The sequence below is a fragment of the Okeania sp. SIO2C2 genome (genome assembly GCF_010692625.1).
In the GTDB taxonomy this organism is placed as follows: domain Bacteria; phylum Cyanobacteriota; class Cyanobacteriia; order Cyanobacteriales; family Microcoleaceae; genus Okeania; species Okeania hirsuta.
In genome coordinates this window covers 115,669-173,339 of the sequence record NZ_JAAHGM010000014.1, presented here as the reverse complement: position 1 = coordinate 173,339, position 57,671 = coordinate 115,669, and the positions used below count along the sequence as shown (strand labels likewise).

Sequence of the window (57,671 nt, the reverse complement as noted above, 5' to 3'; positions counted from 1 at the left end):
TGGCTGAAAATATTCCTTTGGCATTAGAAATTGATACAGAAAAAGCTCGTTTCCTGACGGAATGCTCCGCAAACAGAATTGATTATTTCTCCAATCATTGTGGAACTCAGAAAATACTTTAACCGCCAAATTAGTTGATTTTCTGGCACAGAATTTAATGTGGATAAAAGTAAGGGATTAACGGGAAGATGTGATTTTATAATTAGTTCTTCTCCCAAACAGTTAGAGGTAACCGCTCCTGTGGTGACAATTGTTGAGGCAAAAAACGATAATATTAAATCTGGACTAGCTCAGTGTATTGCGGAAATGGTTGCTGCTCAATTGTTTAATCGATAGAAAAATAATCAAATTTATTGTATTTATGGAATCGTTACAACAGGGAGTAATTGGAAGTTTTTAAGGTTGACAGAAAATCAAGTGGAAATTGAAGCGGGTGAGCATTTTATTGGGAATTTGGAATATCTGTTTGGCATTTTAATTTATATCATTGAAAATACTTGTTATGATTAATTGTTTCGTAAAATAGGGGGTATTATAGCGAGTTTCATTTCAGTCAAGTACACTGCTAGCAGGAAAAATTACTATAGTAATAAGTAGAATTATTTAAGTCTGTAGAACTTGTAAATCCTAATCTCAAAATAATTTTATAATTAAGATAACACCAAAATATCTATTCCACCTGAGCGCAAATTAAGCAAACATAAACATTCACTATTTGTGAGATTAAATCTTTGCTTTAAGTCTTTTCAAAACTGGTTTAATTTCATAACCAATAGCTTCTGAAATTACCTTGCATTCTTCTGGAGTCACATATTTTCTGACATATTCAGGAAATTTGTCAGGGATGTAAGTTTCTTCTAGCCACTGATGAAATTCTCCCAGTAATTTATAGGGATAAATATTAGCAAGCTGTTCACCTCTTTTATCTGGATAATGGTGAATATACTGTTCAAAATCTGTTTCATATCCGTTCTGTTTTAGCCAATGACACCAAGTTCTACCAACCGAAATGTCAATAGTTGCTCTATCATGTAAAGAGACATTGTTAGATTCCAAATTCCTCATTAATTTACCAACTTCTTCAAAAACACACCATCTACCTTTTGGTAGTTTAGTTTTCTCTTCAAACAACCTTAAGCGTTCGTACCAAACACGTTGGTAAGGGTGCAATTTTATAGGTTCGTGAATAGCAGGTTTTTGATTTGTGAAAAGCCATTGCTCGACCCATTCAGACACCATCATTTCAAATTCAGGTGAAAGCCACATCGCAAAAGAAACAGCAAGCTTAGGATGAATCCAAACTTGTTGATTTTTACCTTCTCCTTTTTTTTCCACAAGATGATAAACCTCAACTCTTGTTTTATCAGACAAAAGCTCTATGTATTCATTTGTTCTATCCTTTTCAAACCAGCTATTGGGGTTTTTATACTTTCCTGTTTTATTTTTGTATGCTCTCGCTAATTTAGTTGCGTTGATATAGCCGTCAGAATGGCGTTGAGTTACTACTAATTCCCCAACAGAGTGTTCAATGTAGTGCATTCTAATTTATCCTTTTTTAAATAATTTACTTAATTTGTAAGATCACATTTGTTTATAACAAATAAAAGCAAATATAGGTAGCATTTTCCGAACTGAAAAGTTCGTCAACCACTAATCATAGAATAAATTTTTGCTGTGGGGATAATTTACTGTAATTTTAATCTATGAAAAAATATTATTGATATGGAGCAAGTATTATTAATTAGCCATAATAAAATATTTTCTCTGATAAATTTCTCCACTGCTCCCTGTTCCCTGTTCCCTGCTGCCTAAAATTTTTATGGTGGGTATTCAAAGATACATGGTAAGCATTTCCTGCGGAATGCTGCGCAAACAGCTATTAGCTGTCAGCTCTTAGCTCTTATGAGGGGATTTTAATATATAGATTTAAAGGCAGCTTTTAGGCGTAAAATTTAATTCTCATTCAATGAGTAAAGCTTTTATCTATAACTAAAAATAAGCAATAGCTGATGGCTGATAGCTGACGGCTGAATGCTTACGATACATGATATGACACGAATTAACTCTCCTTTGAATATCTCAAATCCGCTAATAACTTTATGAATACAATGAGCAAAATTTTCCCAATAATGCTCGTATAGACAAATAATAATTCCAGCATAATTGGGATAGACTTAACAAAGTCAGAAGTCAGAACTCAGAACTCAGAAGTCATTTTTGTAACGGGAATCTGAGCAAAGCTCCAAAAATATTTCGCCTTAAAAGGCGGGGTTGCGCGACCCATATTATTTTGATAATGTGATTTTATATCTGTACGATTTAGAGTTAAAATCGTATGATTTTATTTAATGGTAAAAACCAAAACTTACTCATAATGAAAGTGATGATTAAGTAGGTAGTTAAACAATTAATAATTAATAATTAATAATTACCTCTATTTGAAAACGGATAGGATTGACTCAAAGGAAACATTTTTCTTGTTTCTCCTTGAAAGGAGAGGCATTTTACCTTAATTATTCGGTAAAACTAAACGTAAAATAACTACAGCAAGTAAATTTCATCAAACTATTATGAATTCTGACTTTTTCTTTAATTAATTCCTGCCAAGACTCCCCTTAATACATCTGCACTAACCTGGTCTGTAATCTTGACCATACCCACCCCAGTCGGTAACACAAACCGTACCTTACCTGCTTTTACCTTTTTATCCGTCTGCAAAGAAATCAAAATTTCCTCAATATCCAACCCACTCGGCAACCTCGTCGGTAAAGCAGCTTTTTCTATCAAAGCTAACTGACGGCGATCGCTCTGTTCATCCCACATCCCCAACTCTACCGCCAACCGACTCGCAGCCACCATCCCAATAGCTACTGCTTCACCATGAGTCACCATAGTATAACCAGTCAAACTTTCCACAGCATGACCAATAGTATGACCGTAATTCAAAATTGCCCTTAATCCCGATTCTTTTTCATCTTTCTCTACCACATCAGCTTTACTTTGGCAAGACCTAATCAAGATTTCCTCTAATAACCCTGGCGTGAGATGATTAATTTCATCAAGCTCCTGACTATTCTCCATTTTGGCAAATAATTCCGCATCCCAGATAGTTCCATATTTAATAACTTCTGCCATTCCACCCCGAAACTCACGCACAGGTAAAGTTTTCAATACTTCCGGGTCAATTAATACGAGACGTGGTTGGTGGAAAGCGCCGATGAGATTTTTACCTTGGGGATGATTGACTCCCGTTTTTCCCCCAATAGCAGCATCCACCATTGCTAATAGAGAGGTGGGAACCTGCACTACATTCAAACCTCGCAACCAAGTCGCTGCTGCAAACCCAGTCATATCCCCAACTACCCCACCACCCAGGGCGACCATTGTCGAAGACCGTTCCATACGGTGTGCTAAAGCTGCATCGTAAATATTATTTAGGGTTTGAAAGTTTTTGTATTGTTCTCCAGCAGGGAGGGTGCAGTGAGAAACATCAAAACCCGCTTGTTGGAGAGAAGCGATCGCTCTAGAGCCATAATGACCAAATATTTCTGGGTTGGAGACCAGCAAGACCTTTTTGACCAAGTGGAGGGGTTGCATTTTTTGGCCAAGTTGGTCCAGGTTGCCAGGAGCGATCGCTATTTCATAGGATTTGGAGGGTAGTTTAACCGTGATGGATGCCATGGATAATTTCAGACTTTGCTATTTTGAACATTAAATATTAGACTTAATTTTATATTATTCGCCATTTTGGAGAAAAGTTAATGACTGTTGATGGAATTATTGCTTTCGTTGTATTGTTTGTTGGTGGTTTAGGTGTAGCTACAGTTTTAATGTTTGGCTTGCGTGCTGTTAAGTTAATCTAGAATTTTATGTTAAGCATTCAGTAGTCAGCCATCAGCTATCAGCTATTGGTTTTAGTTTTAGATAAAAGCTTTAATAATTGAGTCGGAATTAAATCTTACTACAAAAGCTGGCTATATTAATTGAAACCTCCTTATGAGAGCTGAGATCTAATAGCTGTTTCCGCAGCATTCCGCAGGAAATACTTACATTTTATGAGTTCTCCCGTTAGACGTTTTTTAATAGTTTAGCGGGAGTTTATAAGATACAAAAATCAAATATGAAAATCAAGTTACTGATTTAAAATTATTTTATGAGGATGATTATTTTGAGTGCTTAGAAAAGATAATTAAACTGCTAAATAATTGTCAATTAGAGAGCATAGATTATGATAATTTAATTGCAGAGTTAGAAGCCTTGGGTAGAAGTTAAAAAAGCACGGTTGAAAGTTTCGTGATTTTAATTATTCAACATCTTCTATTTTATCAATATTGGGAAAAGGAAAGAGATGATAATTCTAGACATTGGCAGACAGAAATTTTAACATTTCGAACTCAGTTGGAACTAAAACTCACAACAAATTTACGGAATTATTTAGTTAATAGATTAGATTATCTTTATGGTAAAGCCAGAAAAATTGCTCAAGTTAAATCGGAACTGAAATTACCAGAAATTAACCCTTATACTCTCGAACAAATACTTGATGAAGATTGGCTGTCAGGACAAATTATAGATTAGAAGCTACCATCGGTTTAGTTATTTTGATTTATAAAATTATAGATATGCACGAATACACAATTATTGGTTACGACAGAAAAAAAATTATTACTCCTTAGCATTTTTGAGTGGAGTTTTAAGTCCATTTTTCGTAAGTTGGATGAAACAAGTATTAAATCCTAGTTAAAGTAGCTCAAAAACTTGAATCTAAACCTTAGAAAAAAGTTGATTTAGTTCCATTTAGCACCGCTGTATTATCAATGCAAATCAAGCTCCTTGTTTACAGAATTTTGTATATAGAACCCATTTGGGATCTCCTGACCTAATCATAAGCCTTACAGTTTCTTGGTTTAATCATTATTGGCATAAATAGTTACTAAAGGATATTACCTAGACCTAAATTGCTCAAGATATTAGCTACTTCAGAAGCTAATTTAGCTTGAAAAAGATACGGTTAAGAAAAAATTTTCCTTTCAGTCAATCTTCATTGCTTTTAGGGAGAGGTAATTATCAATTATTAATTATTGAATACTCCCTACTCCTCACTTCTTGATTTATAGCAGTAGTCATAACTGTATTTGACATCTCAAAAACTGAAAACTCAGACAAGGCTATTTTTGCTTCTATTGTAGATAACTAAAGCCAACTTCGGTATTTTTTCTTCCTTCTTCCTTCTTCCTTCTTATCCCAATTTCCAAAGCTTAACAGTTTGATCGAAACTACCACTAGCTAAAATTTCTCCATCAGAACTAAATGCAACGGAATTAACCCATCGAGAATGCCCTTTTATAGTGCGTAAAAGTTTCCCTGTTTCTAGATGCCAAATTTTGATAGTATGGTCGCTACTTGCACTAACTAAAGTTTGACTATCTGGGCTAATAACTACAGAATTAACATCATTAGTATGACCGCGTAAAGTGCGTAAAATTTTTCCTGTTTCTAGTTGCCAAATTTTAATATTTTTATCGCTACTACCACTTGCTATTTTGTCGCCATCAGGACTGACAGTCACAGATAAAATTCTGCCATGATGACCGACTAATGTGTAAATTTCTGTTCCAGTTTCCAGATTCCAAGTTTTAATATTATTCTGACTTCCTGTGACTAATATTTTCCCATTCGAACTAATATCAACTGCATAAATACTGTCAGAATGACCGCGAAAAGTATGTAGCATTTTACCTGTAGGTATATGCCAAATTTTGATGGAATCATCGCTACTGCCACTCACTAATTTTTCTCCATCAGGACTAATAGCAATAGAAGTAACTCGCATAAAATGACTTTGCAAAGTTAGTTCTGTTTCGGTTGCTAAATGCCAAATTTTTATCGTCCCATCATAACTACCACTAGCTAATATATTTCCATCTTGGCTGAGAGCGATCGCTACTACATCATTAGTATGGCCTTCAATTATACCTAATTCTTCTCTTGTTTCTAAATTCCAAACTTGAATAGTACCATTACCATTACCACAAGCTAAAATTTGACCGTCTTGACTAATAACTACAGAATAAACTCTTTCTGAATCTGTATTAAAAGTTTCTTCTAAGGAAACTCCATTGGGCAGACTTAACTTTAAATATTTGGGATGAATCCGAAAATAACCAACAAAATGACTACCTCCTATAGCGAGGATAAAAATTATTCCACCTACTAGAAATTTGCCTTGATTTTTAGATAAAAATTTCTCTAGATTATCAGATTTAATTTCCTTTGACCGCTCTGGAGAAAATAAACCGGAATTAAATTGTTTTGGCAAATGACTAATAATTTGAGTAGCGCCAATCCCCAGAAGTAAAATTGCACTACCTAATAAGAATTTGCTTTTTAATGGATGATATTTTTTTTGTATCAAAGATTGAGATAAATCATCTTTTATCTGTCTCCACTGATGTAGAATAGTCTGATAATTTTCTGGATGTTGTTGTGAAATTAAGTCATCAATAAAATCTACTAATTTTGGGGATATTTGAGAAACTTTATCTCGCCAATTTAAGGTCTTAGTATCAGAATTTAAAAATGTAGATGCAGGCTGACCAGTTAACAAGTAAATAAACATATATCCGAGAGCCACAAAATCAGATTGTACAGACTGTAGCTCTAGAGAAAAATTAGTTAATGTTAATTGCCCATTGGGACGGAGAATAATATTACTAGGTTGAATATTTTGATAGAAAAATTGTTTTTCGTGTAATAAGTCTAAGATTTCTATGAGTTGATTTAACCATTCAACAGCTAATTCTTGATTAATGGGTAAATTGTTTTTTCCCAACCAAGTTTGTAGATTTTCTCCAGGAACTTTTTCTCTAACTAAACAGTGTAATTTTTGATTACTGTTTCTCGGTATAAATGTAAAATAACTACCAGGTTTGACTTGAGGAATTCCAGGATGATTCAGTTGCGCTAATATTTTGGCTTGTTGTTGAAATTGAGAGACAGATTCAGGACTATTTATATGTAATACTTTGAGAATTTCTGTGGTTTCTTCTCTTTTAACTTCATAAATAGTTCCCCAGTCAAGAACCCTAAGTTTTTTGACAGCTTGATATTGTCCTTCAATTAATAATTTGGAGCCACAAGCTGTACAATATAAAGGATTATTCTGATTTTCTGGGTAGAAGCAATTAGGATTAATACAGTAGCTCATAATAGCTGTCTAATTCAGTAGAGCTTTTTTGGTGTTTGAAAATCGAGTGAAGCTTAATGATTAAGCTAAGACACATTTAGATTTGATATTCTCTGTTAAGCTAATATACACTTATTTTGAGAATAGTAAAAATAACAAATAAGATATTTCCAGCTACTATTACTATTTTTAAAGTTAATATCTATAGCAGGGAACAGTGGTGCGACCCCGCGTCGGCGTTTTGCTGCGCAACATTTTTGCGCAGAATTCCGTAGGAAAAAGCTTTAGGTCCTTTGTAAGAGGCAAGACACAAGCGGTAGGAACTCGGCAAGGTATTCTCGCCATGGGAACGCTGACCAAGAGAGGGAACGCGCACTCCTGTGAAAGAACAGTGGGAAAAATATTTCCCCTGATTCGGAGCATTATGAGTCTATGTCCTCACCTACCTGTCTATTGCTATATAATTCACAATTTAAATGTACAATAATTTAGGGAATGACCAAAATAAAGAGATAAATTTTTTAAAGCCTAAATAGCCGATTAGACTTTAAACTTATCTAACTATAATATTTGTCTACGTTATATTTCGTATGTATATAAAATATTTATCGGGTAATCAAAATGTTTTGCCGAGTTACATCAATTTTTTGTCACATATTCAGTGGCAACTCAGAAACTAAATAGTCAACTTATAGTCTAACTTCTAATTAAAATCATACCTAACCTAAGCAATCAGCCACTTTGGGCATTAATATTATGTCCAGATAATTAGTGATAAAAAAAACTTTCTTCTCCTTCTCCTCTTCCCTCCTTCTACTCCTGACTCCTGAGGACTGACTCCTGACTCCTCTATTTATAACTGTTTAACCGGACATGATATAACTCAAAATTATTATAGTATCGTAGTATAGTCTTTATTGAATCGTTAGTTTCATTTCAGCGCATTCTACATTATGCTACGCGTAACATAATATTTGTAAAATAGTAGTTTTATAGCTAAAGTTTAAATAATTTGACCATCCTTAACTAACACCAGATATGATTGAATTAAACTATAGTTACTTATTTACCTATTCTGTTTTACCTATTCTGTAAAAGTTGCCTCTGAAAACTCCTAAGAGAACATCATGGCCTATTACAAATCCATCTTTTCTATCATTACCTCCTTGACTTTCCTGTACTCTTCTGCAACCCCGAGTAGAGCTATCGTAGATGATTACAGTACAGGAGAATTAAATAATCGTAGCTTTACAGAAGCAGAAAATTTACAATCAATCAATCAGATTAATTATCCAGTATCATTAGCCAAATCTTCATTTCCTCTGTATATTGCTCAAGATACTGATTCAGAGGCCAATAAATCTCAAAATAACAATCAAAAAGAACCGAAATCCTCGGACTCAAAAGTTCCGAAAGCTATTCGTGTCATACTCAAGGCTCTAGGAGGACGAAAAGCACTATTTATTTTAAGCATAACATCAGTTCTTGTCACTGGTACAGCAGTATTTATCTTACTTAAGCTTTTTGACGATCATCAACCTAAAGACTTAGATCCAGAAGACTTACAATCTCAAGATCAAATACCAAAAACAACTTCAACTGATTTAAATTTAAAGGCTAACGATTCCGAACGGTCCCCCTCTAAATGGCCTAGATTCCCAGAAAACTCTTATTTGGCCAATAAAAACAATTCTTTAGATTCTTTTGTCCCCCCATTACAGAAGTCTGGAGAAAATACTTCTGTAGAAATTTCAAAACATAGTTTAAAATCCCATAATTTAGATATTAAAGCTGAAAATTTTTCTACAATTGAGAGTGAAGAAAATAACCACTATGAGCGACCAGAAAATAAAGTGAATTTATCACAAGCAAATAATCAACATTCTACAGTTGAAGACTCTAGAGATATTACTCTGCCAAATAACTATCCTTTACCAGAAGTTAATGTTGTTGAAGAATTAATTAGTGGTCTACAAAATTTTGACCCGAAAAAACGGCATCATGCTATCTGGGAATTAGGTCAAAGAGGAGATTCTAGAGCTGTTCAACCATTAGTTAATTTACTGATAGATTCTGATTCTAAACAGCAAAGTTTAATTTTAGCCACTCTCTCAGAAATAGGAACTAAAACATTAAAACCAATGAATAGAGCTTTAGCAATGTCAATGCGAAATGACAATGCAGAAGTCAGAAAAAATGCTATCCGAGATTTAACTCGAATTTATGAGTTAATCATTCAAACAACTAGCTTATTGCAACAAGCAGAATATGACCCAGACCCTGAAGTTGAAAAAACAGCAAAATGGGCTTTAGAACAGTTAAATAGAATTCGTCCAAGGTGAGTTCAACAATTAACAATTAATAATTAATAATTAATTATTACCTCTTCTGTAATAGAAGGATTGGCTAAAAGTATTTTTTTTCCTTATCTTGGCCGATGGTTGGCCAGCGAGGAGACCCGAAGAGTGACAGAGCCGCTACCTCTTACAGAGGAGCTTTCCTATCGGGATGCTGCGCAAACGCTAACGCTAATGCCATCCCACCCTTCGGGAAGCTCCAAAGATCGACCGCTTTTTCTCCATGAATGGAGAGGCCTTATACTTTAATTTTTCGGTAACCAAAAACCAATTCGTCCCCAACGACGAAACCCAAAAGCAATTTCCTGAATGCTTGGTGGAAGAGAGTCTGGTATAAAAAAATTCAACATATAGCGCTGTGCGCAGGCAACAGGCAACAGCGGTGCGACCCCGCGACGACGCCAGTCGCAAGGGAATGCGCACCAAGAGAGGCAACAGCTCCGGAAGGGGGAATAAAAAACCGATAATATCAGGCTTTTAGCTATTGGACAGTTACTGTAATTTGTAAATATGCCAGCGCACATTGCTATAATTACCGAAAAATTGTGGGTATGCGCCTCCCTTTTTAAAGGGATAAAAAAAGAGACTATTCCTGATGTCAAACCTCCTTATTGCAGAGGTACTGATAACTGATAACTGAAATGATCGGTCTTATCAAATTATCTTTAAGGTAGATCGCAAGGAATAAATTAAGTTAAAACTCCATTGATTTGAAGCCACCACTTAAGACTTATATTATGTCCGGTAGCATCGGTATTGTATAGCAAAGGAAGGCAACAGGCAACAAACAGGAAGGCAATTGAGCAAGAAAAAAACTTAAATTTCCTGTAGATATCCACGCTAACTTTTACACAAACGATACCAACGGACATGATATTATTTATATTCCCACAAAAATTGTACAAAGGTAATATATCAAGTGGACTGTGTTGAACTCAAAAATTAGGATTATAATAGAATATTTATAATTCTAAAGTAGTATTAGAGAGGGGCCACATTTTCGTGGCTAGGAATGCCTATCGAAACCATCTACGGAAATCTTCAAGGTCTAAAATCTAGCCAACTCAAACAACTGCAACGGTTGTACCATCAGCGATTACCAAGCGATTGTCTAACTACCTCAGAATTTGCCCAAAGAGTCGCCTCAATCAGCAAAGAAGTTGGCCAACCAGTCTGTGTTTATATCAATCGTAGAGGAAAAATTATTCGGGTGGGAATTGGCACACCCCATCAAACCCAAATTCCTCCTCTAGAATTACCCCGTTACGGTGCAAGTCGCCTTAGTGGTATTCGTTGCATTGCTACTAACCTGAAACCAGAAGTGCCTTCAGAAGCTGCTCTGACTGCAATGGTGATTCAACGACTTGATGCTCTGGTGGTGCTTACCCTCACAGGTGAAGGATTTAAACGGAAGGGGGGTGGAGCTACTGGTTATGTTAAACAAGCTTATTTAGCTCACTTGTTACCCACTCAAACAGATCGTACAGATACTAATATCCAAGAATTGCTGTTTTGGACAGTATCACCCCCTCTGAGTCTGGATATGCTTGCCAAACAAGACTTTATTGACTTGATTGATGGATTAGAAGCAGAATTTCAAAGAGAATTTATTGCCCAAGAAGTTGATTCTGACCAAGATAAAGTTCTGTTGGTGGGGCTAAAAACAGACAAAATGAAGGATAGGGAATTTGAAGACGGGTTAGCAGAATTAGCTAGACTTGTTAATACTGCCGGAGGTCTGGTATTAAAGACAATGCAACAGAAGCGATCGCAACCCCATCCTCAAACTGTGGTAGGAGAGGGTAAAGTCCAAGAAATTGCTCTGACTGTTCAAACTGTGGGAGCTAACCTTGTTGTATTTGACCGCGACCTTTCTCCTGCTCAAGTTCGTAACCTAGAAACTAAAGTTGGTGTCAGAGTTGTAGACCGTACTGAAGTTATTCTCGATATTTTTGCTCAACGCGCTCAGTCTCGTGCCGGAAAATTACAGGTCGAACTTGCTCAACTGGAATATACTATCCCGCGTCTAACAGGTCGAGGTGAGGCAATGTCTCGTCTTGGTGGTGGTATTGGTACTAGAGGACCTGGTGAAACTAAGTTAGAAACGGAACGTCGGGCAATTAATGCTCGAATATCTCGGTTGCAGAAAGAGGTAAATCAGTTACAAGCACACCGCTCCCGTCTACGTCAACATCGTCAAAGTCAAGAAGTACCAACGGTGGCAATAGTTGGATACACTAATGCTGGTAAATCTACATTATTAAACACACTTACTAATTCAGAAGTTTATGCAGCAGACAAACTATTTGCCACTCTAGATCCTATTACTCGTCGTCTGACTATTCGTGATGCGGTTACTGAAGAACCAACTACAATTGTGATTACTGACACAGTGGGATTTATTCACGAACTACCTCCTACTCTGATGGATGCTTTTCGGGCAACTCTGGAAGAAGTGACAGATGCAGATGCTTTACTTCATGTGGTCGATCTGTCTCATCCTGCTTGGCAAAGTCAAATACGTTCTGTGATGACTATTTTGGCGGAAATGCCAGAAACTCCAGGACCTGCTTTAGTTGCTTTTAACAAAATTGATGAAGTAGATGGAGATACTTTAAGATTTGCTCACGAAGAATATCCGATGGCAGTATTTATTTCTGCTGCTAAAGCTCTCGGTTTGGAAACTTTGCGTCAACGACTTGCACAACTTATTGATTATGTTATTGCTTCTTAAAGAAGGAAGAAGGGAGAAAGTTTTTTAGGCGTTGGTGAATCCAACTATGAAATCTTATAAGAAACCGGGTTTGTTGGAGACAGATGTCAGTATGATCAGCCATCTATACAAACCCGGTTTCTATGCTTGGAAAGAGGATAGCCAAAATTACCAACACTTAATTATAGGGTTTGTAACTGTTGACTAAAATCTGGTATTATCTATAAAAATCTGGGATTATCTGTTTTATGTTACTTGGATTCAAAACTGAATTACATCCAAATAATAAACAAAAAACCTTATTAGCTAAACACGCTGGTGTAGCTCGTAACGCCTGGAATTGGGGTTTATGGCTGACTAGAAATATACTTAATCACAATTCCAATAATCCTAATAGTAAACTAAAATTTCCTACTGCGATTGACTTGCATAAACTCCTGGTATCAATGGTTAAACCCAATAACTATTGGTATTATGAAGTATCTAAAACAGCACCTCAATATGCTTTGAGATATTTGTCAGCAGCTTGGAAACGTTGCTTTAGCAAAGTGTCTAGCCAACCTAAATTCAAGAAGAAAGGTAGAGATGATAGTTTTACTTTAGATGGTTCTATATCAGTAGGTTTTAATCGTATAAAATTACCTCGGATTGGGTGGATTAAAACATACGAAATACTGCCAGATAATTTTACCCCTAAATCTGTAACTATTAGCAAAAAAGCAAGTCGTTGGTTTGTAAGCTTTAAAATAGACTCAGCTTCCCAAATTACTGAAAAGTCAGTAGATGTAGTTGGTGTAGATTTAGGAGTAAAGTCTCTAGCCACATTATCCACTGGTGAGGTATTTGAAGGCTCTAAGTCCTACAGAAAATTAGAAGCTAGGCTATCTAGACTACAATACCTGAATCGACATAAAGTCAAGTTTTCAAATAACTGGAAAAAAGCACAACTTGATATTGCTCAATTGCATAGCAAAATAGCTAATATCAGAAAAGATACATTACATAAACTGACTACTTACTTGGCTAAAAATCACAGTCAGATAGTAATAGAAGATTTAAATGTATCGGGAATGATGTCAAATCACAAGCTAGCTAAGGCTGTTGCTGATATGGGGTTTTATGAATTTAGAAGACAGTTAGAGTATAAATGTCAACTGTACGGCTCATCCTTAACCATTGTTGATAGATGGTTTCCTAGTTCTAAAACCTGCTCTAACTGTGGTCAGGTTAAGCAATCTCTATCCTTATCAGAGCGTATTTTTGACTGTGAACACTGTGGGTTCAGATGTGACCGAGATTTGAATGCTAGCTTAAATATAGCTATGGCGGTCAGTTCGACCGTGGCAGCCTGTGGACTGGATAACGCCGACGTTGCCAGGAGCGAAGCAGGAATAGAACAGATTGTTTATAGAAAATCATAGATTTATATAGATAATCGTAGGTTTTTAAGAACGGTTTCATGCATCATCGGAAATTTTAGCTTACCATGAATATTCTGTAATTGATGAGGTCATCCGCAAAAGTCATCTAAAGATGACTGATTTATTATAGCTAATCAATGAAACTTAATATTAGTATATAAAATCTAAAATTATTCTCTAAAGAGCCAATTAATATTACAATCAGCTAAGAAATATTGCTTATGGGTAATCAATTATGTCTGCTAACGTAGAAATTTACACCTGGTCAAGTTGTCCATTTTGCATTAGTGCTAAAGCACTGTTAGATAAAAAGCAAGTAACCTATCAGGAATACGCTATAGATGGCAATGACCTGGAACGGGAAAAGATGGCTGTGAGAGCTAATGGCCGTCGTTCTTTGCCCCAAATTTTTATAAATGACCAACATATTGGCGGTTGTGATGATTTATACGGACTGGAAGCTCAAGGGAAACTAGACCAACTTCTAGGAGTTTAGTATTAATTTCGGTAATACAAAAGCCTTGCTAGAATTTATGATTTTTTAGGGGTACTTATTGTTTGAAGATGATGATTTCCCCCTATTTGTTGTGCAAGAAAATTTTGAACTAATTAACAAAAAAAGATGAAATTTGCATTCATCATAGACCCTATAGACCGACTTAACCCAGTTCACGATACCAGCGTGGCACTAATGGAAGCTGCTCAAGAACTTGGTCACGAAGTTTGGATAACGGAAGTTAATCAACTAACTATTATTGATAGTAAAACCTGGGCAACAATTAAGCAGGTACATTTGACCCCAATTGAAAGGATAGAAAATCATTGGGTGGCAAGTAATCCTTGGTACGATCTAGGAAAAACTATGCTGGAACCATTAGAATCGATGGATGCTGTATTTATGCGGCAAGATCCACCAGTAACAATTCCTTATCTTTATGCTACTTATCTTCTAGACTATATTAATCCAGAAAAAACTTTAGTAATAAATTCTCCTCAAGGGTTACGCGCTGCTAATGAAAAAATGTATGCTTTGCAGTTTAAAAAGGTAATTCCAGAGACAATTGTTAGTCAAGAAAAAGAGGTAATTAGAAACTTTTTAGAGTCACAAGGAGCAGCAGTTTTAAAACCTTTAGGAGGAAAAGCTGGAGAGGGAATTTTATTTTTGGAACCCACAGATAAAAATTTTAATTCCCTAATAGAAATTAGTACAAAACAAGGTAGAGAACCTGTGATGATTCAGAGTTATTTACCAGCAGCAAAAGAAGGAGATAAGCGAATTATTATGCTTAATGGTAAGTCTATTGGAGCAGTAAATAGGATTCCTACTGGTAAAGAATTTAGAGGAAATATGGCAGTAGGTGGACGAGTTGCTCAGACAGAAATTACGGAACGAGAATCTGAAATTTGCGAGTATTTAGCACCTAAATTAATAGCAGATGGTTTATATTTTGTTGGTATAGATGTGATTGGTGGTTATCTCACAGAAGTTAATGTTACCAGTCCAACAGGAATTAGAGAAATTGATTTGCTTGATAATGTTAATCTGGGGAAACAAGTAATAGAATGGGTAATTGATCGAGTTAAAAGTCAAAAGTCAAAAGCGAGTGTGTAATTCTGAGGTCCCCTCAGAATGTAAGACACACTCAAGACAGTCAAAAGTAATAATTTGTAATTCCTGTATTTGAATTTATCTGGATTTGTATTTTGCCAGAGCTATTAATTAATATCCTAGAGTCTCAATATAATAGTTAAGAAGTAATATCACAATTAAGTAAGTATTTCTTATTAAATTTAGTAGGGTTTTGGTCTCCAAACCTTGAAAATAAAGTACAATTTTGAGAAAGTAAACAGCTCATCTGGCAAAATTCAACAGTGGGTTAGCAGGATGTTTAATTAATTTTGCTTAGATACTTAAATATAATTTCAGATTAGTTATAGTTATAAAAAATTAAGGTATCACTATCCTAAATGATTTTTATAAATTCCAAACTTGATAAAAATTATCAAATATTCCTCTGTTAGCTCTTGCCTAAAAAAAACAAATATTTTTTTACAGGAGTTAATAAAATAGAACTGCTATAAGTATTCTTTCCTAACTTATATTGTGTTTCCTTGAATGCTTATAATAAACAATTGATGATTTTTATAACTTTGTAGATTGGGTTGACGCAGGAAACCCAACAATAATAGATACCTGTTGGGTTTGGTCTCACTTGCAAACCTACGGTATTATAACTTAGCTAAGTAGGTAGGTAAAATTAAATAGAAAATGATTGTTGAGACGGAAAACCGGAAAATAAAAACTGTGGATAGTGATTAAACAATTTCTCTCAGCTCATGTGGCATTTGCCTATTGGTTTTATATTTTTTTACCTAATAATTAATAATTAAAATTAATAATTAAATAATTCAGGTTAAAAGCTTCCCCTTAAAAAGGGAAAAAAATAAATTTTTTCCTTCTTGGTCAATCCTCTCCCTTTTAGGGAGAGGTAATTATCCATTATCCATTAATGAAACCTACCTACTTACTAAAAATTTACCTTCTTCCTTCTTACTTCTTCCTTCTTACTTCTTATAAACAATGAACAATCAAACTATTGGCGTAGCAGTTATTGGTACAGGATTTGGTCAAAAAGTACATATACCAGGTTTACAAGCACATCACAAAACTCAAGTATTAGCTGTCTATAACCCTGATTTAGAAAAAGCTAAATCAATTACATTAAAGCATAACATTCCTCATGCTTTTAACACTATAGAAGAAATTATTTCTATACCTGAAGTTGCAGCAGTAACAATTTCTACTCCACCATTTTTACACTATGAAATGGCAAAAAAAGTCTTATCCGCAGGCAAACATTTATTGTTAGAAAAACCCACGACTTTAACAGTAGAAGAAGCCCAAGAATTATATCATATTGCTGCTAATAATAAATCTGTAGCAACTATGGATTTTGAATTTCGTTATATTCCTGCTTGGCAACTATTTGCAGAAATTTTAGCAGATGGATATGTGGGGGATAAACGCCTAATAAAAATTGATTGGTTAGCATCAAGTCGCGCTAACCCAAATCGTCCTTGGAATTGGTATGCTCAAAAAGATAAAGGTGGTGGTGCATTAGGAGCGATCGCTTCTCATTCTTTTGATTATATTAACTGGTTATTTGGACCTACGAAAAAACTTTGGGGACAACTGAATACTTCAATTAAAACTCGTCCTGACCCCACAGAGGATAACAAGTTAAAACCAGTAGATGCAGATGATACTTGTAATATTATGCTAGACTTGGCGGACGGTACTCCCTGTCAAATTTGTATTAGTTCTGTTACTTATCAAGGGCGTGGTCATTGGGTAGAAGTTTATGGTAGTAAAGGTACATTAATTATAGGTAGCGATAATCAAAAAGATTATGTACATGGGTTCAAAGTTTGGGGTTCTCAAAATGGAGAGACTTTAGTAGAAATAAAAATTCCTGACAGATTAGAATTTCCTCAAATTTATCCTGATGGTAGAATTGCACCTTTTATTCGAGTAGTTGATAATTGGGTAAAAGCAATAGAGGTCGGAAAATCTGTAGTTCCATCTCTGAGAGAAGGTGTTTATTCTCAGTTATTAATGGATTTAACCCATGAATCTAATATGACAGGTAATTGGGTCAATGTGCCAGATTTAGATAAATTATTGGCAAATAGTAGTAGCTTTTAACTGAATGTCGTCGCGGGGGCGCACCACTTTGTCAAAGGGACATCTCCTGTAAAATATTTTAATTAAGCTTATTATTCGTAATATTCTTTGTTCAAATTGGTATAATAGACATCTGGTAAAAATCAAAAATAAAATCAATTCTTATCCATAAATATTCAAATATTTCTTTCTGTTCCCTATTCCCTATTCCCTTAATATTAGCTATCTCTAATAGCTGGTGCAGTTGCCAAACTGATTGCTGCCTTTTGCATAATTTCTATATCTGACTTTGACCAGGAGCGTGCATCCTGACATTGATGAGCAACTAGCAACCCCCATAACCTCCTAGAATTAAGAATCGGCACTACTAAATTAGCTTTAACCCTTATACTACGGAGAAAATCTCGATGGCAAGGATGTATTGCTTCTAATTCAATATCTTCGATCGCTCGGACTCTTCCCTCTTGATACATAGCAGCATATTCATCATTAAAACATTCATCAGCTCCTGTTGAACCATAAATCGATAGTTCCCCATCACTCAAAGACTCAAATGTTACCTGTCCTTTCCACTCACGATAAAAATAATATAATAGCACTCTTTGTGCTTGAATATAGCCTCTAATATCGTCAAGAGTTTCTTGGATAAAAGTATTCCGAGCTACATTTTTAGCTAGACGTTTTGTTAGTTTTTCTAAATCCGGGTCAGTATGAGACATATTAGGGCGATTATTACACTCTTTATTGTTACTATTAGCCATGCTCTGTATCAGTTAAATTACAATTTTTCAAGCTTATATCGGTTGAAAATTTTGACTAGCAGATCGGTCATCTTTAATTTTATACTCAGAACTTAGTTTGACTCATTTCAAATTTTTTTGCCATGGTTATTTGTCAGATAATTTGATGATTTTCATCAGCACTATTATTCGGTAATTAAAATGAAAAATTTTAAACGAAAAACTCAAAAAACTTTTGTAAGAAAAATCGGTCCTGTAGACTTTATAATTTCAGGAATGACTCGCTTTGAGTGGAGTGATTTTTACCATTGGTTAATACAAATTTCTTGGCAAAAGCTATGGGGAATAATCATTAGTTTTTATTTAATAATTAATATTATATTTACATTTTTATATTTAGCCAGTAGTAATGGAATTGCTAATGCTCAACCTGGTTCTTTTAGTGATACTTTTTCTTTCAGCGTACAAACCATGGCCACTATTGGTTATGGCGCGATGTACCCGACAAATACTTATACCCATGTTTTAGTAACTATAGAAGTTTTTATTGGTCTAATTGCCATGGCAATGATTACAGGACTAATGTTTGCCCGTTTTTCTTTGCCAACTGCGCGGGTACTTTTCAGTAAGGTAGCAGTTATTTCTCCTTACAATGGTATTCCGACTCTTATGTTTCGTATTGCCAATCAACGCCAAAATTGGATAGTAGAAACTCAAGTGAGAGTAACTTTATTAATGGATAAAGAGGTTTCTGCTGAAGGACATTCTTTACGAAGATTATGCGATTTAAAATTGGTTCGTTCTCAAACACCAATGCTTGCTCTTACCTGGTTAGTAATGCACCAAATTGATGAAAATAGTCCTTTATATAATTGGTCTGAAGATGATTTTAAGAATTTAAATAATCAGGATATGCGATTTTTTATAATGCTTACGGGATTAGATGAAACTGTTTCTCAGACTATTCATGCTCGTCATATTTATACATTAGACCAGATAATGTGGCATCAGTATTTTGTTGATATAATGTTTACTTCTGCGGATGGTCAAAACTATGTTGATTACTCACATTTCCACAATGTTGTGCCTTTAGAAATCAGTAAAAATTGACTGAAAATTCAGAAATTAAAGTATGAATGAATACTGATAAATACTGGAAAATCAAAAATTTTTGCCAAACTAAGTTTTTTGTGGTTTAATCATCAAGGGTTATTCAGTTTATAAAATATATATTCCGGAATAGTTTATGACAGATACAGTAGGTACAACAGAAGCAGCTTTTCTTCTCAATATTTCTACCGCCAGACTCAGGTTACTTCTCAGGCAAGGTCGCCTCAAAGGAGCCAAAAAGGTCAAACGATTCTGGATAATTCCTTTGAATAGTCGGGGAATGCCAGAAATTACTCCAGGTCGTCGAGGTCCTCAAGGAACTTGGAATAAAGGATTTCGTACAGGCAATACTTTTATCCATGTGCTACGAAGAGAAATTGACTATAACCGAGACAATTGCACATCTTTACCAGCGATATCTGTAAAACAGGGAAACAGAAATTATCGTTGTCACGAAGTAGAGATTCTGGGAAACTGCAAAATCGTGTATCGTCCTCATAAACCTAACAAGAGTCAAGCTGGTGGTGCTCGCCTGTGGATTGAGGTAGACCCTGATATTCAAATAATTCGCAAATCTTTCCTAGATACAGAGCCAGAGGAAAATAAACCTAAAGGTTTTGGTTAGCTTTAAGTCTGATTGTTAAGTTCAACCGAATTTTTCTCTATTTCTCTATTTAATAGTAATAGTATCGGTGTTGCCTTCTTTGACTTTTGGGCTAACACTACAGATTCTTATGGAAATGATTCTGATATTTCTAGCAGTACCAAGCTGCCTCAAAATCCTCTTCCCTATTCCAAACCTCTTCCTCCTCCTGCGATATTGGTAATATTTTTTTCTATCTTCATACTTAAATCTAACCAAGTTGACCTAGTAATAGGAGCGCTAGTAGAAACATAATCTACTCCTGTTTGAGCCACATTTCTAATAGTATCTAAAGTAATATTTCCTGAAGCTTCAATTTTAATACGACTATTATTTTGCCTAATAATTTTAACTGCTTGCTGCATTACTTCAACAGACATATTATCGAGCATAATAATATCTGCCTGATACTCCAAAGCAGTTTCTACTTCTGCCAATGTTTCTGTCTCCACTTCAATAGTTAAAGGATAAGGTATTGTTTCTCTGACCTTAGCGATCGCTTCCCCAATACCTCCAGCAGCAGCAATATGATTATCCTTAATCATCACCGCATCATCCAAACCCATGCGATGATTTTTCGCCCCACCAACTTGAGTCGCATATTTTTCTAAAATTCTCAATCCTGGAGTTGTCTTGCGAGTATCAACCAGTTGCACCGACAGATCGGCAATTTTATCTGCATATTTACGAGTCATAGTCGCTATCCCACTCAAACGCATCCCTAGATTTAAGGCCACCCTTTCCCCAGTCAATAAACTATCTAAAGGCCCATCTAACTTAGCTATTACAGTACCCGACTCACACCATTCCCCCTCTGTAACAGTAGGTAAAAAGTTGACCTTTTCATCCAAAAGTTGAAATACTCTAGCTGCAATTGGCAACCCCGCAATAACTCCTGATTCCTTGACCAACCAATAACCTGCACCTGGAATTACTTGGTCTGCTGAAAATAAGCCTGCAGTAGTGCGATCGCCCCTGCCAATATCTTCTAGGAGCCAATTTTTTAATAAGTTGTCTAATATTATGTTTGGAGGTATAACAGATTGCATATTTTTACTTAAATTTCATTCAGAATTACTGGCAGAGTAGCTCCCACCTAATATCAAATCCGGTTGAATACTTATTATATAGTTGGGAGTAGGGGACTGGGGGACTGGGGGAGTAGGGGAGAAGAAATATTCAAGTAATTTAAGAAATTATAAACAGATATTAAACATCTACTCCACGCATAGGGAGTAGAGAGTAAAGGGAAAGAAATAAGAGTGCGATAATTGATTTTATTTTTTATTATTGGAGATGTCTATCATATAACTAGATTCTATGTGCAATTAACCGTATTTGATATAAAATATTTAACACAGCAAATATCAACTCGTCCATTTTTTGAATCTATATTCGTTTACTCAACAAGGTTAACTTTTTCTCCCATAACTAACTCTAAATTCAATTTTTGATGAATTCTACTATAATTAATAAATCTATCATAAAATAGACTGATTAAAGTGTCTTAAACTTACCACTGGTCAATAAGTAAATTACAGAAAGATTTAATAATGTTTGCTACTCAACTTAAAACTAACCAAACTTTAGATAATATACCTAACGATATATTTGAAGCGATCGCTCACCTCAAGCAAGAATTAAATGCTGTTATCTTAGCTCACTATTATCAAGAACCGGATATTCAAGATATTGCTGACTATATAGGTGACTCCCTCGGTCTTTCCCAAAAAGCAGCAGAAACAGATGCAGATGTCATTGTCTTTGCTGGAGTTCATTTCATGGCGGAAACAGCAAAAATTCTCAACCCAAATAAACTGGTACTCCTCCCAGACTTAGATGCAGGTTGCTCTCTCGCCGATAGTTGCCCAGCGGAAGAATTTGCCAAATATAAAGCAGTCCATCCTGATGCAATAGTAGTTTCTTATATTAATTGCACTGCTGCTATTAAAGCAATGAGCGATATTATCTGCACCAGTTCCAACTCAGTCAAAATAGTTAAGCAAATACCAGCAGACCAACCAATAATTTTTGCCCCAGACCGGAACCTGGGTCGTTATGTCATGGAGCAAACCGGACGAGATTTAATTTTGTGGGAAGGAAGTTGCATTGTTCACGAGACATTTTCTGAAAAAAAGATGGTGCAATTAAAAATAGAGCATCCCGAAGCTGAAATTATCGCTCATCCAGAATGCGAACCGAGTGTGTTGCGTCATGCTAATTATATTGGTTCAACCACTGCTTTATTGAAGTATTGTCAGGAAAACCAAAACCAAACATTTATTGTGGCAACGGAACCAGGAATAATTCATCAAATGCAAAAGAAGGCACCTAGCAAAAACTTTATCCCTGCACCAGCGATGAATAATTGTGCTTGTAACGAATGTCCTCACATGAGGTTGAATACTTTGGAAAAACTTTATCTGGCAATGAAAAATAAAACACCAGAAATTGAGATTCCTGAAGAGACGCGAGTAGCAGCACTAAAACCTATTCAAAAGATGTTAGAACTTTCATTTAATTAGGCAAAAGTTATAGATAGAGGATAAATGACAGAAGCAGTAAAAATTGCCCAACAATATTATGATGACACCGAAACCGACAGAATGTATGCAGCTATCTGGGGAGGGGAACATATTCATTATGGCATCTACACCCAACCAGACGAAGCAATTCACTATGCGTCCCTGCGTACCGTAGAAACCATTGCCCAAACTCTAGAAAAAATAGACCAAAATTCACGGGTCATCGACCTGGGAGCTGGATATGGAGGGGCAGCTAGGTATTTGGCTAAAACTTATGGCTGTTTCGTGTGTTGTCTCAATTTAAGCCAGTTGCAAAATCAACGCAACAGTCAACTTAATCAAGAACAAAACTTAAGCCACTTGGTAGAAGTTACTCAAGGAAGTTTTGAGGATATCCCTTATGCAGATAACTCCTTTGATATAGTTTGGTCTCAGGATGCCATTGTGCATAGTGGCGATCGCCGTCTAGTTTTCCCAGAAATTAAAAGAATATTAAAACCGGGAGGCGAATTAATTTTTACGGTAGTCCTAAAAAAGTAATGATGTCTGCAATCAGGCATTGTAGTGATCAATAAACATCCAAATCGCTCCGATATGATTTTCTAGTTTCTGGCAACAGGATAGTGCTCTCCTAAGTAATCGCGATACTCCTTGTCTGATGGTACAGTTGAACCTTTCAATATAGCTTGTCTGATATCAAATCCGGTAGCATCGGTGTAATTAGATAGTTAATCTAGGAGGACCTCCTCAGGAGGGAAGAGAATGCGCGAAACATTTGCTCTTGGATGAAGATGAAAATTTTTTTTATACCGAACCCGAGCGGATTTGATATGACCCGTTTGTTGGCCCACGGCTTCATGTCTTTTGCTCGGGACTACCTGTTCATCTGCCTGCCAAAAATCTGTGTAGACTATTGCACACTGGCGATCTACCCCTGGTAGAGAAGACCACAGTTGCTTGGCTGCTTCCCGATCTGGTTTACCGATATCAACCCCAACAATCTGCCGCCTTTCCTGATCCAGTCCTACCCAAACCCACTGCTGATTTCCTTTGTTGTCTACAAACGACCACATCTCCAATGCTGGCAACGTTAACTTCCCTTTTTTTTTTGGGATGTTTTCACCAGTGGAGGAACCTCTGCATATTTGGCAAGTACATGATCTTGAAGCCATTTTTCAGACAGTTGAGCAACCCGAGCAATGGCAGCCAGAGAAATACGTTCCAGCAGCATCGGGTCAATCCCAGCTTGAAGTCTGGTCAGAAATGGTATTTTGAGTGGGATGCTCAATCAACTGGCGACCACAGTGGTGGCATTTGAAGGGTTGTTTACCCTTGTGGAGCTGGCCATTGTTGACAACGGGTTGACCGTGACATTGAGGGTAGTTGGGCATAGTGGTAACTATGGTTGACTATTTTCCTCATTTTACTCCACTATTATTACTTTTACAGGACTACCATTATTTATACTATTGTTTCATTGAGTAAATTATAATGACAACAACTCTAGCGACTCCTGATACTACCTTAGCAACTATTCAAGCTGCTTTACCTGTTGATCCACAACCTTATATTATAGCCGATCGCTCTGCCGGATTAATTGTAGTAGATGTACTTAATGGTTTTTGCACTGTTGGGTTTGGTCCCTTAGCACCCCAAGAACCTAACGAACAAATTGCTACAATGATTTCAGAAAGCGATCGCCTAGCGAGAACTTTTGTTGAACGAGGTTGGCCAGTTTTAGCATTTTTAGATACCCACGAACCAGGGAAACCAGAACCTCCTTATCCACCTCATTGCGAAAAGGGAACAGGAGAAGAAGAACTTGTCCCAGAACTGAAATGGTTACACGATAATCCCCTCGCAACATTAGTTCCCAAGGATTGTATTAATGGATTTATCGGTTCTATTGAGGTTAATACTCAGCGTAATGTATTGTTAAACTGGATAAATGAATACAAACTGGAAGTCTTAGTTGTGGTAGGAATTTGCACCGATATCTGTGTGATGGATTTTGTTGTAACTATTCTGTCGGTTCGTAATCATGGTTTAGTGCCTACTTTAAAAGATGTGGCTGTATATGAAAAAGGTTGTGCTACCTTTGACCTCACAGCAGAAATGGCAGCAGAGCAAGGTTTACCAAAAACTGCTATTCATCCACAGAAAGTATTACACCATGTCGGATTATATAAAATGGCCGAACGCGGTACATTTATTGCTTCTACTATTGAAATTTAGAGGCCGACCGACTGTTAAAAGTAGAATTTTCCGGTATTGAAAATAAGTTAGACATCTATACTGTGTTGATGATAAGCTTCAAAAATTACAGCAGTTTTCGAGTTGATCAGTTACAAAGTTTGATACTTTTAGGGAATAGGTAGCAGGGAGCAAGGAATGAATAAAAATTATAGATTAGTCATAAACTATACCGTAATTATTCGGTAAAAAATCACAAATATTTGTAGCAAATACAGAAGTTTTCGAGTCTTGGAGGTAGAAAAAATTATGCTTTTAAAACACAGGGAATAGGGAATAAGAATTAGAGATAAACTTTAAATTATACCTTACTCCCCTGAAATTTGCTGTATTTATTTAATTACTGTTAGAGTTCAAAGTTAAAAGCTCATATCAAATCCGTCTAATTGCATATGCTTCCAATTACCTTACGATCAGTTTTAGCCTAATAGACACCTCCAATTATAAAAAATCAAATCAATTATCGTACTCTTATTCATCAATTCTTTCCCCCTACTCCCTACTCCCTCTTTTATGGAGATGTCTAATGATTGTGAGGTTATTTAACCGGATTTGATATTCAAAGTAAAACCGAAACATAATAACTTCTGAATATAAATATAAGTTCCTCTAAATAATTTTTGATTCATAACCGAAGAAATTGTAAAAAAGTAGCTGAATTTTAAGAAAGCAATTATAATCTTTCTAATCTGTAGACAATGAGCAAGCATTCTTCTTGTCCCCTCTTAATTGCAAGGGATAGTCTATTGCTATCTATAAATATGTATCTGAAATTCCTTATAGAAAAGCTGTGCTCAACAAAATTGTACACTGATTTATTCTATATCAAATAAATAACTTTATACGAATGCCAAGATTAAAATCTCTAAACATTTCTCCCTACTTTGATGTTATAGTAGTAGGTTCGGGTGCAGCAGGACTTTATGCTGCACTTTGTTTACCTACTCATCTTAGAGTTGGTTTAGTTACTAAGGATGTCATAAATATGGGATCGAGTAACTGCGCTCAGGGAGGTATTGCTGCTGCTGTAGATCCATCAGATCATCCATTCTTACACTTAGAAGATACCCTCAAAGCAGGTGTGGGTTTATGTGAAAAAGAAGCGGTAAAATTCATGGTTGAGAATGCAGGTGAAGCGATCGCTCATCTAGTAGAAATGGGTGTTGCTTTTGACCGCAAAGGAGAAAAACTGGCAATGACTTTAGAAGCTGCCCACTCACATCCTCGCGTACTTCATTCCGCAGATACTACAGGTCGAGCTATTATTGATACACTTACAGCAAAAGTTTTGGAACGTCAAAACATTCAAGTTATTTCTCAGGCAGTAGCATTAAATTTATGGCTGACTCCACAAAAAAATCGCGTCCAAGGTATTAGTCTTCTCCATCAAAGTAAAATTCAGTGGTTAAAATCTTCCATAGTTGTGCTGGCAACGGGTGGAGGGGGTCAAATATTTGCTCAAACAACTAACCCGGAAGTGAGTACAGGGGATGGAGTAGCAATAGCTTGGCGTGCGGGAGCTGTTTTACGAGATTTGGAATTTTTCCAATTTCATCCTACTGCTTTAACTAAACCAGGCGCTCCTCATTTTCTGATTAGTGAAGCTGTGCGGGGAGAAGGATCTCATCTAATTGATGTTCGCGGAAACCGCTTTGCCTTTGAATATCATCCTGCTGGAGAGTTGGCACCAAGAGATGTTGTCAGTAGAGCTATTTTTCATCACTTGCAAAAAACTGCAGATGATCCCACCCAAGCTCATGTTTATTTAGATTTGCGACCTATTGCTCCCGACCGCATTCGTTATCGCTTCCCCAATATTATCAATGTCTGCAAACAATGGGGTATTGATGTTTTTCAAGAACCTATTCCGGTTGCTCCTGCTGCTCATTATTGGATGGGTGGAATTGCTTGTAACTTAATGAGTAAAACCTCAATTCGTGGACTCTATGCTATCGGAGAAACGGCAAGTACGGGAGTTCATGGAGCAAATCGTTTAGCTAGTAATTCTTTGTTGGAATGTTTAGTGTTTGCTTCTCAACTATCTCGCATTGAAATTCAGCCAAATTTAGTTGCGCCTAATTCTGAGGTGTCGCAGGTAGACTTTAATTGGAGTGGGGATATGGAAAAGATAGAATTGATTCGGCAAATGCTACCGAGTTTAATGTGGGAAAGTGCGGGTATATCTCGTGAAAGAGAGTTGTTAGATAGATCCATACATAAAATTAATAATTGGCGAGAAAGTTTGGCAGGTTTGGATGTAGTTCAATTTTTAGCAAATCTATTACCTAACCAGATGATAGAGTTAAACTCGACTGATGCTGAACAACAGTTGCGGATGGTTGCAGAAACGCTCAATCTTTTGGATCTAGGTTCTTTAATTCTCAAAAGTGCTGCATGGCGAATTGAAAGCAGAGGTGGGCATTATCGTAGCGATTATCCTCAAAGTTCCGACCGTTGGAACGTACATACTTTGGTGCAGGGCGATCGCTTGTGGAAATCGCCAATGGGGATTAATTCTGAAGAGTTAAAAATCAAAAGTATGGCAGTTGAGGCATAATATGATCTCAGGTTAACTACTGAATTATCATCATAAATAAACCTTTGATCAAACACCTGCAGGGAAGCTCTATTTAACTTCTCTGCATTCTTTTTCAAATCTATGTCTAAAAATCTTAGAGACTGTTTGTAAAAAAAAGCTAAAGATGGCCATGAAGAGGTATTTAAGGTAGGAAATTGAAGAAGGAGACAGGAGACAGGAGACAGGAGACAGGAGGAAAATTACATGGGGATTCGCTCCCCCAAGTAATTTTGAACACCCCCGTTGACGGTGGGGTATTAAACCCACAAAGAAAATGATAAAAAAATCAATGATGAGTGTCAAATCAATGTCCCGAAAATTTTATGCCAGTTACCTAAGCGATCGCTTAGGTGGGAGCTACTAGAACCTTTGCTACCAAAACCTCGATGAGTGTCAAATCAATGTCCCGAAAATCTTATGCCAGTTACCTAAGCGATCGCTTAGGTGGGAGCTACTAGAACCTTTGCTACCAAAACCTCAAAAACGAGGGCAAAAACCAAACACTAATCTCACAGAAGTAGTTAATGGTATCTTCTATATCTTTTATTCTGGTTGTCATTGGCGTTCTTTGCCCTATGATCTACCACCTTGGCAAACTGTATCAACTAAATGTACGTAAATGGCAACGACATGGTGTTTGGGAGGAAATAAATCATACTCTACGGCGAGAAACAAGAATACTCGAAACACGACACCCAGAACCTACTGCAGCAGTTGTCGATTCGTATGGCGGTAAAAACAACGGCAAAAAGCGCACCGCCCGCGCTGAGGTTTCCTCAGCGTAAGGACGGAGCAAGCAGGGGGAGGTATATGGCTATGATGGCGGTAAAAAAGTAAAAGGCCGGGTATCGTCATATCTTGGTTGATACTCAAGGGTTACTACTAGGGGTACTTGTCAGTGAAGCAAATATGGGAGAATGCTTGGGAGCTATGGCATTTAGGGTAAGCTACCATCTTTAAAATTAAGATATATCAAGGTGTGTAAGGTTTTAATATTTTGATACTTACACAAAGAAATTAAGATCAGTGTAGTTAAGTAAAATTACTTATCAAAATGTATGTAATTGAAATTTTTGATTATAAGATAATAGTGTACACGGAGACAAAAGAAACAGACAGAGTGGATTTACTTTGAGATATTAAAAGTGAGCGAGACCAAGGACAGTTAAGGAGTAATTTCAATACAACACTTATTGGGGAGGTCTGACTTATGAATATAAAAGAAATTTATAAATTAGGGATACCTCTAACTTTAGCGTCGAGTTTGATCTTAGGACTAATAGTTAACTATCCATCCCATACTCAAGGAGCACAAAATATAGACCCTGAACCTTTCATTGATAAAACTGAGAATCCTATCAGGCTAGCAAGAATTATTAAGCGTTCTTGTACTGGGTACTATCAGGTAGAAAGTTCAAGTTTAACCGCTCAAAACGGCGTAATAGTAGGTAGATTTCATGCAAGAAGAGGATGCGGTCATAATGTACCAAATAGATGTCGGAGAAAAGCAAGAGATGCTGCCCACAATTGTATGGAAGATCACTGGAATTATAAAAAAGTAATGCCTCAATTATGTCAAAGTGAAGGAGTGCAAAATTATAATATTCGAGATTTATCACAGGAGCTAACCCGGACGGTTTGTTCATATACTAGTGATCCATACTTCAGGGCTAATATTTACAGAGTTACCAAAGGAAATAAAGGGTGTGGACCTAATAACGAGAAACAAAAGAAGACCCTTCTTAAAACGAGATATGTTTTTCGATGTGGATCTTAGAGACTGTTTGTAAAACAAATCTTAAGAACAGCCAGATTTTTTAGCACCAAGCCTTTGTAACATTAATCTAAATTATTGCACTGTAAATCAGAGCTTCACTAATCTCTGGTAGTTGTTCATAGTCGAGAACTAAATGTCGGTATTCTCAAATAGCAGAATAAATTTGAGTATATGGGGAGATGATATCAAATCCGGTAGCGCGGTTTTCCTGCACGGTAGACCACAGTAGGGACGTTCCATGGAACTTCCCTACTGGGCGCGTGATTGTGACGATGTGGTTCATCTCAAAACACTCTGACCCAACACAAAGGATCATATTTATGACAAATTCTAAATTAGAAATAAAAAATATATTCATTACTATTTTGACATACGCAATAGTAGAGTATCAAGCCTTGTGAAAACTGAAGTTGAAGTCATTTGCGCTCTCATCAAACTACTCTCACAAGTCAACCGACACGAACAACTAGGATTATTAAAAATTAGAATTGAAGAAGGAGACAGGAGACAGGAGACAGGAGACAGGAGGAAAATTACTTATGGATTCGCTCCCCCAAGTAATGCGTGAACACCCCCGTTGACGGTGGGGTATTAAACCCACAAAGAAAATGATAAAAAATATATTCATTACTATTTTGACATACGCAATAGTAAAAAATCACATTCTCACAACAGTCAATCAACATCTTTACCAGATGGCAGGAATATTTTCTTGTAATATATTAGTAATATAAATAATACACCGAGGCGATCCCTCTGAAAAAAAGCGATCAAAAGCCCCAAGGATCTTCTTATATAACTTTTGAATTTTAAATTTTGATTTGAATGGATAGAAAAACAGTAGAATCAGGATTAATATTACTTGCCCTGACAGGTTCTCAAGCTTACGGTACTTCCACACCTTCATCAGATTGTGATTATAAAGGCGTTTTTATTGCTCCCAAAGATTATTATTTAGGTTTCAAATCTGTTGAACAAAAAGACCGAGGTTGGGATGAACCAGGAATAGGTTTATATCCAGTATTAGATAATGTCAAAGATTGTGTGGTTTATGAGTTAATAAAATTTCTGACCTTGGTCTATAACAACAATCCCAATATATTAGAAACTCTGTGGTTAGATTCAGAATTTTACTTACATTTATCGCCAGTCGGAAAAAAGCTAATTTCCTATCGTCAGGCATTTATTTCCCAGAAAATCAGAGCTTCTTTTGCGGGCTATGCTTACTCTCAAATTAAACGAGTGGAAACTCATAGAAAATGGCTATTAAATCCTCCAGTAAAAAAGCCAGAACCTCAAGATTTTGGACTGAATGAAGATAGCTATCGGCCTTTAACCAAATCAGAAGTTAATGCTTTTATGGAATTCCTTTATATGTTGGTTAGAGACTGTATTGAATTTTTAGAACCAACTCAGCAACTACGAGATTTGTTGTTAGAAAAAATTGATTATAAAGCGATTCTTAAACAGCATCCAATTTCTGAGGACTTATTACCAAAAGTGCAAGAATATACGCGAGCAAAAAACGATTTTATTCATCTGTTGCACTTAACTCAAGCTTATCGGCAAAGTTTAAGTCAATGGGAAGCTTATTGTAGTTGGAATAAAGGTAGAAATTTGCAACGGAAGGAGTTAGAAAAAAAGTGTGGATATGATGCCAAGCACATGAGTCATTGTATTCGGTTATTAAGAATGGGAATTGAAATTTTGCGGGAGGGGGTGCTTTATGTGAATCGGAAAAAAGTGGGAGATGCAGGGTATTTATTATCGATTAGAAATGGGGATATTGCTTATGAAAATGTCAAAAAATTAGCTGATGATTTGTTTGATGAAATTAAGGAGATTAAAACTGAATTACCAGAACAAGTAGACTGGGAATTTTTGAATCAAGTTTGTGTAGAGTTGGTGGAAATGGCGGGAATTTTTTAGGAGTCAGGAGTCAGGAGTCAGGAGTCAGAATGAATAGTTTAGTCTATTTCTTGTCTATTTTTTGATGTAGCCATAATTTCTAGTTACTGACTGGGCAAATAATCTAATTTTTTTTGGAAAAACTATAATTAGGGTTTGCTGGATAAGTATACATGGTAAGGGGAGGAGTCAGGAGTCAGGAGTCAGGATAAATAGAAATTATAGAGGAAATAGCAGGAAGAATCGTCCCTTGATTTTTCTGCCCAACTCTTGACCAAAATCCTAAATTTTTGAACTATTACCACCTATAAACCTTGCACTTTTTGATACTTAAAAAGGAACTTACCTTTATATGTAAAGACTTTTAGATTAGATCGGTAAGCCCTAATTATAGAATTATAAACATACAGCAGATTCTACTAAGCATAAGGTACTACTGTCGCGGGCAAGATGCCCACACTACAAACATTTAAAAACTACAAACAAAAATTTTTTTATCACTTATTATCCGGACATGATATAACATCATAATCTTTGATTTGATTTAGGATTCTTATCCATCTAATTAAACAACTGAAGTTGAAATAAAATGCTCTTTGTAAATACACAAAAAATTCTCCGCATGAGCAGCTCCTAACTGTTGAATTTCTGGAGGGAAAGCATCAAGAGGGGCAGTCTTTCCTCTTACATTGAATTTTTCAGCACCAGCCGACGTTCCTTGATGAAGGTAGACTATAGTGGGGTATAACTGTAACCACATACCCAAGCGTTGAGCTACATCATAAGTTGTCATTGCTCCCAGACCCTTAACCCGATTAGTAACAGATTCTACCCAGTCATAAAGTTGCTCGAAGGTCTCTAAGGGAGGTTGTAGGCCATCTGCTAGTGAAATTCTCAATCCTACCCCTAATTTAGAGGATACTCGACGTTGATGAGAGTGCATTTTGCCATCTGGAAACCTAGACATTCAAGCTCTCTCTAAAGCACCTTCCCAATTCAGACTTTTATCACCCCACCATTGTTCTTGAAAAGTATAGTAATTATCGTAGTATTTTTAGATAATCTTTCACCAAATCTGAAAGAGTTTTTTCTGAGGAGTCAGAGATTTACTATTGCATTGACTTGAAGTTTTTACTAATCTTTTTTTTTCGTTGTAGCAGTCCATAATTGTAATCACAATAACTGTATTTCTACAATTCGGTAGTCCTGTAGATGTAGTAATATTTATCATTTTCTTTGTGGGTTTAATACCCCACCGTCAACGGGGGTGTTCAAAATTACTTGGGGGAGCGTAGACGCGGAGCGGCAGGTCGTTGACTATCCTCATGTAATTTTCCTCCTGTCTCCTGTCTCCTGTCTCCTGTCTCCTTCTTCAAAAGTAAATCCCTTTCACTATCAGAAACAAAACTACAAACATCAATACTTGTACACCACTACCTACAATTCTATAACAGAAGTTATAGAATTATTGAAATAGCTTAATATAGTATCCAGATAATTAGTTATCGTATAATTTAGTAGTCAGTAGAAAGGATAAAATGAAGGATGAAAGTGGAAATTATCTAGGGATATTCCGACATTTTATATCTGCATTGAATGTAAGTATAGATTGCGACAACTGCATAACCGAATTTCATATTAAGAGGCAGATTTTATTATTATTAAATCCCAATTCACTATCAAGTAAATTAATATAGAAATTCTCAATTATTTGGGATAATTTTCCTTTTCCCTGTTGAGCGAATAATTAAACTTTAAAGTCTCTGATTTCAATAATAAATCCGATATTCCGCAGGTCTAGCTTGTAGTTTCAGGTATTTATTGCTCAGATTTTTACATGATAGGAATTACGAGCAAGGTTTAAGTATAAATACATACTACATTAACTATTGACTATAATTCTTAATATTAGAATCTGTGTTCCACCATCTTCGTGGAAAAAGGTACTGTAGTATGTTTGTCGTGCGGAATGTGGGATAAATAAATCAAAAAAATCCTTTTCACCAATCCTATTCATTTGAAGGAGAAGGAGAAGTAATTATTAATTATTAATTGTTGAATTAATCATCTCTAGTAAAACTAGATTTTTCCCGAACTTCCTCTAAGGTTAAAGATGGTCTATTTTTTACCTCTGGGTCAGCTCCCACTTGAATCAATAAATCTGAGAATGCAACTTTTTTATTAAAAGGCCGAATAGCTTTAATACTCACACCTGAACTAATTAATTTTTCAGCAACTAATTTAACATCTTTTATACTTACTGCTGAACCAAACCAAATTGAATTACTAGGCAGATCCACTACTATAGTTGGTAAAAGTATTAACTGATAATCTAAAGTTCTTAAAGCTTTTTCAACTACTCCATTGTCAACATCCTTAGGAAAATACTCAACTATCACAGAGTTTTCCTTTTTTTGATAAAAATTCTCCCCTAAAATACTTAATTCATTTTCCAAAACTTCCCGATATACTCTCGGTAAATTCCTACTCATAGAATTAGTTTCAATTCCATATCCTAAACTCGTCCATGTTCCAGATAATAACCGCAAAACTCGGTCTAATTTTCCTTTTCTTAATAACCCAGGAATATCTGCTTTCCAATATTTGCGATCGCTTAACCAACCATGTACAACAGCATCCTGATATTTTGGCTCAAAACTGTAAGATTCCCAAAACATAAACCAACCACGTTGAGGATGATAACGTCTTGCCATTAGATACCAAGTATTTGTTAACATTTGATATCGTCCAGCTGCAGTGCTACAATTCCCTTTATTCGGACCAGAAACGATGGTAATACACCAGTCTGGATGTTTGCTCAAATTAGATACATTTTTACCTGTATAAACAACATGATAAGGCCGAGAATAATTAGACTCGCTAGCTGAAATAGTTCGCATTAATGCACGAATATAAGGATCTCCACCTTTCATTGCTAGTTGAGGCCATTTATCTCCACCATTGTAATTATATTTATTAGGAGAAATTAATTTAGTTATTTCCTGTTTACTTATGTTTGAGTTCCCCTTAAAAATTTGGAAAAACGAAATAAAAGAGATGATAAATATAGATATAAAAATTAAACGTTTGAAAAGCATAAAACGACCATAAGAAGACCTTGACTTCTTTCTTCTGATAATCTTAGGTTTAACCGGATGCATCTAAATAATAAAGGAAAGATTTTCAATATTTTTTGGAAGCTGCCTACTATGAATTTCATGTAGTAAAGTTTCCTAATCAACCTCTAGTTTAACCTAATTATTAAAAAGTTGCGCCCCTTTTTTTTTAGTACAATAGCTGATTTTTTTTATAATAATTACTGTATTAAAATAATTCTAAAATGTGCTATGCCATAACTTATACCAAGTCTAGTAGCATCGGTATTTTCATTAATAGACAATGGATAATTACCCCTCCCTTTTAGGGAGAGGATTGACTAAAAGGAAAAAATTTATTTTTTCCCCTTGAAAGGGGAGGCTAACAAAGCTGAATTATTTAATTATTAACTCTTCGGTAAAGGTAAGGAAGAAGGAAGAAGTAACAGGGAAGAAGACTTTAGTTATCTAGAACAGAAGACTTAAAAGTCCAAAAAAACTTAAATTTTTTGTAGATATTCACCCTTTGGTTCACACAAACGATACCAGAGGACATGATATTAAAGTTCATCTTGAATTATTACCTTCAAACTATAGTTAAAAGACAGAAATAAATAAGTCTTCCCAAGATTTTTCTGGTGCTTCTTCCTGAGTAACAATTTCCACAATTTTATTACAAGCTGCTGATTGAAATATCGCCTCCACAGAAACTTGTGCTACCTTAGTTCGAGGAATACTACCTTCAAATAAGCGATCGGCAGATTCCATAACAATAGGAAATTGATTATCATCATTTTTCAGACCGCCAGGGCGAACAATAGTATAATTCAGACCACTTTTCTGAATATATCTTTCAGCTTGTTTCTTCCAGAATAAAATTAGCCAGAATAGATTTAGGGGATGAAAAAATTTAGACACACATAGGGATGAAACTAAAATAAAACGATCAATACCTTTCTGTTTAGCAACATCCACTAAATTTTTAGTTCCTACATAATCCACTTGATATGGACCAGTAAAGTCAAAACTGGGTTTAGCACCCGTAGCACATAATAGTACTGTGCTATCTTCAATAGCAGCGTAGAGACCTTGAGAATTCAGGACATCCCCCATTACCAACTCTGCTTCTGGAGGCAAAATTTCTTTAGCTGTTTCTAACTCACGAACCAGAGCTTTTACAGGAATATCTCGCCTTACTAACTCTTGTACAATACGACGACCTGTTTGGCCAGTTGATCCAGCAACAAATACTTTCATTTTTCAATTTATATTTCTATATTAAAGTTATAAATTCTAACAGTTTTTGACTGGAAGTCAGTAGTCAGTGGTCAGAAGGGAATTTTATAGATAGGGTCTTGGGATAGCTAGGTCTCTCTAGTTAAGAGACAACTTGGGTTTTCAAATCCCGATCATCTTTACTAACTCTCAACTTTAAAGATAAATATAAATTCTGGCGTTGGTGAATCAACCTATGAAACCTAAATTTGGCCAAATATGAAATGCTTTTCAGTTCATAGTTAGGCAATGGCCATTAAAGCACAATCATAACCAAAATCACCAACGCCTAAATTCTTTGTATAGCAATCCTAAGTCATTTGTGATAATTTTATTCTTCGGTGTTTCTCCCATACCTGTTTCCTGTTCCCTGTTTCCTGTTCCTTATTCCCTATTCTCTAAAATCTACAATATCTCACAACTCAAATAAGATTGCTATATAACTAGACAGTGCAAAGTTCTGGGAATAACTATTGCTAGTCAAGGGTTTCACGGACTCAAGGTTAAAAATTCTCCATTTACAACAGTAGGTGCTGTAAACCTTTCCCAGTAACACTTTCAATCTTGAGAGCCAACTGTTTTTTAGCAGAACTTTGTACTCTCCAGTATATAAACTAGATAGCAATTTGGAAATCCTCAAAATATTGAATATAGTGTATATATATATACACGGGAGAATAAATCATGGATCACAACTTGGCAGGACATCAAACTTTAGAGATGGACAAAAACTTGGTTAGTGATTTCTATGCAAGTGCAACAGAAACAGACGTATCGGAAACTAGCTCAACTACCTGGTTTAAGACAAAATATAATGACTGCATGAAATTATATGCAGATGTAGATACTGTAGCAAAGCACTTTGCGTCTCATAGAAGTTGGTTTTGTCAATGCGCTCATCCGATGAAAGTTGAGCCTCTTGGAGAAAATGGCTATGATTTATCGCTCGGAAAATTTGGTTCTTTTGGATACCAGGTTGAAGCTAGAGTAGGTCTGGAATTGGTACCACCAGACTCCGCAGGAATATATAAAATTATATCTATTCCAGTGCCTAATTATACACCTCCTGGATATCAAGTAAACTTTCAATCAGAAATGAAGTTGCTAGAATTACCCACAGAGCAGTTTTTTAGTCACAAAGAAATTCAAAAGTTAGGACTGCCTCCTGTGATGACTGGTGCAAAATGGGATTTAGATTTGACCGTCAGTGTAAAATTTCCCCAGTTTATTCAGAAAATGTCCCCTAGTTTGATTCAGAAAACTGGCGATAGTTTATTACTTAAAGTAGTACAACAAGTATCTAAATGCTTGAGTCACAAAACTCAAATAGATTTTCATACCACTCATAACTTGCCATTTCCCAGACAAAGAAAACGCAAGTAAAGATATGGAACCTGAAAATCAGGGAAAAATTTAATCCCCTGATTAATTTCAAGACCAGGGCAACAGACAAGCAGGCAGCAAAGATAGAGATTTATAGCTCGCTCCTTAAATAAAACCACTCTGAAAGGATTAATAATTAAAAGTAAACGCAAAGCATATAGCATTAATCGTCAGTATGTTAGAGCGTCTAGGTCGTTATTGACCAAAAAATAGGGCCTCAAGCCTCCCCTTTCAAGGGGATGAAAAATAAAGTTCAATATTTCAATCCCAATACTTTCCTGCGGAATGCTGCGCAAACAGGCAGAGAGAGGTACTGATAACTGATAACTGAAATGACTGCCACCACCGACTAATTGTCGGTGACAGCTAAGTGTGAAACGTGGAGAATCGTGGTTTTAACCCAACTCGGAACATCCACTTAGAATCTCTCGTGTTTTAACAGAGAGAGAAATCAAATATTGCTAATAATCCTTAACAGAATTTGGACTCCCGTTACCGCTTGCCAGCTAAAAAGACCAAGAATTGACACATTAAGAACAATATGACTGTAGCGAGCCCAATCTTGGCCTTTCTGCATAAAAGGAGTTAAAGACGCAGAGATAGCGATCGCTCCTGTCATGCCTAACCCGGCTAAGAGATGAGGGCCAAAAAATAATTTTCCATTATTGATATAAGTGACGGCCATTCCACCAAGAGACCCTAAAACCATAAAAGCTAAGAGAAAGGAGCCAACTTGGTGATGTTTGATTTTAAATTTAGCAAATTCTTTTTTCTTTTCTGTATCTGTAGCAGTTCTACTATTACGAACTTTGATACCGAGATATAAGGCGTAAATTGTCAAGGCCAATAGTATCCACATAATGGCGGGATGAAAAAAATTGAGCCACGGTTTAATAGATTCTAGAATTGGCAGGTTCATAATTAATCTTCTCTCTGGGATTAGTAAAAAAACTTCATAAAAGTTAGCATAACAGCAAGTTAATCTTATGTGATCTTAAAAACGTAGATTATGGTTGTCGGTATGGCTTCGCAAAAAGAAGAAATTTTCTTAGTCCAGGCTGTTAAAAATGCTAATTTGGCCCAAGTATGTACCTTGCTGGCTCAAAATATTGATGCTAATGCTCAAGCTCTAGATGGTACAACGGCTTTAATGATTGCTGCAGAAAAGGGGTACGTTCAAATAGTCTCTGCTTTACTAGATAAAGGCGCTGATGTCAACTATATAAGAAAAAAATTGGGTGTTACAGCTTTGATGTTAGCTGCAGCTCATGGACGGGCGGAAATAGTAGAACTTTTGCTAAGTAGGGGTGCTGATGTCGATGGCAAAAATGATGATGGTAGTTCCCCACTAATGGTTGCTTCAATGAATGGTTATATTGCAGTGGCCAAGCACTTAATTGCTGCTGGAGCTGATGTTAATGTAGTGGATAAAGACCATGATACGGCTTTGGGTTTAGCAACGAGTCAAGGTTATCAAGATGTGGTTAAGGTCTTACTAGATGGTGGGGCGAGGGTAGATGAGTCTACTTTATCTATAGTTGCTGATAGTAATTATGCAGAAATGAGAGAAATTTTGATTAATCATGGTGTGAATGTAAATACTAGAAATTTACAAGGTAAAACATGGTTAATGCAAGCAGCAGAAACAGGTAATTTACCTGCTGTAAAGACTCTATTAAAAGCTGGTGCTGATATTAATTTTAAAGACAAAGATGGAGAAAATCCACTCATTTTAGCTGCTGACCTAGGTCATTTAGAAGTAGTAAAAATTTTGTTAGAAGCAGGGGCAGATGTTAATATTAAAAGTAGAAATGGTGGTACAGCTTTGATGGCTGCTGCTGCAGAAGGAAATGTAGCGATCGCTTCTACTTTATTGGATGCTGATGCTGATGTTAATTCTCAAGATTTAGAAGGAGAAACAGCTTTAAGTTTTGCTGTAGTAGAAAATCATACTGAAATGGTCAAACTACTGCTAAATTATGGGGCAGAAATTGTTACTAAGAATCAAGCAGGTGATACACCTTTATTTGGGGCAATTTTTCATGGTTATACGGATATTGTATCAATTTTATTGAACAAAATAGAAAAGCAAAATTTGACATCTTTATTGAATAGTAAACATCTTGGAGAAACAGCTTTAACTTTGGCAATATGGCAAAAACATCAAGAAATTATTAATGTTTTGTTAGATGTAGGAGCAGATGTTAATATTCCTGCTCAAGGTGGTTCTACTCCAATGATGAAAGCAGCATATCAAGGCGATATTGAAACATTAAAAATATTATTAGAAAAAGGAGCTGATATTAATCTTAGAGATGATAATGAAGCAACAGCTTTAATGTGGGCAGCATATCAAGGTCATGCTGAAGCTGTAAAACTATTAATTGATTATGGTGCTAATTTGAATGATAAAAATCAAGGCGGTTGTACGGCTTTAATGCTTGCAGAATTTAATGGTTATCAAGATGTTATTAGGTTGCTAAATAATGCTGGAGCTTGAAGAAGATTTTCATTAATTGATAATTGATAATTAGTAAGCATTCAGCCCTCAGCTATCAGCTATCAGCTATTGCTTTTATCACTCACTAAAAGCAATATTTAATTAAGCTAGAAAAATCTGGCTAAAAGTCAGCTACCAAAGTCTATATTCATTTAAACCTCGTTCTTAAGCACAAGGTCTTATTGCTGATAGCTGATGGCTAATACCAAATTGATAAATGTTTGCTACAAATAGTTAGGGTATTTATTATAATTTCCTAGGTCATGCTCCGCAAACAGAATTTAGAATTTAGAATGCAGAATTGATAGATTTAATACTATTTTTGATGTTGCAAATTACCTTTTTCGTGAAACAGACTTTATCTGAAAGTCTTTTTATGGTGCTTATTATTCGAACACATTCTTTTTTCAAAATAGTATAATAGCTGAATGCTTACGATAATTAGGGCTTGCTGATTAAATCTAAAAGTTTTTACTGGCAAAGGTTTCAGCCTTTGCAGGTACTAAGGGAGTACCAGCTTTTAGGTAATTCCAGTTCAAAAATCTAGGATTTTGGGCAAGATATGTGGTATAATAATCTTGGGAAGATTCTTCTGAAAAAGACTTTTTCAGCAAACCCTAGTTCTTGTAGTCATTGCGACTGAAACGGACTGGAAGGAAGCAATCTCGGGCAACCTCTGAGATTACTTCTCTTTAGGTAGCTGCAGACGGCTTTTCAACTGGATTCTAATATGATACAGCGTTTTCCATTGTTATGAGGTACACCCCGAAGCGGGCATCTTGCCCGCACTACAATGTTTTCACCATTTATCCTGTACCTCATTTGCTCGAAATCTGCTGTATATTCTCCGGCCTAAATGCGCCAATATCCTCCTGCGGTTCAGAATTTCTGGTTCGCTGACGCAAAGCTACCCTAATACCAAGTCCACTTAACTGTATTTCACGCCAGAACGAAAATCATATTTTTCTTGTATATCCCAAGGAGAGCAGGTGGGCGATACGGAGAATTTCCTCTGGCTGGGCATCTTTTAGCTGTGCTTTTAATGATTCATCTTTTTTTACAGCAACGATAAAGTCCATAAGTTGTTGCTTAGACATTGAAAAAAAGACCTTTACTAAATTTCTAAGTTTATGTGCCGTAAAACTTTCTAGGCGTTGCATAGTAGGAGGAATTGTAGGTTCAAAGAAAGAGAAAGTAGAGGAAGTCAAAGATGGGATTTATCTGTTCCATAAACATTTATCCTTTGATTCAGCAACGCCAAGATTTTAAAACAAAACTTTTTTAGAGCTAGATTTTTGAACCTACCCACAAACAAGCACTAGGTTTGCTCTGTAATACTAATAATCTTCCCGCCACTCCGATGAATATTTTGTACAAATGTGGACATCTGAGTATATTTGATTGTCAGTTCTTTCTTGCTGAGGTGGTTCAGTCTAGCTGGTGCCTTAGAGGTAGAGTAAACAATGCGAAAACGCTTGCCCGTATTGCCATAGTTAGCTCCATTTCCTTTAGTTTGAAGTTTAACAGGAGTTGGTAAATTACTAGCAAGAGAAGAGAGCAATTGAGAACAACTATCGTTATCATTGGTAGCAGGTCCACCTAACAAGGAAAATATCCGATTAAAGGTGTCATTTTTGAAACCAATTTGGGAAGTCATACCATAGGGATAAGGGACAATCCATTCTCCAAAAACTTCGTTATATTCTTGACTATCAATATAGGAATCAATTTCAGCTTCGTATCCCTGTTCATTATAGATTTGAACGTGCTGAGAAATCTCTGTTTGATCTTGAGGGGCACGACCTAGTAAGTGCTTGTAGTTTAACTCAATAAAGCGATATTGATTATTACTATTAAAGAACAGAGATTGATACAAGCTAGATTGAGCTACTTTTCTCACAAATCCTCTAAAACTAATTTCTCCATTACGCAGTTGAGACTCAGCACTTGAAAGACGATCGCTTTCCATTATGTATTGATTGCCCAATACCTGCTTGTAAACCGCCCTAATTACCATCTGTACATCTTCTTCAGTGGCATTGGGACGGAGTTCTAAAGGGGCAACTTCAAAGGCATCCATACCTAGAGTTGCTAATGTGGCTAACTTTTCCATTCTATTTATACTTATTGAATTTATTGACATCCTCCCGACGCTGCTCTACCAGACAGCGCGGGATTCCCATCCATCAATCAAACAGACAAATCGCAGCTTGAAAGATTCAGGGCGGGTTGACACCTCACTGAAAAATGCTGGCAAAGCCAGTCTAACACTTCCTCCGTTTCCGTTTAACTTCTCCGAGTGCCCCTCGGCGACTTGATTGAACAGTTACAGTAATCTTAACCTTGATTTTTGGTTAAGCAATATTTGCATATTAACAGATTATCTGTAAAACCGCTCTTATTGATTGGCATTCATCCCGGCGCTCCCCTGCGGGAGAGCGCGGGTATAAATGCCAACATTTAGATAAATGTTTGGTTTTTATCTTATGTTCTTGACACTCCATTGGCTAGAAAATCTTAATAAATGTTTACTTGTTTACGAATTATTACTTTCTTACTCAGAAAGTGAGACAAAACAGACCCTCTTGTTAGAAACTTTAATCCAGAGTTACAGAAAATAAATTTTTAAGGAGAACTCAATGTTAGATGCTTTTTCAAAAGCTGTAGTTACAGCAGATACTAAAACTGCTCCTGTTGGTAGTGCAGAATTAGCTAGTTTGAAAGAATTCATTGCTCAAGGCAACAGACGTCTTGATGCAGTTAACGCTATTGCTAGTAACGCAAGCTGCATGGTATCTGATGCTATTGCTGGTATGATCTGCGAAAACAACGGATTAATCCAAGCTGGTGGTAATTGCTATCCTAACCGTCGTATGGCTGCTTGCTTACGTGATGGAGAAATCATTCTACGTTATGTTACTTATGCATTGCTAGCTGGCGATGCTTCCATCCTTAGCGACCGTTGCTTAAATGGTTTAAAAGAAACTTATATTGCATTAGGTGTACCTCTTCAATCTACTGCTCGTGCTGTTCAAATTATGAAAGCTCAAGCTGCAGCTCACATCAAAGATCAACCAAGTGACGAACTTGCAGGAGCTAAAAAGCGCATAATGGGTGCTACTGTAACAGAAGACCGCTGTGCTAGCTTAGTTTCTGAAGCAGGTGGCTATTTCGATCAAGTAATTGCTGCTCTAAGCTAATTCCTCTGAGAAAGTCTTGCCATAACCGACATAGGTATCCAAATTATTGGCTTTTCGGTTGTGACGATTAGCCAAACAAGTTTTAATTCCAATCTAATCAAGTCAAACAAAAAATAGAGTTTAAAGACATGAAATCAGTTATTACTACAGTAGTTTCCGCTGCTGATGCAGCAGGTCGTTTTCCTAGCAGTTCCGATCTAGAGTCCGTACAAGGTTCTATCCAACGTGCAGCAGCTCGTCTGGAAGCAGCTGAAAAGCTAGCTACCAATCTTGATGCAGTTGCTCAGGAAGCTTATAATGCTTGCATCAGCAAGTATAGTTACTTGAACAACCCTGGTGAAGCTAATTCAACACCAGTTTTTAAGGAAAAGTGTCTCCGCGATATCAAGCACTATATGCGCTTGATCAACTACTGCTTAGTTGTTGGTGGAACTGGTCCTCTCGATGAGTGGGGAATTGCTGGTCAGCGTGAAGTTTATCGTGCTCTGAGCTTACCTACTGCACCTTACGTTGAAGCTTTAAGCTTTGCTCGTAATCGTGGTTGTGCTCCTCGCGATTTGTCTCCTCAAGCTTTGACAGAGTACAATTCTCTCTTAGACTATGTAATCAACTCCTTGTCCTAGGAGTATAGCAATTTAGGCAAGATTTATAGAACTCTTGCTTAAAACTTCTTTCTTTCTAGAACTGTGGGACTCTCAGTTTGTTACTTACCTAATAATGGGTGAGCAACTAACCAAGAGTCCCTTAGTTTTTCTTCTAACGGGACTTACACAACTTTTAAGCCCAAATATAGCCTCAACTCTTTCTGTGAGAAGAAAATACGTCACGATTATTAGCCAACCAATCAAAAAAAACGGGGTTGCACATTATGGAATGATATCGCCAAAAATTGGTTTAGATTTTGACTAAAAATAACCATTAATTAATCATTCTAGCAATTGATTAATCCACAATCCAATTCAATCAAAAATATCAAATCATTCGTTACTGTGCAACACAAAAAAAACGGAAAGATATAGCTGTACGAAAAGCGTACCATTGCATCAGTAAATGTCTTCAAATGTTTATTCTCCCATTGCCTTTGTAATCCTCCAGTTAGCTTATGCCAAATGATCAAAGTATAGGTATAAAATACTCTCGATCAAATGGCGTTCTAGACTCCATTTATCTGTTACTTGATATTCTTTTAATCCCAACCATCATCAGCGCTTCTCGGTAAAAAAACTTATATCCAGTGTCTGTTTGAGTAGCTATTTACTATCCACTCAAATGTCACTTTTGACGGCTCGACAAGGCTCAAAAGCTTACTCTATAGGTTCAGCATTGAAGGCGAAAAAAACACTATAAACCTTGACTAATAAGGGTTTTAGCCATTTTTTTTGGCGTTGCTGAGTGGTAATGATTTTGAGATTAACTTTGGGCGCAAAACATCAGTTTTTCAATTTTACCTTCAGCGAATAGACATCTCCAAGAATCAAAAATCAATATCTATATCCCAAAGAAATTATCAATTCTTTCCCCTCTAGGGAGGGGGAGGGGCGAGGGGTGGGTTCCCTACAGCAAAGCTGCCTACTCCCTACTCCCTATGGGTGGAGTAGATGTCTAATTATCATTACATTTAAGCAACGCCATTTTTTTAGCTTAATTCCCAACAACTCTATGATTATTAGTGAGGGTATAGTTGAGGCATAGAACTCCATTCCGCGCTCCGCGACAGCTCAACTATGAATTGATTTATTATTCAATTAAAGAGTACTAACAAAATTTATATTGGATCAATTTAAAAATTTTTAGTTATGAAATAAATTCTGAGAGATCAAAAATGCAAATACTTAATGCGTAGTTTGTAAATAGCTGCAATCACAAAGATATGATAATTTTTCCATCTCCATTTAATAGGTAATGGTTCACAACATTTAGCTAGATAGACTTGACCATTTTTCCATATTCTTCTCTTTTTCTTTCCTATAGCTGTCCTAAATAGATTTTGAACAAATATTAGTTATCTAAATACTGAGGGTTACTTCTCTTGATATGTAGCTAATGCTCATATTTTATCTAGGATGGCTATATTCCTAAAAATCCTAGAACGAAAAAATATTTCCACTATTAATATTTCCGATGACCACTTATCCTTCATATTTATTTAGCAAAACTACAGCATAAGCAGCAATACCTTCTTCTCGACCTACAGGACCTAATTTTTCATTAGTAGTAGCTTTTATGCTGACTTGATCTGCTTGTAGTTCTAAAGTAGCAGCGAGGCGCGATCGCATTTCTTTGATATGTGGCTTGAGTTTAGGACGTTCTACTACTACTACTGAATCAATATTACTAACTTGCCAGCAGCTAGCATTAACTAAATGATTGACACGATTCAACAATTCTATACTATCAGCTCCAGCCCATTGTGGATCGCTTGGAGGGAAAAAATGGCCAATATCACCCAAGCTCAGGGCACCCAACATTGCATCCATAATTGCATGGGTCAGAACATCCGCATCGCTATGACCAACTAATCCCATTTCATGGTCAATTTTGACTCCTCCGAGTATTAGAGGTCTTCCAGGTCCTAACTTATGGATATCGTAGCCATTACCTATGCGAAGATTCATTTTTCTAACTTATACCTTCAATAGTAGTTTGTTATTAATTAGGACTTACGCACCTGCAACTTATTTTCGTCCGAAGCGACCCACAGGGTTTGCGCAGCAGTCCGGAACGGAAAGCAATCTCAAATCCTAGTTTTTTGTACCTCATCGTAAGTCCTAATTAAATTATTGTATAGTATATCTTGACTGTACAAAACTACTTTTTTTTATTAACTTTATTGTCAGTAGAGGTAAGTTGTGGAGATTATATTAACTCAACAAGTGCTATTAACGGATAATTTTTTTTTAGCAGAAGACGAGGGAGAAATTTTTTTAGTTAACTCTCAACAAGAAGGTGAAGATTTTATTTTGGATGATATGGCAGCTAAAATGTTATTTGCTTTAATAGGTTCTGGGTCTATTCAAGAGGCTTATGAGGATTTATTAGAGGAAGAGCAGGTAGAGCCAGAAGTACTGAAAAATGACTTATTAGAATATATCAGAGATTTAACAAATGATGGAATTGTCAAAGTTATCGATCAACAAGATAATTTATCTTTGGCTGAAGGTTAGTAGGGAATAGAAGATAAATTGACATAAATCTGCTCTTTTTATACTTTATGGAAAAGACTAAATAGGGCTTTATGAAAAAGCACTTGTAGTATTACTTTTTTTTGGTATTCTGAAAATAAGAAGTTAAAAAAATTACTTATGAATCAATTTTTTTATGAGACTACAAAGATTTTTTATACCTGTAAATAAAAATAGTATTATTTCGTCTATAATATTCAGAAACTTATATCTCAATAAAAATTTATGCAAGTAAGTAAAAAAATAAGAAAAGTTGGCTCCATTGCAGAAATTTGGGAGTTTCAGACTACTGGCAATAAATCTCTACATACCACTATTGAGTTTAAGTCTGGAGAGGTTATCAGTAATTTTAGCCATAAAGAAATACTCGATCGCCCCAACTATTTAACCGTCTAAATTAGCGATAACCAACATATTATGCTTGATCCAGAATTTTTGCAATATATTAATCATAGTTGCAATCCTAATGTTTTTTTCGATACTCAAAAAAAGGTAGTAATTGCCCTACGAAACATCGAAATTGGAGAAGAATTCACATTCTTTTATCCATCTACAGAATGGTCTATGGATCGAGGATTTAATTGTATTTGTCAAAGCGAAAATTGTCTGGGATATATTCAAGGATCTGCTCATTTACCCCTAAATGTGTTAAAAAAATATAAATTGTCAGACTATATACGGCAAAAGCTAGGAGTTGAGTGAAGAATTAACAATCTATAAATCCTTTACATAAGTAATTTTTGTGAGGATTTATTATACATAAAAAAATCACCTCTGCCATCTTGAAAATTGTGTTAAGTTGACATTATAAATACGATGTTAGAAATAACACTAGCTCAGACTCCTGAAGAAAAAGAAGAAATTTTCAAATTGCGCTATCAAATCTATGTAGAAGAACTGGGATGGTTTGAAAATTGTCCAAACTATGAACCGAACCATAAACAAAAGAAAGTAGAAGACCCATTGGACTTATATGCTAATCTATTGATGGCTCTTAATCATAATGAATTGGTTGGTACTACTTAGATGCAATTATACTAAAAACTTAGACTCAGAAAATTTAGACATAGATTACTATACAAAACTCTATCAAATGGAAAAAGTAGGAGATGCACATTCTTTATATACATCAATTACTGGTAGATTTATGGTTAAAAGTAATTTTAGAAGAAATGGTATAGGTTTAAGAATAATGCAAGCATTATACAAACAACAGTTGCTAGATGGAATTAAATTTGATTTTGTAGATGCCGAAGCATACTTAGTTCCTTTTTTTGAAAAACTAGGCTATCAAACTATTGATAAAATTGATTATCAAATGTATGAAAGTAGTGTACTAATGGTATTAGATATACCTAATATAAAACACCATCAGCAAGTTAAGTAGATCGACAAAATAACTAGATTTTCTGGCATTGGATAATTGCAGGATGATTTTGTCAGAAAGCAGAAACCATAATCCCCGTGTCCGGTGTGTCCGGTGTGTCCGGTGTGTCAGCCGAAATCATCCCAGTATTCAGCAACGTCGATGTTCTAGAGGTCTCTATTATTTTTCAGTAAATCTGGGCGACGAGATTTTGTTCTTTGAATCTGTTGTTGATAACGCCATTCCGCTATTTTTGCATGATTTCCAGATAGCAGAACTTCTGGTACTTTCCAACCACGAAAATTAGATGGCCGAGTATAATGAGGATAGTCAAGTAATCCAGATTCAAAACTTTCGTAGGCTAATGACTCAGCCTTACCTACTGTTCCTGGAAGTAACCTCACTACACCATTAATTAAAGCTAAAGCTGGTATCTCTCCACCTGTAAGGACAAAATCTCCTAGAGATACTTCTCTAGTAACTAAATATTGTACTCTTTCATCAATACCTTCATAATGACCACAGATTAAAATAAGTTGGTCATAGTCTATAGCTAACTGCTTAAATAGCTGTTGACACATTGTTTCTCCCTGGGGAGTTAAAAGAATAACTTCTCGTCGCGGTCTAGTTGTTAATGACTCTACAGCAGCAAATATAGGTTCTGGTTTTAACACCATTCCTACTCCTCCACCATAAGATTCATCATCAACTTTATGATACTTGTCTGTGGTATAATCACGAGGGTTAACTAAATTAACCTTGGCAATCTCTTTATCAAGGGCTTTCCCTAACAAACCTGAACTTAGGGGTGTTGTAAAAAAGTCTGGAAACAGAGTGATAACATCAAATTGCACAAAACTTAAAAAGTATACTTAGAGTGTCTTAAAAAATTTAGAAATTGTTGAGATTAATCTTTATTTAGACTATGCTAAAAGTTTACAAGTTAATCCAGCCAATTGAAATTTAGATTCTCACTAAATCAAATGATTTGTTGAAAAATTCAATAGTTAGCTGGGGACTTGCAAGGTTATAAGATAGTCTACTATTATAACAGATTATTGAAATTATTGAAATTTAATGCGTACCTGCTGTCCAAGACTAATAAAATGATACAGTTAGAGTCTCAAGCTTCAAAACTAGATATATTACGTCCGACAAAAACAACCATTATGGTAATCGGAGGGGCGGAAGATAAAGTTCATGGAAAAGAGATTCTACAAACTTTTTTTAATCGTGCAGGAGGAGTAAATGCCAGGCTAGCAGTTATCCCTTCTGCCTCTAGAGAACCAGGAGCACAAGGAGATAGATACCGCAAGGTTTTTGAAGAAATGGGTGCTGTAGGTCTGAAGATATTTGATATCCGGGAAAGGTATCAGGGAGAAGACCCAAGATGGTTAGAATCCTTAGAAGATTGTACTGGAGTCTTTATGACTGGTGGAGACCAACTGCGTCTTTGTTCCCTACTTGCTGAAACACCTTTGATGGATGAAATCAGAAGTAGAGCTATAGATGGAAAAATTGCTCTAGCTGGAACAAGTGCAGGAGCAGCAGTAATGGGACATCAGATGATAGCAAGTGGTGGTAGTGGCTCATCCCCCAATAAGTCCTTAGTTGATTTAACAACTGGCTTGGGTATATTGCCAGACCTGATTGTAGACCAACACTTTCATAATCGAAATCGTATGGCCCGTTTATTGAGCGCCATTGCTACCCATCCGGACAAAATAGGTATAGGTATAGATGAAGATACCTGTGCATTATTTGAAGGAGATAGTCAAATTCGAGTAATGGGTAAAGGTACAGTGACAATTATAGATACTACAGAAATGTCATATACAAATGCTACGAAAGTAGATGTAGCAGATCCTTTGAGCATATCAAATTTAAGAGTACATATAATGTGCCACGGCGATGGCTACGATCTCCATTCCCATACCATGAAACCAGGGCTGTCTGAAACAATTATGCCTCTTGATTAATTAATAGAATTTCTGATAATTTACTAAATTCGTGACTAATGTGTTGTGGTAGATTAGTAGCTTTCCTAGTTGAGTGGACATAAAATCTAATTTTAAACTGAAAAGAATGTATTTTTTGTAAAACAGAATAAAAAGCCCAAATTCTTCCTTCTACCATCAAAGGATTATCAAAAAAACTGATAAATTTATTTATCAGATATATATTTTTCAAGATGGAGAAAGGATTAGTGCAGCCTGAAAAAAAGTTTGTATTAAACAGTTTAGCAAATGGTGTGAGCTGAAATTCAAAATAAAACCGCCATTGCTTCTGTAGATTCTGAGCATAACCTTCAAATCCTCCTATGAAAATCCTCAAACTCCAGACATTACGCGGTCCAAACTACTGGAGCATCCGCCGGCATAAACTGGTGGTTATGCGTCTAGACTTAGAAGACCTGTACGAAAGATATACATCTGATATTCCTGGCTTCTACAAAGGATTAATCAAGGTACTACCAGGTCTTGTAGAGCACTATTGTTCCCCTAGAGTCAGGGGCGGTTTTCTCAGTCGTGTTGAAAAAGGGACACTAATCGGCCATGTCATAGAACACGTTGCCCTAGAACTTCAACAACTCGCCCAAATGCCAGTTGCTTTTGGTCGGACACGGGAAACATCGACTCCTGGAATATTTCAGGTAGTAATAGAATATGAACATGAACCAGCAGGTCGCTATGCTGCACGAGCAGCGGTGAGACTTTGCCAAAGTATTGTTGAGACAGGTACATATCCTGCAACCGAATTACAGCAAGATTTAGAAGACCTTAAGGAATTCAAAAGTCAGGCAGCTTTAGGGCCAAGCACAGAAGCTATAGTCAAAGAAGCAGAAGCAAGAGGTATTCCCTGGACTCAACTAGGAGCCAGATTTATGATTCAGCTTGGCTATGGTATAAATCAAAAAAGAATCCAGGCAACCCTAAGTAACCAAACAGGGATTCTTGGTGTAGAACTTGCTTGTGATAAAGAAGGCACAAAAACCATTCTCAAAGATTCTGGAATACCAGTACCTCGTGGTACAGTTATTCGCTACTTTGAAGACCTTCAAGATGCCATTGAAGATGTCGGAGGCTATCCCATTGTAATTAAGCCACTAGATGGAAATCATGGTCGTGGAATTACTATTGATGTGAGAAACTGGGAAGAGGCAGAAGAAGCCTATGATTTAGCTAGCAAGGCTTCCAAAACAAAAACAGTAATTGTAGAACGTTACTATACAGGCAAAGACCACCGAGTATTGGTAGTAAATGGTAGAGTTGTAGCTGTGGCCGAACGAGTTCCTGCCCATGTAATGGGAGATGGTAAGTCCACGGTGGCAAAACTGATTGAAGAAACTAACCAAGATCCTCAAAGAGGAGATGGACATGATAACGTTCTGACTAGAATCACCGTGGATAAAGCTGCTCTTGGGATTCTTGAAAGACAAGGATATAGCATTGATTCAATACCAAAAAAAGGAGAAATTTGCTTTTTAAGGGCAACAGCTAACCTCAGTACTGGAGGTATAGCAGTAGACCGTACTGATGAAATACATCCAGAAAATGTCTGGCTATTGTCCAGAGCTGCGAAGATTATAGGTCTAGACATAGCAGGTATAGATGTAGTGACTGAAGACATTTCTAAACCTTTGCGAGAAGTAGAAGGAGTCATAGTAGAAGTTAACGCTGCCCCTGGTTTCCGGATGCACGTCGCTCCTAGTCGGGGTCTACCTAGAAATGTGGCCGGAGCAGTAATAGATATGCTATTCCCTGGGTCTAAAAATGGCAGAATACCAATATTTTCAATTACTGGCACCAACGGTAAGACAACTACTACACGCTTGCTAGCTCACATAATGAAGCAGACTGGAAAAGTAGTGGGCTATACTACTACTGATGGTACTTATCTTGGTGAATATCTAGCAGAATCAGGAGATAATACTGGACCTCAAAGTGCCCATTTAATACTCTCAGACCCCACTGTAGAAGTTGCAGTCTTAGAAACAGCACGGGGTGGTATTCTGCGTTCAGGCTTGGGTTTTTCAGCTTGTGATGTAGGAATGGTATTAAATGTAGCTGCCGACCACTTGGGTATTGGGGATATAGATACTGTAGAACAACTAGCTCAACTCAAAAGTGTAGTTGCTGAGTCAGTAATGCCTAAAGGATATGCCATTTTGAATGCTGACGATCCATTGGTTGCTGCAATGGCTGAGAAAGTCAAAGCTCAAGTTGCTTACTTTTCAATGGAACCAAATAATCAACTTTTAGTTAAACATACAGAAGCTGGTGGTTTGGCAGCGGTTTATGAGAATGGTTATATTTCAATTATCAAAGGAGATTGGACTTTAAGAATTGAAAAAGCAGTTAATGTGCCAATCACAATGGCAGGTAAAGCTCCATTTATGATTGCTAATGCCCTTGCAGCTTGTTTGGCAGCTTTTGCTCAAGGGGTGAAAATAGAGCATATTAGAGAAGGTTTGTCAACCTTTGTGGCTTCGGTGGATCAAACACCAGGCCGGATGAATATGTTTAATATGGGTGATTATCATGCTCTTGTGGACTATGCTCATAATCCTGCTAGCTATGAAGCATTGGGTGGATTTGTCAGGAATTGGCCAGGAAAACGGATTGGTGTAGTTGGTGGGCCTGGCGACCGCCGTGATGAAGACTTTGTTTCTCTGGGTGAACTAGCAGCAGATATCTTTGATGAAATTATTGTCAAAGAAGACGACGACACTAGAGGAAGACCTAGAGGAAGTGCTGCGGATCTAATTTCTCAAGGTGTCAAGCAGTTTTTGAATCAAGCTCAAGATTCTGATTCAAAAGCTACTTATGAATCAATTCTAGATGAGACAACGGCTATTAATACAGCCTTAGATCGTGCCTCTTCTGGTGGCCTGGTGGTAATTTTACCAGAAAGTGTAAGTCGAGCTATTAGTTTAATAGAAGCTCGTAACCCTGTTCAGGATCTTGAATTACCTGAAAGTAGTCGAACATCCTCTAATTCCTCAGAAGAGTTAAACACTTCGATTGTACATTGAGTTAAATATCTAAAGGAAGTAAGAATAAATAAGTAATAGTTGATTCAGTCAAAAAAAATTTAATCAACTTCCTTCGATTTAAACTTCTACTGAAAAAGGGGTTGAAAGTTTTCAACCCCTTGAACTTTGTCAAAATTTGTTAGTTAGTATCTGAAAACTGGAACATCAATTTTCTGACAGTACTACCCTGAAAAACAAAACTGTTTAACTTCTATAATTCTATCGAGTAACTGCTGCAAATTTAGCGAATGTAATGTAGAGAAAAGATATAAGTAATAAAGCCAAGAATACTCTCATCTCTACTATAGAGTATACTTAATAATCTTATATCCTTGTTAACTACAAACTGTTGGTGATTTTTAATTGTTTTGTAGCCTTGAACTACATTAGACCAAGTTGAGAAAGAATACTTTGACCTGTGAAGTATTCAGTAGCTACACCAATGACAAAGCCTAACATTGCCAAGCGACCATTCCAAGTTTCTGCAAATTTGGTAAAACCTAGCTTTTGATCTTGAGTTTCCATGATGATTAACCTCTAATTAGTGTAGTTAAACGTTGGTAAGTACAACAGAAAAGTTATTGAGAGCTGATTTTTAAACTTAGCTAAAACCCTTATGTAATCTAACTCTCAGGGATTTAAGTATTATTGGAATATAACTCCCAAAACCCTTGTATTGCAAGGAATTCAGCCTCTTAATATTTACTTGATAAATCAGCTCTCAAAAGGAACAATTAATTATATTAAGCCAAGTTGAGAAAGGATACCTTGACCTGTGAAGTATTCAGTGGCAATACCAATGACAAAGCCTAACATTGCCAGGCGACCATTCCAAGTTTCTGCAAAATCGGTGAAGCCTATTTTTTTCTCTTGAGTTTCCATGATCATTAACCTCTAATTAGTGTAGTTAAACGTTGGTAAGTACAACAGAAAAGTTACTGAGAGCTGATTTGTCAACTTAGCTAAAACCCTTAACTCCCAAAATCCTTGTATTGCAAGGAATTCAGCCTCTTAATATTTACTTGATAAATCAGCTCTCAAAAGGAACAATTAATTACATTAAGCCAAGTTGAGAAAGGATACCTTGACCTGTGAAGTATTCAGTGGCAATACCAATGACAAAGCCTAACATTGCCAGGCGACCATTCCAAGCTTCTGCAAAATCGGTGAAGCCTACTTTTTTCTCTTGATTTTCCATGACCATTAACCTCGTTTGATTTCAAGCTTATGTAATATAACTTAACGCAAAAATTCAAAGATGACAACATTACTTAATATTTTGATTCGTCATTTTTTTCGGTAAATACAACAGAAAAGTTATTGAGATAAAATCTGAATAATAACTATACCCAAATGGTTGTGGCTGGGACAAAGTGAAAGGTTTACCCAGCATTAGGCAAGGAAAGCAATCTCCTAAGTTATTGAGATTACTTCCTATTATTGCAATGACGATATTCAGGCAAATGCTATATGAGAAGGAACAATTAATTACATTAAGCCAAGCTGAGAAAGGATACCTTGACCTGTGAAGTATTCAGTGGCAATACCAATGACAAAGCCTAACATTGCTAGGCGACCATTCCAATTTTCTGCAAAGTCGGTGAAGCCTACTTTTTTCTCTTGATTTTCCATGACCATTAACCTCGTTTTATTTCAAGCTTATGTAATATAACTTAACGCAAAAATTCAAAGATGACAACATTACTTAATATTTTTATTTGTCTAGACAATTAGTAGATGGACTTCTATGTTGAATACAAATTTAATCTGAAGCTGCATATAAATAAGATTGTAAGAATAATTGACTGTAGCTTAATGCAGATTAAAGACGGATAAATTAATGAATTTCATAATTCTATACAGCCTCATCTGAAATTGCTATTACTCCGATAAAATAATAAGTATACTGATGAGCGATCGCCGAATCTAGTCTCACATAGTATCTCTACTTATTGTCATGGTCAGTGCCACGCCAAAATATTTTTGCCAATCTATAAATTCATAATTTTAAACATCAATTATAAATAAATTGATCGGAGAAAGGGATCAAAGTAAAAAAATTCTAGTTTACTTTATACCTAAATTAAATATTTGATCTTAGACATTTGGTGCAAACTAAGTTTTTGCCCAGGTATAACAAGGGTTTGAGATTAATGATCACCAGAGGTCTATTGAATAGATATAAAATCATATCAATTAGTAAAAAAAAATCAATAATTTATAGGTGTGTAGTTAGTGGTTTATATATTATGCTGTATTTGATATTCTATATAAACTAGAATTATGAAATATTTATAGCTAATCAATTTTGGCAAATATGACAGGATTTATTGAGGTAAAATCATAGTCAAATCAGAAAAATACTAACAGTTTTTTTGAAAATTTTCAATGTATTTTCAATGTATTGAATAAGTATCAATTAATATTAACTTAATGCTATCAGAACTAAATTTGGATCAAAAAAAATTGATAGGACAACAACACCATTAAAGCTACAAATAGGTGTAAACTAACTATTGAGTCCGATCGCAAAGTAATTCTTCGACTAAAGTAGCCATTTTGTCTGTTATGAATTTTTGGACACTTGTATTTATACATATTTTAGAAAATTTATACTAGCAGTGGCCTTAGTTGAGAAGACGAAAAAATTTTAGTAGGAAATAGAAAAAAATATGGAAGGTTGTACAGTTACGGATCTGAAGATTGACAGCAAAAAAAACTGTTATGTCCTTGACGCTGAAGCTATGCGACAGATCCAGGAAGAAACAGCAGTTTCGACAAAATTAGAACCAGGGATATATGTAATTAGAATCCGTAGTGGTTTGTTTGGATACCGCAACGATGAAAATAATGTTGGTGAACCCATGGTTATGTTGTGGATTTATGGTGGCAAGTTCATTAATAAAAAAACTAACTTGGAGGTTGAAGCTACTTGGTCAACTTTGAATGGTGATGACGATACATTAACTTTAGAAGTAGTGCAAACAACAAACCTTTGTGCTTTTTTCTTCGATAGTTATATTGATGATAATCAAGGAGAATTGACAATTTCTATAGTTAAAATATGAATTATTTTTTCTGAACCAAGAGTCATAAATTTCAAAAAGCACTATTGCTTTATTTTCACTTTACATATAAATAATCAATACTATATTGATCAAAATATATGTATTTAGATTGAAAAAAATCTCAGTCAAAAGCTAACTGAGGATGTAATTACAAAAATCATTCATAAGGAAGTTAGCCTTCAGTTGGGAAAAAAATAAACTGTAAACTTATTAGTAAAAAACTAATAGCTGATAGGTAAATTATATTCAAGTTGAAGGCTAATTACTAAAGGTTAATTTAACCATATTTTGTCAACCTAAAAGCCAGATAAAAATGTCTTCATCTAGCAAAAAATTATTTCAAATATCAGTAGTATTGCTAACGTTAACTGCTACTCCCAAGCCCTTAGCAGCTACTAATATATCTAATACTATCCTAGCTCAATCCGTCAACTCAAATACTGTCTACTCATTACCTGAATCCCTGCCAAGTGGTACAAAAATCAGATTACATGGCTCTAATAGTATGACAGTCATTAATCGATCGCTAAAACAGCGTTACGAAGAAAAATTTACAGACGCTCAAGTTGAACTAGCAGCAGGTAATGCCAGTGAAGTATTAGAAGCACTCCGAAAAGGAGAAACAGATATAGCCGCAATAGGACGTCCATTAACTGCTCAGGAAAAAGAGCAAGGATTAGTTGAAGTTCCTATTGAGCGTGGCAAAATTGCTGTGATAGTTAGTCCTGAAAATGGATTTTCAGAAAATCTCTCATTTGAGCAATTTGCCAAAATACTCCGGGGAGAAATCACAAACTGGTCAGAAATAGGTGGGTCTCAAATCCCAATTCGCTTTCTTGATCGCCCAGAGTTTAGTGATACCAGAGAAGCTCTCAAAAGTTATGAAGTGTTTAAAAAAAGTCCATTTCAGACAGGAAGTAACACTACTCAGATATCTCAGGATGATACAGCAGCAGTCATAAAAGAACTTGGTAAAGATGGAATTAGTTATGCGATCGCCGACCAAGTCATGAATAAGGGAAATGTTCGGGTCATTCAGATGCACAAAACCCTACCGGACGATCCTCGTTACCCATATTCTCAACCCCGTAACTATATTTATAACAAAGATGCTGCTCCTCCAGAAGTTCTAGCATTTATGGGTTTAGTTACTTCTAAAATTGGTCAAGAAGTTGTGGCAGCATTAGCTCAAGAAGGGGAAACAGAATCTACTATTTCTCCTGGAGCAGCAACGACAAACAATTCAGATACTCAAACTGAGACAGCAGCAAACTCACCAGAGGTGGACTCAGGGGAAACAGATGCTGCTATTTCTCCCGGAGCAGCAACGACAAACAATTCAGATACTCAAACTGAGACAGCAGCAAACTCACCAGAGGTAGACTCAGCAGCTCCGGGGGCAGTAGTAACAGCACCCAGTCCAAATACTTCCACAGTCAATGAAGCAAACTCTTCAGAGGTAGTAGATTCATCTAGTCCTGCTCAAACTGAGACAACACTACTACCAAATGATGCTAGTCAGGAAATAAAAACAGAAACAAAAGGATTCCCCTGGTGGCTCCTTTTTCTGTTAGGAATTCCTTTACTAGGAGCCTTAATTTGGGGACTACAGAGAGGGCGTGGAGGTGATTCAGCAAAAAAAGATATAGAAACTGCCACTCCAGTTGATGGAAATGAAAATAAAGAGATATCAACACCAGAAGCAGGGGTAGATACTACAGATACACCAACAACTCCCGTTGATGGAAATCAAACAACTCCAACAGATGGCATACCAATAGCACCAATAGCAGGAGGATTAGGAGTCGCAGGATTATTAGCAGCATGGGCAAATCACTCCAAAAATAGTGAAATAAATCTCACAGCACAACCAAATCAAAGTGGATTAGCAACTTGGTCAGTTCCACAAGCAGACAAAGATGCAGCTAAATCCCATGGAGGTCAAGAATATCAACTGCGGGTTTATGATGTCACAGATATAGACCTAGATTCACAACCTGCTCCAACTGTGCAGCAGTATGATTGCTCAGAATCAACTACAAACAAGCAAATAGATTCTTTAGTACCAGAGCATGACTACCAGGCAGAAATAGGTTATGTAACTGATGATGGTCAGTGGTTAAAGTTAGCTCGTTCTGAGAAAATCAGGATATCAACACCAGAAACTGTTGCTCCAGTGGATGGAGATGACAGTACGGGAATATCAGTACCAGAAGTAGGGGTAGATACTACAGATAAAGCAACAACTCCCGCTGATGGAAATCAAACAACTCCAACAGATGGCATACCAATAGCACCAATAGCAGGAGGATTAGGAGTCGCAGGATTATTAGCAGCATGGGCAAATCACTCCAAAAATAGTGAAATAAATCTCACAGCACAACCAAATCAAAGTGGATTAGCAACTTGGTCAGTTCCACAAGCAGACAAAGATGCAGCTAAATCCCATGGAGGTCAAGAATATCAACTGCGGGTTTATGATGTCACAGATATAGACCTAGATTCACAACCTGCTCCAACTGTGCAGCAGTATGATTGCTCAGAATCAACTACAAACAAGCAAATAGATTCTTTAGTACCAGAGCATGACTACCAGGCAGAAATAGGTTATGTAACTGATGATGGTCAGTGGTTAAAGTTAGCTCGTTCTGAGAAAATCAGGATATCAACA

At 36.2% G+C, this 57,671-nt stretch carries 55 protein-coding genes and 3 pseudogenes (1 of these 58 running past the window's edge); 35 read left to right on the top strand and 23 right to left on the bottom strand.

Annotation, left to right across the window (positions count from 1 at the left end; genetic code table 11):
- Together F6K18_RS36630 and F6K18_RS36625 are read left to right on the top strand one after the other, a co-directional pair.
- Positions 1 to 122: the 3' portion of a hypothetical protein gene (locus tag F6K18_RS36630; RefSeq protein ID WP_353735082.1), read on the top strand. Its footprint begins 124 nt before the window's first position; 122 of the gene's 246 nt are visible here — the last part of the coding sequence; its start codon lies beyond the left edge, outside the window; it ends in the stop codon at positions 120 to 122.
- A 37-nt stretch (positions 123 to 159) separates the two neighbouring features.
- Positions 160 to 336, top strand: coding sequence for a hypothetical protein (locus F6K18_RS36625; RefSeq protein ID WP_353735081.1), 177 nt, complete (start codon positions 160 to 162; stop codon positions 334 to 336).
- Between the two features lie 387 nt (positions 337 to 723).
- On the opposite strand, the gene F6K18_RS14455 is transcribed toward F6K18_RS36625, so the two are convergent.
- Both F6K18_RS14455 and aroB read right to left on the bottom strand, forming a co-directional pair.
- Positions 724 to 1,539 carry a KilA-N domain-containing protein gene (locus F6K18_RS14455; protein WP_287521786.1) on the bottom strand — a complete coding sequence of 272 codons (816 nt, stop codon included), beginning with the start codon at positions 1,537 to 1,539 and terminating at the stop codon, positions 724 to 726.
- 1,050 nt (positions 1,540 to 2,589) lie between these two features.
- Positions 2,590 to 3,681, bottom strand: coding sequence for a 3-dehydroquinate synthase (gene aroB / locus F6K18_RS14450; protein ID WP_287521785.1), 1,092 nt, complete (start codon positions 3,679 to 3,681; stop codon positions 2,590 to 2,592).
- 80 nt (positions 3,682 to 3,761) lie between these two features.
- On the opposite strand from aroB, the gene F6K18_RS14445 reads away from it, so the two are divergent.
- Both F6K18_RS14445 and F6K18_RS14440 read left to right on the top strand, forming a co-directional pair.
- Complete coding sequence (locus tag F6K18_RS14445) at positions 3,762 to 3,863, top strand: cytochrome b6-f complex subunit PetL (RefSeq protein ID WP_124144714.1); 102 nt, start codon at positions 3,762 to 3,764, stop codon at positions 3,861 to 3,863.
- A 250-nt stretch (positions 3,864 to 4,113) separates the two neighbouring features.
- Positions 4,114 to 4,578, top strand: a pseudogene (locus tag F6K18_RS14440) (DUF29 domain-containing protein).
- A 661-nt stretch (positions 4,579 to 5,239) separates the two neighbouring features.
- Here F6K18_RS14440 and F6K18_RS14435 read toward each other — a convergent pair.
- Entirely contained in the window at positions 5,240 to 7,207 is a 1,968-nt protein-coding gene (locus F6K18_RS14435; RefSeq protein WP_287277489.1) for a WD40 repeat domain-containing serine/threonine-protein kinase, read from the bottom strand.
- Positions 7,208 to 8,313: 1,106 nt separating this feature from the next.
- Here F6K18_RS14435 and F6K18_RS14430 point away from each other — a divergent pair.
- The 6 genes from F6K18_RS14430 (at position 8,314) to F6K18_RS14405 (ending at position 17,383) form a co-directional block, all read left to right on the top strand.
- Positions 8,314 to 9,528: a HEAT repeat domain-containing protein gene (locus tag F6K18_RS14430; RefSeq protein WP_287521784.1), complete on the top strand. Its 1,215-nt coding sequence runs from the start codon at positions 8,314 to 8,316 to the stop codon at positions 9,526 to 9,528.
- A 1,027-nt stretch (positions 9,529 to 10,555) separates the two neighbouring features.
- Positions 10,556 to 12,277 (top strand): GTPase HflX, encoded by a 1,722-nt coding sequence (gene hflX / locus F6K18_RS14425; protein WP_287521782.1) that lies wholly within the window; start codon positions 10,556 to 10,558, stop codon positions 12,275 to 12,277.
- Positions 12,278 to 12,504: 227 nt separating this feature from the next.
- A complete protein-coding gene (locus tag F6K18_RS14420; protein ID WP_287521781.1) occupies positions 12,505 to 13,677 on the top strand; it encodes an RNA-guided endonuclease TnpB family protein in 1,173 nt (390 codons plus the stop codon).
- A 235-nt stretch (positions 13,678 to 13,912) separates the two neighbouring features.
- Positions 13,913 to 14,173 carry a glutaredoxin 3 gene (gene grxC / locus F6K18_RS14415; RefSeq protein WP_287521780.1) on the top strand — a complete coding sequence of 87 codons (261 nt, stop codon included), beginning with the start codon at positions 13,913 to 13,915 and terminating at the stop codon, positions 14,171 to 14,173.
- Between the two features lie 126 nt (positions 14,174 to 14,299).
- Positions 14,300 to 15,289 carry a glutathione synthase gene (gene gshB, locus F6K18_RS14410; RefSeq protein WP_287521779.1) on the top strand — a complete coding sequence of 330 codons (990 nt, stop codon included), beginning with the start codon at positions 14,300 to 14,302 and terminating at the stop codon, positions 15,287 to 15,289.
- A 969-nt stretch (positions 15,290 to 16,258) separates the two neighbouring features.
- Complete coding sequence (locus F6K18_RS14405) at positions 16,259 to 17,383, top strand: Gfo/Idh/MocA family oxidoreductase (RefSeq protein ID WP_287521778.1); 1,125 nt, start codon at positions 16,259 to 16,261, stop codon at positions 17,381 to 17,383.
- A 197-nt stretch (positions 17,384 to 17,580) separates the two neighbouring features.
- Here the strand turns inward: F6K18_RS14405 and F6K18_RS14400 are convergent, their stop codons facing one another.
- The gene (locus F6K18_RS14400; RefSeq protein WP_287521777.1) at positions 17,581 to 18,123 is read right to left on the bottom strand and encodes a GAF domain-containing protein; all 543 of its coding nucleotides are present in this window, start codon (positions 18,121 to 18,123) and stop codon (positions 17,581 to 17,583) included.
- A gap of 180 nt (positions 18,124 to 18,303) precedes the next feature.
- Between F6K18_RS14400 and F6K18_RS14395 the strand changes: the two genes are divergently transcribed.
- Together F6K18_RS14395 and F6K18_RS14390 are read left to right on the top strand one after the other, a co-directional pair.
- Positions 18,304 to 19,212, top strand: coding sequence for an ion channel (locus tag F6K18_RS14395; RefSeq protein ID WP_287521776.1), 909 nt, complete (start codon positions 18,304 to 18,306; stop codon positions 19,210 to 19,212).
- A 136-nt stretch (positions 19,213 to 19,348) separates the two neighbouring features.
- On the top strand, positions 19,349 to 19,837 hold the full coding sequence (locus tag F6K18_RS14390) for a DNA-binding protein (protein WP_287521775.1): 489 nt from the start codon (positions 19,349 to 19,351) through the stop codon (positions 19,835 to 19,837).
- Positions 19,838 to 20,001: 164 nt separating this feature from the next.
- Here the strand turns inward: F6K18_RS14390 and nadC are convergent, their stop codons facing one another.
- A complete protein-coding gene (gene nadC, locus F6K18_RS14385) occupies positions 20,002 to 20,904 on the bottom strand; it encodes a carboxylating nicotinate-nucleotide diphosphorylase (RefSeq protein WP_287521773.1) in 903 nt (300 codons plus the stop codon).
- A gap of 504 nt (positions 20,905 to 21,408) precedes the next feature.
- On the opposite strand from nadC, the gene nadA reads away from it, so the two are divergent.
- Together nadA and F6K18_RS14375 are read left to right on the top strand one after the other, a co-directional pair.
- On the top strand, positions 21,409 to 22,380 hold the full coding sequence (nadA, locus tag F6K18_RS14380; RefSeq protein WP_287521772.1) for a quinolinate synthase NadA: 972 nt from the start codon (positions 21,409 to 21,411) through the stop codon (positions 22,378 to 22,380).
- A gap of 24 nt (positions 22,381 to 22,404) precedes the next feature.
- Positions 22,405 to 22,920, top strand: coding sequence for a cyclopropane-fatty-acyl-phospholipid synthase family protein (locus F6K18_RS14375; RefSeq protein WP_287521771.1), 516 nt, complete (start codon positions 22,405 to 22,407; stop codon positions 22,918 to 22,920).
- A gap of 12 nt (positions 22,921 to 22,932) precedes the next feature.
- Here F6K18_RS14375 and F6K18_RS14370 read toward each other — a convergent pair.
- The 3 genes and pseudogenes from F6K18_RS14370 to F6K18_RS14360 all read right to left on the bottom strand — a co-directional run.
- A pseudogene (locus tag F6K18_RS14370) lies at positions 22,933 to 23,073 on the bottom strand (IS1 family transposase); the annotation flags it as partial.
- Positions 23,074 to 23,108: 35 nt separating this feature from the next.
- Positions 23,109 to 23,453, bottom strand: coding sequence for an IS1 family transposase (locus tag F6K18_RS14365; RefSeq protein WP_287521770.1), 345 nt, complete (start codon positions 23,451 to 23,453; stop codon positions 23,109 to 23,111).
- Between the two features lie 17 nt (positions 23,454 to 23,470).
- Positions 23,471 to 23,611, bottom strand: a complete 141-nt coding sequence (locus F6K18_RS14360) for a hypothetical protein (RefSeq protein WP_287521769.1) — start codon at positions 23,609 to 23,611, stop codon at positions 23,471 to 23,473.
- 260 nt (positions 23,612 to 23,871) lie between these two features.
- Between F6K18_RS14360 and F6K18_RS14355 the strand changes: the two genes are divergently transcribed.
- The 8 genes from F6K18_RS14355 (at position 23,872) to F6K18_RS14320 (ending at position 30,917) form a co-directional block, all read left to right on the top strand.
- Positions 23,872 to 24,615, top strand: a complete 744-nt coding sequence (locus F6K18_RS14355) for an isochorismatase family protein (protein WP_287521768.1) — start codon at positions 23,872 to 23,874, stop codon at positions 24,613 to 24,615.
- Between the two features lie 865 nt (positions 24,616 to 25,480).
- Entirely contained in the window at positions 25,481 to 27,190 is a 1,710-nt protein-coding gene (nadB, locus tag F6K18_RS14350; RefSeq protein WP_287521767.1) for an L-aspartate oxidase, read from the top strand.
- Between the two features lie 176 nt (positions 27,191 to 27,366).
- The gene (locus F6K18_RS14345) at positions 27,367 to 27,489 is read left to right on the top strand and encodes a hypothetical protein (protein ID WP_275670435.1); all 123 of its coding nucleotides are present in this window, start codon (positions 27,367 to 27,369) and stop codon (positions 27,487 to 27,489) included.
- A 185-nt stretch (positions 27,490 to 27,674) separates the two neighbouring features.
- The gene (locus tag F6K18_RS14340) at positions 27,675 to 27,830 is read left to right on the top strand and encodes a transposase (protein WP_161564764.1); all 156 of its coding nucleotides are present in this window, start codon (positions 27,675 to 27,677) and stop codon (positions 27,828 to 27,830) included.
- Complete coding sequence (locus tag F6K18_RS14335) at positions 27,787 to 27,996, top strand: hypothetical protein (RefSeq protein ID WP_287279143.1); 210 nt, start codon at positions 27,787 to 27,789, stop codon at positions 27,994 to 27,996. Before F6K18_RS14340 ends, F6K18_RS14335 begins: the two co-directional genes overlap by 44 nt.
- Positions 27,997 to 28,421: 425 nt before the next feature.
- Positions 28,422 to 28,988 carry a hypothetical protein gene (locus F6K18_RS14330; RefSeq protein ID WP_287521764.1) on the top strand — a complete coding sequence of 189 codons (567 nt, stop codon included), beginning with the start codon at positions 28,422 to 28,424 and terminating at the stop codon, positions 28,986 to 28,988.
- A gap of 397 nt (positions 28,989 to 29,385) precedes the next feature.
- Positions 29,386 to 29,556 (top strand): hypothetical protein, encoded by a 171-nt coding sequence (locus F6K18_RS14325; protein ID WP_287521761.1) that lies wholly within the window; start codon positions 29,386 to 29,388, stop codon positions 29,554 to 29,556.
- 257 nt (positions 29,557 to 29,813) lie between these two features.
- Positions 29,814 to 30,917, top strand: a complete 1,104-nt coding sequence (locus F6K18_RS14320; protein ID WP_287521759.1) for a DNA polymerase beta superfamily protein — start codon at positions 29,814 to 29,816, stop codon at positions 30,915 to 30,917.
- A gap of 544 nt (positions 30,918 to 31,461) precedes the next feature.
- On the opposite strand, the gene F6K18_RS14315 is transcribed toward F6K18_RS14320, so the two are convergent.
- The 3 genes from F6K18_RS14315 to F6K18_RS14305 all read right to left on the bottom strand — a co-directional run bounded on the left by F6K18_RS14315 (position 31,462) and on the right by F6K18_RS14305 (position 35,248).
- Positions 31,462 to 31,863 carry a hypothetical protein gene (locus tag F6K18_RS14315; RefSeq protein WP_287521757.1) on the bottom strand — a complete coding sequence of 134 codons (402 nt, stop codon included), beginning with the start codon at positions 31,861 to 31,863 and terminating at the stop codon, positions 31,462 to 31,464.
- Positions 31,864 to 32,956: 1,093 nt separating this feature from the next.
- A complete protein-coding gene (locus F6K18_RS36620; protein ID WP_353735080.1) occupies positions 32,957 to 33,994 on the bottom strand; it encodes a glycoside hydrolase family protein in 1,038 nt (345 codons plus the stop codon).
- 594 nt (positions 33,995 to 34,588) lie between these two features.
- Positions 34,589 to 35,248 carry an NAD(P)H-binding protein gene (locus tag F6K18_RS14305; RefSeq protein ID WP_287521755.1) on the bottom strand — a complete coding sequence of 220 codons (660 nt, stop codon included), beginning with the start codon at positions 35,246 to 35,248 and terminating at the stop codon, positions 34,589 to 34,591.
- Between the two features lie 702 nt (positions 35,249 to 35,950).
- Between F6K18_RS14305 and F6K18_RS14300 the strand changes: the two genes are divergently transcribed.
- Complete coding sequence (locus F6K18_RS14300) at positions 35,951 to 36,649, top strand: DUF1997 domain-containing protein (protein WP_287521753.1); 699 nt, start codon at positions 35,951 to 35,953, stop codon at positions 36,647 to 36,649.
- Between the two features lie 451 nt (positions 36,650 to 37,100).
- Here the strand turns inward: F6K18_RS14300 and F6K18_RS14295 are convergent, their stop codons facing one another.
- Positions 37,101 to 37,568, bottom strand: a complete 468-nt coding sequence (locus F6K18_RS14295) for a DUF4079 domain-containing protein (protein ID WP_287521750.1) — start codon at positions 37,566 to 37,568, stop codon at positions 37,101 to 37,103.
- Between the two features lie 102 nt (positions 37,569 to 37,670).
- Here F6K18_RS14295 and F6K18_RS14290 point away from each other — a divergent pair, with 102 nt between their 5' ends.
- Positions 37,671 to 39,149 carry an ankyrin repeat domain-containing protein gene (locus tag F6K18_RS14290; protein WP_287521747.1) on the top strand — a complete coding sequence of 493 codons (1,479 nt, stop codon included), beginning with the start codon at positions 37,671 to 37,673 and terminating at the stop codon, positions 39,147 to 39,149.
- A 461-nt stretch (positions 39,150 to 39,610) separates the two neighbouring features.
- Here F6K18_RS14290 and F6K18_RS14285 read toward each other — a convergent pair whose 3' ends face one another.
- The 3 genes from F6K18_RS14285 to F6K18_RS14275 form a co-directional block, all read right to left on the bottom strand.
- The gene (locus F6K18_RS14285; RefSeq protein WP_287521744.1) at positions 39,611 to 39,763 is read right to left on the bottom strand and encodes a hypothetical protein; all 153 of its coding nucleotides are present in this window, start codon (positions 39,761 to 39,763) and stop codon (positions 39,611 to 39,613) included.
- A gap of 342 nt (positions 39,764 to 40,105) precedes the next feature.
- Positions 40,106 to 40,309 (bottom strand): Nif11-like leader peptide family natural product precursor, encoded by a 204-nt coding sequence (locus F6K18_RS14280; protein ID WP_287521742.1) that lies wholly within the window; start codon positions 40,307 to 40,309, stop codon positions 40,106 to 40,108.
- Between the two features lie 158 nt (positions 40,310 to 40,467).
- Entirely contained in the window at positions 40,468 to 41,262 is a 795-nt protein-coding gene (locus tag F6K18_RS14275) for a phycobilisome rod-core linker polypeptide (protein ID WP_287521740.1), read from the bottom strand.
- A 526-nt stretch (positions 41,263 to 41,788) separates the two neighbouring features.
- On the opposite strand from F6K18_RS14275, the gene F6K18_RS14270 reads away from it, so the two are divergent.
- Positions 41,789 to 42,349 carry a bleomycin hydrolase gene (locus F6K18_RS14270; protein WP_287521738.1) on the top strand — a complete coding sequence of 187 codons (561 nt, stop codon included), beginning with the start codon at positions 41,789 to 41,791 and terminating at the stop codon, positions 42,347 to 42,349.
- A gap of 128 nt (positions 42,350 to 42,477) precedes the next feature.
- Entirely contained in the window at positions 42,478 to 42,972 is a 495-nt protein-coding gene (locus tag F6K18_RS14265; protein ID WP_287521735.1) for a bleomycin hydrolase, read from the top strand.
- A gap of 376 nt (positions 42,973 to 43,348) precedes the next feature.
- On the opposite strand, the pseudogene F6K18_RS37310 reads toward F6K18_RS14265, so the two are convergent.
- Positions 43,349 to 43,652 (bottom strand): annotated as a pseudogene (locus F6K18_RS37310) (IS701 family transposase); the annotation flags it as partial.
- A gap of 826 nt (positions 43,653 to 44,478) precedes the next feature.
- Positions 44,479 to 44,964, bottom strand: a complete 486-nt coding sequence (ispF, locus tag F6K18_RS14260) for a 2-C-methyl-D-erythritol 2,4-cyclodiphosphate synthase (protein ID WP_287521733.1) — start codon at positions 44,962 to 44,964, stop codon at positions 44,479 to 44,481.
- Between the two features lie 234 nt (positions 44,965 to 45,198).
- Here ispF and F6K18_RS14255 point away from each other — a divergent pair, with 234 nt between their 5' ends.
- From F6K18_RS14255 to F6K18_RS14235, 5 genes are all read left to right on the top strand, one after another.
- Positions 45,199 to 45,513 carry a PqqD family protein gene (locus F6K18_RS14255; RefSeq protein ID WP_287521731.1) on the top strand — a complete coding sequence of 105 codons (315 nt, stop codon included), beginning with the start codon at positions 45,199 to 45,201 and terminating at the stop codon, positions 45,511 to 45,513.
- 243 nt (positions 45,514 to 45,756) lie between these two features.
- Entirely contained in the window at positions 45,757 to 45,927 is a 171-nt protein-coding gene (locus F6K18_RS14250) for a hypothetical protein (RefSeq protein ID WP_287521729.1), read from the top strand.
- A 21-nt stretch (positions 45,928 to 45,948) separates the two neighbouring features.
- On the top strand, positions 45,949 to 46,233 hold the full coding sequence (locus tag F6K18_RS14245) for an SET domain-containing protein-lysine N-methyltransferase (RefSeq protein WP_287521727.1): 285 nt from the start codon (positions 45,949 to 45,951) through the stop codon (positions 46,231 to 46,233).
- Between the two features lie 114 nt (positions 46,234 to 46,347).
- A complete protein-coding gene (locus F6K18_RS14240; protein WP_287521725.1) occupies positions 46,348 to 46,557 on the top strand; it encodes a hypothetical protein in 210 nt (69 codons plus the stop codon).
- 67 nt (positions 46,558 to 46,624) lie between these two features.
- Positions 46,625 to 46,918 (top strand): GNAT family N-acetyltransferase, encoded by a 294-nt coding sequence (locus tag F6K18_RS14235; RefSeq protein WP_287521723.1) that lies wholly within the window; start codon positions 46,625 to 46,627, stop codon positions 46,916 to 46,918.
- A gap of 146 nt (positions 46,919 to 47,064) precedes the next feature.
- Here the strand turns inward: F6K18_RS14235 and trmD are convergent, their stop codons facing one another.
- Positions 47,065 to 47,751: a tRNA (guanosine(37)-N1)-methyltransferase TrmD gene (gene trmD / locus F6K18_RS14230; protein WP_287521721.1), complete on the bottom strand. Its 687-nt coding sequence runs from the start codon at positions 47,749 to 47,751 to the stop codon at positions 47,065 to 47,067.
- Between the two features lie 252 nt (positions 47,752 to 48,003).
- Between trmD and F6K18_RS14225 the strand changes: the two genes are divergently transcribed.
- Positions 48,004 to 48,876, top strand: a complete 873-nt coding sequence (locus F6K18_RS14225) for a cyanophycinase (RefSeq protein WP_124147825.1) — start codon at positions 48,004 to 48,006, stop codon at positions 48,874 to 48,876.
- On the opposite strand, the gene F6K18_RS14220 is transcribed toward F6K18_RS14225, so the two are convergent.
- The gene (locus tag F6K18_RS14220; protein WP_287521717.1) at positions 48,860 to 49,231 is read right to left on the bottom strand and encodes a hypothetical protein; all 372 of its coding nucleotides are present in this window, start codon (positions 49,229 to 49,231) and stop codon (positions 48,860 to 48,862) included. The genes F6K18_RS14225 and F6K18_RS14220 overlap by 17 nt on opposite strands.
- Between F6K18_RS14220 and cphA the strand changes: the two genes are divergently transcribed.
- The gene (gene cphA / locus F6K18_RS14215) at positions 49,218 to 51,932 is read left to right on the top strand and encodes a cyanophycin synthetase (protein WP_287521714.1); all 2,715 of its coding nucleotides are present in this window, start codon (positions 49,218 to 49,220) and stop codon (positions 51,930 to 51,932) included. The two genes, F6K18_RS14220 and cphA, sit on opposite strands and share 14 nt — an antisense overlap.
- Before the next feature lie 381 nt (positions 51,933 to 52,313).
- On the opposite strand, the gene F6K18_RS14210 is transcribed toward cphA, so the two are convergent.
- The 4 genes from F6K18_RS14210 to F6K18_RS14195 all read right to left on the bottom strand — a co-directional run bounded on the left by F6K18_RS14210 (position 52,314) and on the right by F6K18_RS14195 (position 53,570).
- On the bottom strand, positions 52,314 to 52,457 hold the full coding sequence (locus F6K18_RS14210; RefSeq protein ID WP_287521711.1) for a chlorophyll a/b-binding protein: 144 nt from the start codon (positions 52,455 to 52,457) through the stop codon (positions 52,314 to 52,316).
- A 213-nt stretch (positions 52,458 to 52,670) separates the two neighbouring features.
- On the bottom strand, positions 52,671 to 52,814 hold the full coding sequence (locus tag F6K18_RS14205; protein WP_353735079.1) for a high light inducible protein: 144 nt from the start codon (positions 52,812 to 52,814) through the stop codon (positions 52,671 to 52,673).
- Positions 52,815 to 52,986: 172 nt separating this feature from the next.
- Positions 52,987 to 53,136 carry a chlorophyll a/b-binding protein gene (locus F6K18_RS14200; protein ID WP_287279206.1) on the bottom strand — a complete coding sequence of 50 codons (150 nt, stop codon included), beginning with the start codon at positions 53,134 to 53,136 and terminating at the stop codon, positions 52,987 to 52,989.
- A gap of 284 nt (positions 53,137 to 53,420) precedes the next feature.
- On the bottom strand, positions 53,421 to 53,570 hold the full coding sequence (locus tag F6K18_RS14195) for a high light inducible protein (protein ID WP_287521706.1): 150 nt from the start codon (positions 53,568 to 53,570) through the stop codon (positions 53,421 to 53,423).
- 1,034 nt (positions 53,571 to 54,604) lie between these two features.
- Here F6K18_RS14195 and F6K18_RS14190 point away from each other — a divergent pair.
- Together F6K18_RS14190 and F6K18_RS14185 are read left to right on the top strand one after the other, a co-directional pair.
- Positions 54,605 to 55,000, top strand: coding sequence for a hypothetical protein (locus F6K18_RS14190; protein ID WP_287521703.1), 396 nt, complete (start codon positions 54,605 to 54,607; stop codon positions 54,998 to 55,000).
- A 313-nt stretch (positions 55,001 to 55,313) separates the two neighbouring features.
- On the top strand, positions 55,314 to 57,671 hold a 2,358-nt coding region (locus tag F6K18_RS14185; protein ID WP_287521701.1), incomplete at its 3' end, for a DUF4912 domain-containing protein.

What these genes read in the sequence shown, in the direction of transcription:
- F6K18_RS14300 (WP_287521753.1), top strand. Translation starts at nt 35,951, where the DNA reads ATGGATCACAACTTGGCAGGACATCAAACTTTAGAGATGGACAAAAAC.
- F6K18_RS14210 (WP_287521711.1), bottom strand. Translation starts at nt 52,457, where the DNA reads ATGGAAACTCAAGATCAAAAGCTAGGTTTTACCAAATTTGCAGAAACT.
- F6K18_RS14355 (WP_287521768.1), top strand. Translation starts at nt 23,872, where the DNA reads ATGACAACAACTCTAGCGACTCCTGATACTACCTTAGCAACTATTCAA.
- F6K18_RS14275 (WP_287521740.1), bottom strand. Translation starts at nt 41,262, where the DNA reads ATGGAAAAGTTAGCCACATTAGCAACTCTAGGTATGGATGCCTTTGAA.
- F6K18_RS14430 (WP_287521784.1), top strand. Translation starts at nt 8,314, where the DNA reads ATGGCCTATTACAAATCCATCTTTTCTATCATTACCTCCTTGACTTTC.
- F6K18_RS14405 (WP_287521778.1), top strand. Translation starts at nt 16,259, where the DNA reads ATGAACAATCAAACTATTGGCGTAGCAGTTATTGGTACAGGATTTGGT.
- F6K18_RS14205 (WP_353735079.1), bottom strand. Translation starts at nt 52,814, where the DNA reads ATGGAAACTCAAGAGAAAAAAATAGGCTTCACCGATTTTGCAGAAACT.
- F6K18_RS14295 (WP_287521750.1), bottom strand. Translation starts at nt 37,568, where the DNA reads ATGAACCTGCCAATTCTAGAATCTATTAAACCGTGGCTCAATTTTTTT.
- F6K18_RS14225 (WP_124147825.1), top strand. Translation starts at nt 48,004, where the DNA reads ATGATACAGTTAGAGTCTCAAGCTTCAAAACTAGATATATTACGTCCG.
- F6K18_RS14265 (WP_287521735.1), top strand. Translation starts at nt 42,478, where the DNA reads ATGAAATCAGTTATTACTACAGTAGTTTCCGCTGCTGATGCAGCAGGT.
- F6K18_RS14330 (WP_287521764.1), top strand. Translation starts at nt 28,422, where the DNA reads ATGAATATAAAAGAAATTTATAAATTAGGGATACCTCTAACTTTAGCG.
- F6K18_RS14335 (WP_287279143.1), top strand. Translation starts at nt 27,787, where the DNA reads ATGATCTACCACCTTGGCAAACTGTATCAACTAAATGTACGTAAATGG.
- nadC (WP_287521773.1), bottom strand. Translation starts at nt 20,904, where the DNA reads ATGCAATCTGTTATACCTCCAAACATAATATTAGACAACTTATTAAAA.
- F6K18_RS14455 (WP_287521786.1), bottom strand. Translation starts at nt 1,539, where the DNA reads ATGCACTACATTGAACACTCTGTTGGGGAATTAGTAGTAACTCAACGC.
- F6K18_RS14200 (WP_287279206.1), bottom strand. Translation starts at nt 53,136, where the DNA reads ATGGTCATGGAAAATCAAGAGAAAAAAGTAGGCTTCACCGATTTTGCA.
- aroB (WP_287521785.1), bottom strand. Translation starts at nt 3,681, where the DNA reads ATGGCATCCATCACGGTTAAACTACCCTCCAAATCCTATGAAATAGCG.
- nadA (WP_287521772.1), top strand. Translation starts at nt 21,409, where the DNA reads ATGTTTGCTACTCAACTTAAAACTAACCAAACTTTAGATAATATACCT.
- F6K18_RS14320 (WP_287521759.1), top strand. Translation starts at nt 29,814, where the DNA reads ATGGATAGAAAAACAGTAGAATCAGGATTAATATTACTTGCCCTGACA.
- F6K18_RS14315 (WP_287521757.1), bottom strand. Translation starts at nt 31,863, where the DNA reads ATGTCTAGGTTTCCAGATGGCAAAATGCACTCTCATCAACGTCGAGTA.
- nadB (WP_287521767.1), top strand. Translation starts at nt 25,481, where the DNA reads ATGCCAAGATTAAAATCTCTAAACATTTCTCCCTACTTTGATGTTATA.
- ispF (WP_287521733.1), bottom strand. Translation starts at nt 44,964, where the DNA reads ATGAATCTTCGCATAGGTAATGGCTACGATATCCATAAGTTAGGACCT.
- gshB (WP_287521779.1), top strand. Translation starts at nt 14,300, where the DNA reads ATGAAATTTGCATTCATCATAGACCCTATAGACCGACTTAACCCAGTT.
- F6K18_RS14395 (WP_287521776.1), top strand. Translation starts at nt 18,304, where the DNA reads ATGAAAAATTTTAAACGAAAAACTCAAAAAACTTTTGTAAGAAAAATC.
- F6K18_RS14280 (WP_287521742.1), bottom strand. Translation starts at nt 40,309, where the DNA reads ATGCAACGCCTAGAAAGTTTTACGGCACATAAACTTAGAAATTTAGTA.
- F6K18_RS14190 (WP_287521703.1), top strand. Translation starts at nt 54,605, where the DNA reads ATGGAAGGTTGTACAGTTACGGATCTGAAGATTGACAGCAAAAAAAAC.
- cphA (WP_287521714.1), top strand. Translation starts at nt 49,218, where the DNA reads ATGAAAATCCTCAAACTCCAGACATTACGCGGTCCAAACTACTGGAGC.
- F6K18_RS14375 (WP_287521771.1), top strand. Translation starts at nt 22,405, where the DNA reads ATGACAGAAGCAGTAAAAATTGCCCAACAATATTATGATGACACCGAA.
- F6K18_RS14245 (WP_287521727.1), top strand. Translation starts at nt 45,949, where the DNA reads ATGCTTGATCCAGAATTTTTGCAATATATTAATCATAGTTGCAATCCT.
- F6K18_RS14400 (WP_287521777.1), bottom strand. Translation starts at nt 18,123, where the DNA reads ATGGCTAATAGTAACAATAAAGAGTGTAATAATCGCCCTAATATGTCT.
- F6K18_RS14235 (WP_287521723.1), top strand. Translation starts at nt 46,625, where the DNA reads ATGGAAAAAGTAGGAGATGCACATTCTTTATATACATCAATTACTGGT.
- F6K18_RS14365 (WP_287521770.1), bottom strand. Translation starts at nt 23,453, where the DNA reads ATGTGGTCGTTTGTAGACAACAAAGGAAATCAGCAGTGGGTTTGGGTA.
- F6K18_RS14270 (WP_287521738.1), top strand. Translation starts at nt 41,789, where the DNA reads ATGTTAGATGCTTTTTCAAAAGCTGTAGTTACAGCAGATACTAAAACT.
- grxC (WP_287521780.1), top strand. Translation starts at nt 13,913, where the DNA reads ATGTCTGCTAACGTAGAAATTTACACCTGGTCAAGTTGTCCATTTTGC.
- F6K18_RS14250 (WP_287521729.1), top strand. Translation starts at nt 45,757, where the DNA reads ATGCAAGTAAGTAAAAAAATAAGAAAAGTTGGCTCCATTGCAGAAATT.
- F6K18_RS14195 (WP_287521706.1), bottom strand. Translation starts at nt 53,570, where the DNA reads ATGGTCATGGAAAATCAAGAGAAAAAAGTAGGCTTCACCGACTTTGCA.
- F6K18_RS14390 (WP_287521775.1), top strand. Translation starts at nt 19,349, where the DNA reads ATGACAGATACAGTAGGTACAACAGAAGCAGCTTTTCTTCTCAATATT.
- F6K18_RS14305 (WP_287521755.1), bottom strand. Translation starts at nt 35,248, where the DNA reads ATGAAAGTATTTGTTGCTGGATCAACTGGCCAAACAGGTCGTCGTATT.
- F6K18_RS14240 (WP_287521725.1), top strand. Translation starts at nt 46,348, where the DNA reads ATGTTAGAAATAACACTAGCTCAGACTCCTGAAGAAAAAGAAGAAATT.
- F6K18_RS14420 (WP_287521781.1), top strand. Translation starts at nt 12,505, where the DNA reads ATGTTACTTGGATTCAAAACTGAATTACATCCAAATAATAAACAAAAA.
- F6K18_RS14290 (WP_287521747.1), top strand. Translation starts at nt 37,671, where the DNA reads ATGGCTTCGCAAAAAGAAGAAATTTTCTTAGTCCAGGCTGTTAAAAAT.
- F6K18_RS36620 (WP_353735080.1), bottom strand. Translation starts at nt 33,994, where the DNA reads ATGCTTTTCAAACGTTTAATTTTTATATCTATATTTATCATCTCTTTT.
- F6K18_RS14445 (WP_124144714.1), top strand. Translation starts at nt 3,762, where the DNA reads ATGACTGTTGATGGAATTATTGCTTTCGTTGTATTGTTTGTTGGTGGT.
- hflX (WP_287521782.1), top strand. Translation starts at nt 10,556, where the DNA reads ATGCCTATCGAAACCATCTACGGAAATCTTCAAGGTCTAAAATCTAGC.
- F6K18_RS14360 (WP_287521769.1), bottom strand. Translation starts at nt 23,611, where the DNA reads ATGCTGCTGGAACGTATTTCTCTGGCTGCCATTGCTCGGGTTGCTCAA.
- F6K18_RS14435 (WP_287277489.1), bottom strand. Translation starts at nt 7,207, where the DNA reads ATGAGCTACTGTATTAATCCTAATTGCTTCTACCCAGAAAATCAGAAT.